We start from the raw sequence: 57,671 nt of genomic DNA on the forward strand, positions 1-57,671 counted from the left end.
TATTGGATGATTTTACTAATGAAAAGTTTATAAAAAGAAATGATTCCGGAAGCTATGATATTACTAATTTAGGAGCATTACTTATTTCAAGAGATTTAAAGAATTTTGAGGGTTTAGCTCATAAATCTATAAGAGTAATTTGGTATAAAGAGAACAATAGACTTGACACGATACGGGAAAAAGTATTCAGTGAAGGTTATGCTATTTCATATGAGAAAATTGTAGATTATGTTTTGACTGTCATTCCACAGGAAGAGATAATTGAAGACTCTATAAGAAAAACCAAGTTGGGTTATCCGGAGATAGCCATTCGTGAGTTAATTGCCAATATCATGATTCATCAAGCTATTGAACAAAAAGGGACAAGTCCTATGGTTGAGTTATTCAAAGATAGGATAGAATTTTCAAATGCAGGTTCGCCATTGGTTTCGATAGACCGCATTGTTGATACAGTTCCGATTTCAAGAAATGAAAATCTTGCAGGATTTATGCACAAATGTGGGATTTGTGAAGAAAGAGGAAGTGGTTTTGATAAGATAGTATATGCGACAAGTAAGAATTCTATGCTTGCTCCTAAAATCGAAAATCAAAGTGATAAATTCACAAAAGTAACTCTCTATTTGAAAGCTCCTTTTGACTTGATTAGTAAAGAAGATAGAATAAGAACTTGTTATATGCAGGCTTGCTTTGTCTATGTCAATGGAGAGAGTATAACGAATAATTCGCTCAGAGAATTATTTGATATAAGTGATAAAGATAAATATAAAGCATCGAGGATAATTAAAGATACATTAGAAGCCAAACTTATTAAGCCAGTTGATGAAAATACAGCTCCGAGATATATGAAGTATATTCCTTTTTGGGCTTGATTTAAGTTGCAGTAAGTTGCAAAATCGTGATTTATGCAGTATGAATGGGAGATAAAACCTAGTAAAATAAGGATTTTTAGTAAGTCAAAACAGAAAAATTAAGTTGCAGTAAGTTGCAGCACATAGAATTTAAAGGTGATTAGAGTAAAATCTAACCACCTTTTTTGTTTGGAAAAAAGAAGGAGGTAAAAATGCGAATAAATGATTTTCATAACATTTTGGAGCTTGTAAAACAAGATGTGCTTCAAAGTGAAGCAGAATATCTGAAGCTACTAAAGGTTGTCGGAAACAATCAGAGATATGACTTTAGAAGTCAGCTTAGTATCTATGATAGAAATCCTGAGGCGACAGCCTGTGCCAAGTTCGACTATTGGAGGGAACGATTTAACCGTACCGTTATGAGAGGTAAAAAGGGTATCCCAATTTTGGAGGACTACGGCACATACAAGAAGGTGGACTATATCTTTGATATAAGCCAGACGGTTTCAAGAAACAGAGATGTCAATGAAGTAAATCTATGGAGATTCGATAAAGAAGCGCATCAAGATGTATTAAAGGAAATGATAAAAAGTGAAGGATATGAAGAGAGTGAAAGCACCTTAGAAAATATCTTTACTTTAAGCAGACTTTACGGTGATGAAAAGATAGACAGCCTTATGAATGAGCTTAGAATAGCAGATGAGGATAGAATATCTTTTACCAAGTTTGTGAGAGATTCAGTGAGCTATGCGGTATCTTTAAGGTTTCAGCTTGATTATCCTATAGATAGTGAACTTTTAAGAGAAAATTTTGAAAGACTTGATAGTATATCTCTTATGAGTCTTGGTGAAACCGTATCGGATATTAGCGGAAATATCATTGATGCTACCATTCAGAAAAGCAAAGAGCTTGACAAAGAAGTTTTAAGAGGTAAAGAAGCAGGATATAATAAGATTAGAGAAGAAATTGAGGAGGTAGAAGAAAATGTACTTCGACGAGATGATCAGAAAAGAAATGAAAACGAGCGAGTTCTCCGAAATGGAGAGTACGGACGAGATAATAGAGAAAATCAGGGAGAATACACTAAACAGCTTGGAGGAACAGACGGATTTCATGAAAGAATTCCCGAATCCGATTTACGCAGTGATGAGACTCACTTATCTTTCAGAGAGCGAGGAGCAGAGCCATTTCGAGATGCTAGTAGATCTATACAAGGAGAAGAAGCTGACAGGACACCTGATGGATATTCAAAAACAAGCGATGGACTTTATGAGAACAGAAAAACCGAAACTGATGGCAGCTTGGAAGATAGAGGACGAGAACGATCCGCAGTATGGGGCGATGATTTCAGCTCTAAAGGAAATGACGATCAAGGAAGTAGTGGAAATTTAAAAGATAATACTGAGGTAGAGATAAGAGAAGCTGATAAGGCTTCTTTTTCTTTACCCAAAAATACTTACGGACAGATGAGACTTACCATTCCATTAACTCAGAAGGATATAGATGCTGTCCTTATTAACGGAGGAAATCACGATGGAAGTAGACTTCCTGTTATTGCAGAGTTTTCTAAAGGAAAAAGTAATGGAGAATTGGGAGAATACCTCAAAGATACATTTAGAGGCGGAAACGGATTTTACATTGATGAAAGAGAAGTATCTTCCTGGTATTCGGATAAAGGCATTCATTTAGCTTATGGGACTTCAGCAAGAGAAGATGATACGCAAATTTTAAGCTGGAATGATGCAGCAAGTAGGATAAATGAGCTTTTGGAAACCGGAGAGTATGCCACAAATGTAGAACTTTCTGAATCCCTTGATTATGAAAGAGATAGAATTTCAGAATCCCTATGGTATCTATATCACGATTTAAGCGAAGAAGGAAAAGCACAGGGATATTTTGATTTTATAGAAAGAGGTGGTGGCTTTCCGGAAGAAACGAAAAAATTGTCTGAGGCATTAAAAAATCCTGAGTATCTGAAAGAAACAATCAAAGAATACAGCTGGTTTTTAGCAGGATATAAAGAAAATAGAGATGTACTAAGATTTCACTACCACAAGGTAGATAGCCTTTATCAGAGATTACAGGAACTTGAGCTGCCACGAAAGGAATATAGTACCAATCTGATAGAGCTTCCTAAAGCAAATCCATTTATTACAGAAGATGAAGTCTTTGCTGCAATTTCAAGAGGAAGCGGAATAGATAAGGGAAAAGAGCGAATCACCAAATTCTTCAAAGAAAACCATACACTTCAAGAAAAAGCTAATTTCCTAAAAGATGAGTATGGCATCGGGGGAAGCTCTCATGCTGTTTCAGGGGCAATGGGAAGTGATGAATGGCACGATGCTAAGGGACTTAAATTACAGAAGAAAGATTGCAGTGATGTTTTTCTTACTTGGTCAAGTGTGGCAAAGCATATTGATGAGCTGCTTTCTAAAAATCTTTATCTTGAGGAAAAAATAGAAGGTAATTCAGAGATAGAAGAAGCAAAAGAACCACAATATTATTCTAAAGATGATCCTGAAAACTTAATGACTGATGAAATGCTTGAAAGAGTGCCTGAGCTTTATGCACAGGAAGATGTCGCTTTAGCAGATAAAGAGGTTCATGCTGCATATATCATTCCGTTTAGAAGTAATTGGACTTGGTATATGACGGAGTATGATAGAGAAAGTGGAGATGCCTTTGGACTTGTACTTGGGATTGAACCTGAATGGGGATATTTCAGTATTGAAGAGTTGAAAGAATTAAATGCCCAGAGGCTTATTTTAGAAGATTTTCCAAAGACCTTTAGAGAACTTAAAAATACAGAGCTTGTCAAGCAGATGGATGAGCAGGAGCTTCAATCGGTATTTAACGGAGAACTTAGTTTTGAAGAAGAAACAGAGCTTGAAGCACCTGAAGAAGTAGAAGAAAGAATAGCTGCAACACCTGTTCAAGGAACGCTATTTGATTACCTCAAAGAAAGAGAAGAAGTAGAGCTTAATGAAGAAAAGGAAAGCCTTACCGATGAATTTACAGTTAAAGAAGATGATACAGTCTATTTCAACCATGAAGAATACACTGTAAGGGAGATTGCTAAAAAACAAATCACAGGAAGAAATGATTTATGGCTTGATCCGGTAAGAAGTGGAAATCGTCAAATCCCGATTATAGCCTTTGAAGATAATGGGGACTTATTAAAGCAGATAAGCCTTGAAAGACCGAATTTTATTGTTGGTGATGAAGTTAAATATAAGGACAAAAACTATACCATCACACGCTTTGATGATATGGGAAATAATCTAAAGACAGTAACGGTTAAGGACAATACCGAATATCTTGGCGGTATGATAACAGGCTCCGATGTAATTCTTTATCGTCTTGAAAGCGACCTTGATAGGCTATTTCAAAATATAACCTATACGAACCCTGAAAAGACTATTGAGGAAGTAGAAATAAAGAAAGCTGATGCTCATAACTTCAAAATCACAGAAGAAACGCTCCCGGAAAAGTTATCTCCAAGTGAGAGACTGAATAGCAACCTTGAAGCAATCTCTATGTTAAATAGAATTGAAAGAGGTGAGAGAGATTTAGATATTAACGCTCAGGAAGTCCTTTCAAAGTATGTCGGTTGGGGCGGACTTGCTGATGTATTTGACGAAAGTAAAGAGGGACAATGGGAAGCTGCAAGAAGTTTCTTAAAGGAAAATTTATCACCATCTGAATATGAAGCTGCAAGAGAGTCTACCCTAACAGCTTTTTACACACCGAAAACAGTGATTGACAGCGTATATAAGACACTTGCAGGTATGGGATTTAAGAGCGGTAATATCTTAGAGCCAAGTATGGGAGTTGGAAACTTTATCGGTAATCTTCCCGATGAAATGAGTAGGTCAAAGTTTTATGGCGTTGAACTTGACTCAGTAAGCGGTCGTATTGGAAAACTCTTATATCCTGAAAGTGAAGTGCAAATTAAGGGATTTGAAGAAACTACCTTTTCCAATAACTTTTTTGATGCAGTTATCGGTAATGTTCCCTTTGGAGAATATAAGGTAAATGACAGGGATTATAACAAAAATAACTTCCTTATTCACGATTATTTCTTTGCCAAGTCCATTGATAAAGTAAGAAATGGTGGTGTTATTGCCTTTATTACATCAAGTGGCACAATGGATAAAAAGGATGAAAGCGTCAGACGATACATTGCAGCAAGAGCAGAGTTTTTAGGGGCAATCAGACTTCCAAATGATACCTTTAAGGGCGTAGCCGGAACAGAAGTAACCTCAGATATTATATTCCTAAAGAAAAGAGACAGTATCAGAGAAAGAGATGAGGACTGGATTCATCTTGCTGAAGATGAAAACGGGCTTTTATATAACAAATACTTTGTTGATCATCCTGAACAGGTGCTTGGTTCTATGGAAGAAATATCTGGAAGATTTGGGAATACAATAGCTTGCCTGCCGAAAGAAAATACAGACATAAAGGAACTTCTTACAAAAGCAGGCACAGAAATATCAAAGAACGCAAAGTATGAGGAAATAGAACTGCTTGATGATGAAATCAGCACAATGCCTGCAACGGATGATGTTAAGAACTTTTCCTATACCGTTATTGATGATGAAGTCTATTACAGAGAAAACTCCCTTTTCGTCAAGAAAGAGATAACGGATAAGAATAAGGAAAAGATTAAGGACTATCTTGAACTGAATACTGCCCTTAAAGATGTTATCTACAAGCAGAAAGAGGACTATTCCGATGATGAGGTAAAGAAAGCTCAAGAAAAGCTCAATGAAGTCTATGACAGTTTTTCTAAAAAGCATGGGTATGTCAATAACCTAAGTAATACCAGAGTCTTAAAAGAAGATAGTAATTTTCCACTTGTTTCCTCCATAGAAATCCTTGATGAAGAAGAAAACTTTAAGGCAAAGGGAGATATTTTTTCAAAAAGAACAATCACAAAGGCAAAGACAATCGACCATGTAGACACTTCCCTTGAAGCTCTTGTGTTATCTATGTCTGAAAAAGGTTATGTGGACTTTGACTATATGGGAAGTCTTACAGGAAAAGACAGACCTACTTTGATAGAAGAACTTAGAGGAGAAATCTACTTAAATATCAGAGAAGAACAAAACTTTTACAGACCGTTATCCTTTAACTTGGAGGATGGGGATTTACCTTTTGCCTGTGCAAATGACAGTAATTCATATAAATATGGCTATGTAACAAAAGATGAGTACCTATCAGGGAATATCAGAGAAAAGATTGCGATTGTTGACAGTTATCTATCAAAACTTAGACAAACGGAAAGAGAGCTACCTCATCTTGGCTATGCGGAAGATGGAAAAGAAAAAGAGCTGATAAGCTATGAGATGAACCGATTGGAATACCAAAAGGCAGAGCTTACAAAAGTTTTGCCAAAGGAGCTTGAAGCAAGTGAAATCAATGTAAGACTTGGTGCAACATGGATACCGATAAAAGATATTGAAAAATTCATCTTTGAAACGCTGAAAACTCCGGGATATGCCAAATGGGATATTAAGGTTAAATTTTCAAATCTGACAAGTGAATGGAATGTAGAAGGAAAGAGCAGGGACAGAGGAAATGACCTTGCAGAGATGACCTACGGCACCTCAAGGGTAAATGCCTATAAGCTGATTGAAGATGCACTGAACTTAAAAGAAACAAAGGTATTTGACCAGATTGTAAATCCGGACGGCTCGAAAACTTCTGTATTAAATAAAAAGGAAACGCTTCTTGCAGGACAGAAACAGGAGCTTATAAAGGAAGAATTTAAGAACTGGATATTTAATGCTCAGGAAAGAAGAAACAGGCTTGTAAAGCTATATAATGAGCGTTTTAACTCCATCAGAAATCGTGAATATGACGGCAGTAACCTATCCTTTGAGGGAATGAATACTAAAATAGAGCTTAGACCTCATCAGAGAAATGCTATTGCAAGAAGTTTGTATGGAGGAAATACGCTTCTTGCCCATGTGGTTGGTAGCGGAAAGACCTTTGAAATGGTGGCTTCCGCAATGGAAAGTAAAAGGCTTGGAATGTGCAGTAAATCACTCTTTGTTGTACCGAACCATCTAACAGGTCAAATAGGCAGAGAATTTATGCAGTTATATCCATCGGCAAATATTATGGTGGCAGATAAAAAAGACTTTGAGCCGAAGAACAGAAAGAGATTTATCGGAAGAATTGCCACAGGAGAGTACGATGCGGTAGTAATCGGGCATACGCAGTTTGAAAAAATTCCGATGAGTAAGGAATATCAAGAGAAGCATATTCAGGATCAGATTGATGAAATCATAAATTATGTTGAGGAATATAAGCATGACAGAAATCAGAACTTTACGGTAAAACAGCTTGAAAAGACAAAGAAAAAGTTGGAAACAAGGCTTGAAAAATTAAATGATGATTTTAAGAAAGACGATGTTATTACTTTCGAGGAACTGGGTGTAGATAAGCTATTTGTGGATGAAGCACACAATTACAAAAATCTCTATCTATACACAAAAATGAGGAATGTAGCAGGTATCGGTCAAAGTGAAGCATTTAAGTCCTCCGATATGTTTATGAAGTGTAGATATATGGATGAAATGACGGGTGGAAAAGGTATTGTATTTGCCACAGGAACGCCTGTATCAAATTCCATGACAGAGCTTTATACCATGCAGCGTTATCTTCAGTATGAAAGCCTAAAGAAAAATAATTTGGAGCATTTTGATAGCTGGGCATCTACCTTTGGTGAAACACAGTCTGCCTTTGAATTATCTCCGGAGGGAACAGGGTACAGAGTTAAGACAAGATTTTCAAAGTTTTACAACCTACCTGAGCTTATGTCTATGTTTAAGGAAGTTGCAGATATTCAAACAGCGGATATGCTTAATCTTCCAACACCTGAGGCGCATTATGAAGTTATTAAGACTTTGCCAAGTGAGGAACAAAAGGAAATTCTAAAGAGCCTATCCGAAAGAGCTGATGATGTTAGAAATAGAGTGGTAGAACCTGATGAAGATAATATGCTGAAGATTACCAATGACGGTAAAAAACTTGCCTTAGATCAGCGTTTAATCAATCCTTTGCTACCCGATAATCCTGACAGTAAGGTCAATGTATGCGTGAAAAATGTGTTTGCCATTTGGGATAAGACAAAAGAAGATAGGTTAACACAGCTTCTATTTTCCGATATGTCTACACCAAAAGGCGATGGGGAGTTTAATATCTATGATGATATTAGAGAAAAACTTTTAGCAATGGGTATACCGAAAGAAGAAATCGCCTTTATCCATGAAGCCAATACTGATAAGCAAAAAGATGAACTCTTTGCAAAGGTAAGAAAAGGAGATGTGAGGATTTTGCTTGGTTCTACTCAGAAGATGGGAGCCGGAACGAATGTGCAAAACAAGCTCATCGCTCTTCATGACCTCGATGTCCCTTGGCGTCCTGCCGACCTTGAGCAGCGTGCAGGTAGAATTGTCCGTCAGGGAAATGAAAATAAAGAAGTTAATATCTATCGTTACATTACCGAGAACACCTTTGATGCCTACCTTTGGCAGACCATTGAGAACAAGCAAAAATTCATTTCTCAAATTATGACAAGTAAGACACCTGTCAGAGTGGCGGAAGATGTGGACGAAAGTTCACTTAACTATGCGGAGATTAAAGCCCTTGCAACAGGTGATCCAAAAATCAAGGAAAAGATGGATCTGGATAATGAAGTTACAAAACTTAAAATGCTGGAAGCAAACTATAAGTCCAATCGTTACAGATTAGAAGATAAGGTTGCTAAAAACTATCCGGAAGAAATCGCAAGAACCGAAAAACTAATTGAAGCTGTTAAGAAAGATATAGTAAGTGTAGAGCCTAAAGCGGAAGGTGAGGAAAAGTTTACTTCCATTACCATTGCGGGAGAAAAGATTACCGATAAGAAATTAGCCGGAGAAAAGCTGCTTGAAGCTATTTCTAAAGTAAAAATCAATGAAAGCAAGGTTATAGGTAAGTATAGAAACATGGATTTAGAGGTAAGTTACAACTTCTTCACCAATGAGCATAACTTCAGCTTAAACGGTGCTGCAAAGCATTCAGGAGAGCTTGGCACAAGTGCAGACGGTAATATAACAAGACTGGATAATGCTCTTGAGAAAATGCCTGAGAAATTAAAGAGGCTTGATGAAAAGCTCTTCAGCACAAAAGAACAGCTTGAAAATGCCAAAGAGGAATTACAAAAGCCTTTTGAAAAAGCTGATGAACTAAAGAATAAGGTGCTTCGCTTGGCAGAACTGAATAAGCTCCTTGATATGGGAGAAGTGGAAGAAAAGAGAAATGATAATCCTCTTGTGGAAAATGTAAAAAGAGCAATCATTGATTTTTGTAACAGAGAGTATGAAGAAAATCATAGTTATGATGAGTTTGATTCTCTATATCCTGACTTAAAGCACATAGGAATTGCTTATACTGATACACCGGATGAAAGGCATGGTATTCAGTATGAACTGAATTTAGAGGATAAGACATGGACTCAGTATATTGATGACACGCCAATCAAAACAGAGAGCTTTGATTACGAAAATAAGGGAGAAAATGAAGCTCTAAAGAATATGAAAAATGAAATAGAAATGTCCTCTTTTAGTGATTTAGTTTATGTTGATTCCGAAGATTTAAGAGCAGCAACGGGACTCGATATTGATGATGAAGGAAACTTCTATGATCCACTTGCAAAAGACCTCGATAATGACGGTATTCCGGATAGATATGATAATGACTTTAAGGACAGTGATTATTTTGAGTCAACCTATGATGTGGAGGACAATTTTCATATCAAAGAAGAAAACACACAAAAATCAGAGGATAAGCCGTCTATTTTAGATCAGATAAGAGCCTATCAAAATGAAAGTAAAACAGAAGAAAAGCAAAAAACAAAAGAACAGGAATTTTTAAGATAAGGGGAGGGCAATCTCCCTTTTGCCATGAAAGGAGATAAAAACATGGATTACAAAGCAATGAGAAATCAAATAGAAGATATGGTAAATGATAACCACAAGGACTTTGTAAAGGCGATTATAAGCATGGAAAAAGGCATCAATGATGAAAGTGCTTTGGACAAGCTATATGACGCTTATATGGACAATGACACCGTTAATTTGCTACATGAGGAATTTGACTATATGATTGAAGAATTAAGAGAACAGGGGCAGATAAAAGACCTGCCTTATGTACAGACAGAAAAAGATAACCTTGTCAATATCGTTGGAAATATTGTAGGAAAGGTCGATATAGTTGAAAGGGAGAATAAGAACGGAGAAACCTTTAAGGTGGCGAATTTCTCCGTTGTTTCAAAAAATGATGAAGGAGATAAAGTATATCATAATTGCTCTGCATACGGAGAAAAGAGTGATATTCCAAAGGACTTTAAGCAGGGAGATTTTGTTAAGCTTTTTGGACAAATCAGAACTTCTGTTGATGACAACGGTAAAGAACATACCAACATCAGGGTACTTTCTTCAAAACTGTTAAAGGCAAAAGAACAGATGAAAGGACAAGAAGAAAAGAAAGAGTCTGTACTTGGAGCTATCAAAAAATATCAGGCTGAAGATAAGGAAAAGCCTAAAGAAAAGCCTAAAGAAAAGAAAGAAACATCAAAAGAAGCAGAGAGATAAACTTATGGTCGGTGTGGTCTTGGGACTGCACCGACTCTTTTTTTATTTGCGAAAAAAGGAGACAAAGATTATCTCTCCATCTCCTTATCCATATAAATTCCGTAATTTTTTCGTATCTTATAAAGCTTGTCCATAGTGGATTTTGAGGAAGAATACTCTTGCATAAGGCTATTCTTTTTTTCTTGTAATTTATCAAGCTCAGCTAAAATATCCTTTGAATTTGGGAGCTTGGAATAAGATTTTTTAAGCTCTGAGAGAGCATTTTCATATAGGGTAATCTGAGCTTTGTACTCTTCAAAAAATGCCTTGTCAGACGGATTAGCAGTATATTCCTTGTAGCACGCTCTGTATTTTTTAACGGTATGAACTTGCTCCATAGTGGTGGAAAGCTTCTGCATTTCCTTATCAATAGCATTGATTTTCTCTTGTATATTTTGCCTTTCATCTGCTGCTTTTTGAATATACTCGTCAAGCTGTTTAACGGATTTAATGCCATGTTCTCTGATACAAATAACAGACTCAGCCATTGTATGAAGGTTATGTTTGGTTGCCCAATATTCGTAGCCTTTGCTTTCCTTTACCTTTGCATTGGTGTTCATGTCAATAACATTGCCGATGCGTTTTTTGACGTCGGGAGTCTTGATAAACTCTCTTTCTGCAATTCGTTCTTTTAATCTTTCCTCGGTATAATCTTCTCCGATTGTTTTAGTCCTTGTAAATCTCGCCTTATCTTTTGGCTTAAAAGCAATGTGCTTACCGTATTTGATTTCATAGCCAAGATCAGCCATCTTCTTTAAAAATTCGTCCCAGTCCTTTGACTGTTTTATTATTCTATCAATGTCAAATTGAAGTTTACTTTTCCAAGAAGTGCCATGCTTTGCCTGTTCGTTTTCATACCAAGATTTACCGTTAATCTTATATTTTTTCTTATAGCTTTCGTAAAACTCGTCAATGACAGATAGGCTATTTTCTTTGCAGAGTTTATCACTCTGATAACGGATTTGGTGGTAGCTTTTCTTGTTAGACTGGTAGCACCTACCTGTTACCATATTTACATTATTGAAGATGATGTGATTGTGGATATGCCCCTTATCTACGTGAGTAGATAAGACAAATTCGTACTCATCTTTGAGTATCTTTTTACACAGCTCCATACCAATCTGGTGAGCCAATTCAGGGCTTGTTTCTCCCGGTAAAAATGATTGAATGAGATGTCTTGCAAGAACGGTTCCTTTTGTTCCTGCGTCATTTCGTGTCCTTAAAAACTGAGTGTGAGCAGTTGATTCGTGGCATTTATGAGTGCTTACTAAAAGCTGCTCGTCTGTTTTATCTCCATTTACAATGTAGTCGATAGCAAGATTAAGAGTCGATTTTATTGGGTGTATTTTTGTAATAGCCATTATTATTCACCTTCCGTTTCAGATGTTCTTTTCAGAAGTAGTGAATGAATTTGCCACAGCTCTTTTGAGAAATGTTCAATCTCTTTTTTTATATCACCTATGTCCTCTTTGTAGATTACACCTGTCGAATTTACACGCTTTGCAATCTGATTGATGTTGTTTGTTGCATTAGAAAGTAAGCCTTGTAAATCTCTGAAAGGCTCTAAATCCACTTGATAAATTTCCTTTTCCAAAACGCATTTGCGGATGAAATGGCTCATGTTTCTACACTTCGCAAGTCTTTTTTTCTCTTCAAAAAGAGCCTTTTCTTCTTCAGTTAGTTTAATTTCAAGTCTTTCGTTTCTTATTCTATTTGCCATAGTTAGTTCCTCCTTTGAATGTATTTCGGGGTCTTAGGGTTCTCCCTAACAAGCTAAAAATTGATAAAAAAAGAAGCAGATCCCCAAGGGCTGCTTCGTCAATTTTCCGTAAGTGTCCGTACACTTACTGTGCTTGCTACAAAAGTCAAGCAAGCATTAAGCATTTTTCTAAAATTGTAAATATATTATACCATAAAATTCAAGAGAAATGATAAAACACAATTGACAAATTGTCAGTTGAGTGATATCCTTTAAATAGGAGGGATAAAATGCGAGATGTTAAAGAACCGGAAATACGACGTGCTGAAATTATGGATGCTGCAATGCTACTCTTTATAGAGCAAGGGTATACTAATACAACAACTCAGGATATTGTTGACAAAGTAAATATATCAAGAGGCTTGCTGTACTATCACTTTAAGAATAAAGAAGATATCTTATATTGTCTTGTGGAACAATATACAGATAAATTATTGAAAGATATTCATGTTATTGTCTATGATGAAGGTAAAACCGCCGTTGAAAAAATTAGAGCTTTTATAGATGCCACAATTATATCTTCGGAAAATATTTCAGCAGAGGGAACAGAGTTACAAAAAACAGTTGATCTTGAAGAAAATCGATATATGATAGATAAGTTATCCCATAAGATTATTGAAAAACTGACAATATATTTTGAAAGGATAATAAACCAAGGAATATCAGAAAAAACACTTTTTGTAAAATATCCGTCTGAAACAGCGGAATTTCTTATGACAGCTTATGTTTTTGTTTCAAATAACATAAGTATAAGATATTCAAAAAAAGAGTCTGTCAATGAGTATTTAAACGCATTTAAGATAATGCTTGAACAAACCTTAAATGCAAAAAAACTTTTTAGCAATTGAAAAAGAATAGAATGTTTGTAAAAATAATAATGTACCGATAGCTAATGCTAAACAAGCTATCGGTATTATTTCAAAGAATAACTGACAAAATGTCAATGGAGGTAAAAGCATGTTAGAGATAAATAATTTTAGTAAATTTTATGGAGACAAAAAAGTTGTTGATAACCTATCCATTTCAGTACAGTCTGGAGATATTTATGGATTCATTGGTGCAAATGGAGCTGGAAAAACTACAACAATAAAAGCAGTAGTTGGGATTCATGATTTTGAGAATGGAAGTATAACGATTAATGGGCATTCCATTAAAGAGGAGCCTGTTATTTGTAAAAAAATGATGGCATACATTCCGGATAATCCAGACTTATATGAACATATGACGGGTTTTCAGTACATCAATTTTATTGCAGATTTATTTGAAATTTCTACTGAAATACGCAGAGAAAGAATTCAAAAATATAGTGATTTATTTGAAATGACTAAGCATCTTTCGGGGATGATATCTTCGTATTCACATGGTATGAAGCAACGAACAGCGATTATTTCTGCACTGGTGCATTCTCCAAAGTTACTAATTTTAGATGAACCTTTTGTAGGACTTGATCCAAAAGCGGCTTTTCTACTAAAGAAAGTGATGCACGAATGCGTGTCAGATGGAGGAGCTATTTTCTTTTCAACACATGTTTTGGATGTTGCAGAAAAATTATGTAATAAAATTGCAATTATAAAAAATGGAAAGTTAATTGCAAGCGGAAATACAGAAGAAGTCAAAGGTGATAAAACTTTGGAAACTTTTTTCATGGAGGTACAAGATAATGAGCAAAATTTGGATACTAATTAGAGCCCAATTGATAAATTTTTTTCCAATCAACGAAATTAGAGAGCCGAGAAATAAAAAGCAAAGCTCTGTTGTTATTGCAAGTTTTGGAATAATAACTCTTGCTATATTTTTCTGTGTCTATAATATTATGACAGCCAAAACACTGGTACAAGTTGGACAGCAGGAATTGATACCGGCTTATATGGTTGCGGTATCAAGTTTTTCAATATTATTTTTGACAATATTTTATTCTAATGGAATTTTATTTGGTAGTCGTGATATAGAAACGCTTTTATCGCTACCTTTAAAAAGCTCAGACATTATAAGTAGCAAGTTTATGTTTATGTATTTATTGAACTTTTTAATAGGATTCATATTTATGCTTCCGGGGGGCATTGTTTGGGCGTTAAACGGAAGCTTAAATGTATTACAGATTATATTGTATTTTACCTCCATGATTTTTGTTCCATTGATACCTATGTGCATAGCAGCATGTATGGGAATGATTGTTGTGGCTGTTTCATCTTATTTTAAGAGGAAAAATGTTATTGCTCTAATCTTTTCATTTGCAATGATAGGCATAATTGGATATATTGCAGTGTCAGCTATGAAATCAGGTAATGAAGACAGCATTGAGATCATGCTTTCTAAGCAAATTACAGAACTGTACCCAATATCCGGGTTATTCGTGCAACACACAAATTTTCCAATGTATATTGGAATGGGATTATTTATTGTTTTTTCAACAGCAGTTTTTTATATATTTATAAAAATTGTTGCGATGAAGTATGGATTGCTTAATACTCTTGCTAAAACAACATCAAGATATTCTGATAACAAAAAATCTTATAATAGAAAATCGATATTTCTTGCCTTGTATAAAAAAGAAATGGGACGCTTTTTAAGCTCGTACATGGCGGTCTTGAATGCAGGCCTTGGTGTAATACTTTTATGTGTTTTTAGTATATTTTTGCTTTTTAATTCTGTAGAACAAATAGGAGAGTCTTCAGGGATAGAAAATATAAATGAATATCTCTCAAATTTTGCTCCATTATTTATTGCATCTATGCTCTCACTCAGTTGCCCGGCAGCTTCAGCGATATCTTTAGAAGGAAAAAACATTTGGATTTTGCAAAGCTCTCCTGTTAAGGTAAAAATGATCTTAAATTCCAAGATAGCTGTAAACCTTACACTTCATTTGATTGGGTATATGATTTCCATATTTGCATTTACGCTAAAACTTGATATGAACTTTATTCAAGTTATTAACCTAATAATTGTTCCTATATGCTATTCGATCTTTATAACAGTGATAGGAATTTCCCTAAATAAAAAGTATCCAAATTATGAATGGGAAAGCGAGATGATGGTTGTAAAGCAGAGCATGCCTGTTATTGTGTCTGGGCTTGTCGGGATAATTGCACTCATTACACCAATTTTTCTTAATTGGTTTTTAAATCTTCCGATAACACCGGTTTTGCAGATAATATCAGTTACTTTACTTGTTATTTCAAGTGAAGTTTATATAAAAGTTAGCAAGTCAAATTTTATTTAGTTTAAGGAGGGAAAATTGTATGAAAGTTGGACTGTTAAAAGATGTCTTGGTCTTGATGTTAATGATTGTTGTAATATTTATTATTTGCATATTTCTCCCGGAGGAAATTCCTGTTCATTTCAATGCAAAAGGAACCCCTGATATGTTTGCTAATAAATATTATCTTCTGTTTACTACGGTTATTCCGTATTCTGCTTATTGGAAATTTATACGAGGAAGGAAAAATAAAAAGGTTAAGTGAATATGTATCCATATTTACAAATAACATCTGTGATAAGAGCAACTATTTTAAGAGGTAAGTATGTACCGGGGCAACAGATGCCTCCCATAAGGACTTTAGCAGAGATGGAAGAATGTAATCCTGCAACCGTCCAAAAAGCATTAAAAATTCTTGAGAAAGAGGGGTTGATTGTTAGTCGTGGAAGTAAAGGATATTTTGTTACTGAAAGTGAGAAGAAAATAATTGAGTTAAGAAATCAGCATTTGAACAAGCTAACAAAAATATTGTTTGAAAAACTATATGCCTTAGGATTTTCGGATTCTGAGATTATCAAACTATTTGATAGAATAGAAACTAAAAAAAATGAATAAAAATCAATTATGTATGAAGAAGATAAAGATACTGACTATTTAGATTATTGATAAAATGGAGGAAACAAATATGAAAGAATCTAAACATCTAATGTTAGAAATACCAAAGAAACAAAACATTCCTCTTTTCAATAATCTCTATAGTAGATTAGTGTTTCAGATACAAACTGAAACACGTAAGTGTAGCTAAAGAAGTATTCTTATTCTTCCGTTTTAGAGGACTTCGTATGCCTAAGTGTAGAAGTCCTCCTTTTTTTGTCTAAAAACGCAGACAAAAAAGAAATGGAGGAAATAAAATGTCAAAAGAATATTACCTTTATGTCAACGGACAAAGGGTTAAAGTCAGCGAGCAGATATATAAAGTCTACTGGCGAGAAAAAGAACACGAAAAGTATTTAGAGCAGGTGGATAAGAAAAACCACTTGCTCTTTTTTTCATCATTGGATCATGACGGACATTTTGCAGATAGCATTATTGATGAAAGCGTTGATGTAGAAAAGATTGTGGAAACACAGATGATGATTGAAGCAGTCAGAAATGCTATATCAAGGCTCAATGCAGAAGAAAGAGATATTATTGAACGCTTATATTTCAATGATGAAACGGTTCGTTCAGTGGCAAAGCTCAAAAGTATTACACATCCAGCTTTAATCAAAAGAAGAAACAAAATTCTTGAAAAGCTGAAAAAAATTATCGAAGAACTTTAAAACTTCGGTAACCAAAGGGGTCAAATTTTCCTTATGTAAAGTGAAGAGGAGTTTGACCTCATTTACTTTTTTGGGTAAGAGATACGCCTGCTTATGGCAAATAGGAAAATGTAGAGAAAACAATCCCTTTCAAATATTGCTCTTTGACAACTGAATAGACCAAGGTAGGACTTTATCTGCTTGTGGAGAATTATGAATTACGCCATGACCTTTCTGCTGAAAGTAATTTCGGTTTTATGAATACTGGGTTAACCAAGGATACAAGAAAGCGAGCGGTAAATAAGAATACATAAAAAACAGAGGTGGCAATCTGTTCGATGATACAAGTAGTGATAATGATACTTCAATAGTTTAAGCTGCCTCGTCTGGAATAAGGGGCAGAGGTGAGATTCCTATGTAGCAGCCAATGCACCTACCAATGTCATAAAACTTAGTAAGAAAAATAATACTTGATTATAAAGAATTTAAATCGGAGGGGGTGTATTAGTGGATAATGGCTGGAATGGATTGGCTGATTTGATAGCAAATCTGATTACAAAGTATGCTGGAGTTTTAGATTTAGATAATCTTCCAAATCCAACTCCAGTAAAAAGTACAGAAGGTAAAAATAAATTTGACATGGCAAAAACGCAGATTGAGAAAAAGTAATAAAAGTGATATAATATACTTGATATATGAGTCCAAACCATAATTGGTATAAATATAAAGATATAGAAAAAAGGATATTGAGGTTAATGCTATGTCAAAAGAAAAAATAAAAGTATACCTCTATACAAGAGTATCTACATCAATACAGATAGACGGTTATTCTTTAGAGGCACAAAAATCAAGAATGAAGGCTTTTGCTCTCTATAATGATTATGAGATTGTTGGTGAATACGAAGATGCAGGTAAGTCTGGAAAATCTATAGAAGGTAGAGTTCAGTTTACTCGTATGATGGAAGATATAAAAACCGGAAAGGATGGAGTGTCTTTCGTTCTTGTATTTAAATTATCGAGATTTGCAAGAAATGCTGCTGATGTTTTATCAACTCTACAAACAATGCAAGATTTTGGAGTCAATTTGATTTGTGTTGAGGATGGGATTGATTCATCCAAAGATGCAGGTAAATTGATGATTTCAGTTTTATCAGCTGTGGCTGAAATTGAAAGAGAAAATATTCGTGTTCAAACAATGGAAGGGCGTATTCAAAAGGCAAGAGAGGGCAAATGGAATGGAGGTTTTGCTCCTTATGGTTATCAACTTATTGATGGGAAATTGATAATCAATGAGGAAGAAGCAATTGCGATACGAACTATTTTTGATCAGTATGTAAATACAACCATTGGAGCAAATGGACTTTCTAAATACTTAGAAAATCATGGTATAAGAAAAATACCAAGACAAAATGGGAAAAATCCATTGTTTGATGCAGGTCTTATAAGAAAGATATTAAAAAACCCTGTATATAACGGGAAAATAGCCTTTGGAAGAAGAACTTTAGAAAAAGTTCATGGAACAAGAAATGAATATAAGCAAGTTGAACAAGATGAATATTTAATAGCTGAAGGTATTCATGAAGCTATAATTTCTGATGAGCTATGGCAAGCAGCTCAAGTTAAGTTAAAATCTCAAGCAAAGAAATATGAGCATGTTAATAAAGGGAAAGATACACGCACACATCTGCTTTCAGGAATTGTAAAATGTCCGATATGTGGAGTGGGAATGTTTGGAAACAAGTGTATCAAGAAAAAGAAAGATGGTACAAAGTATAAAGATTTTTATTACTATGGCTGTAAACATAGGCATATGATAAGAGGTCATAAATGTACTTACAATAAACAAATCAGAGAAGAATTGTTAGATGATGCAGTTGCTGAGGTAATTATAAAGATAGTAAGCAATCCCCAATTTGCTTCTATGATGCAAGAAAAAATTAACATGAAGGTAGATACCTCTGAAATAGAAAAAGAGATAGATAATTACCAGAAAGAATTGAGGAAGAGCCATTCTACGAAATTTAAGCTAATTGAGGAAATAGATAATTTAGATGCTGATGATAAGCACTACAAACGAAGAAAACAGGACTTAGACGATAGACTTTATCGTATGTATGATAAGATTGAAGACTTAGAATCATTGTTAATTGATGCGAAAGCAAAGAAACAAACTATTGAAGCTGAGAAACTTACAGGAGATAACATATATAAGATTTTGATCTATTTTGATAAACTCTACAAGGTAATGAATGATGTAGAGCGTAGACAGTTAATTACAGCTTTGATTTCTGAAATTCAAATTTACGAAGAAAAGCAACCGAATGGGCAATGGCTAAAATCAATTACTTTTAAACTTCCTATCATCGATGAAGATTTAAATATAGGTTTGGACAATAATGAGCAAGTTGAGTGTGTAGTGTTGCTACAACGAAAAAAAAGGTGAAAATCCTTGATTTCAAGCTATTTTACAAGCATTTTGTCTTTGTAGATAAAGGCAATTTTGACATCAAAAAAGTCCTAAAAAGGCACATAGATGTAAATGTATTTGTAGATATCGTTTGCGTATCGGAAAAATGAATACAACAATAAATATTTATCTAAGGAGAGAACAATTGAATATTGTTCTCTTTTTTATTTTCAGGAGGGAAAATGACAAAAGAATTACAATCATCACGCTATATTGTCATTTCATTTTTAGTACGTGAAATGGGAATTGATATTGTTGAGGCCATATCTCTTATGGCTGAATTAGAAAAAAGTGACTTGGTTCGATTGGAACCAAATGGAGATTTAATACTCAAAGAACTTGGAGGAGCGCAATGAAACGAATTACCGCAAATCAATACCAAACTTCAGAACGGTATTATAAATTACCTAAAATTCTTTTTGAGGATGAGGAGGAGTGGAATACTCAACCTATCTTGAAAAGAAAAGTAGAAAAGGTCACAAAATATGATCGAGATTATATTTGGGGATTGGTACAAGATCAATTTAGACGAGAAGGTTTTTCTGAAACAGCCAGTGAAATTGCTATGACTGATTTTGAAAGAATCTATCAGTATGCTCTTGATAATGTTCGCTTTGTCCGAAGAGCTGAAGTACTTGCTGAATTTGTGTTTAACGGCTTGTATTCTATTTGGAATAACCGTGTTAGAAAAGGAGGTGGTTAAATGTCGCAAATCGAGTGGATATTAGTTATGCTCATTTTAATTTCAAGTGGTGTGACACTTTGGACATTGATAGTCGATCAGAAAGGGGTGATAAAGAAATGAGATTTATTGATTTATTTTCAGGTATTGGTGGATTTCGACTTGGAATGGAAAGTGTTGGACATGAGTGTATTGGATTTTGTGAGATTGATAAATTTGCTAGAGAATCTTATAAGTCCATTTTTCAAACGAAAGGAGAAATAGAATTTCATGACATACGAGATGTTTCAGATGACGAATTTAAAAAACTTAGAGGGAAAGTCGATATCATCTGTGGGGGATTCCCTTGTCAAGCATTTTCAATCGCAGGAAGACGATTGGGATTTGAAGATACTAGAGGAACTTTGTTCTTTGAAATTGCTCGGGCGGCCAAACAAATCCAACCACGTTTTCTTTTTCTTGAAAATGTTAAAGGCCTACTCAATCACGATAAGGGACGGACGTTCACCACAATTCTTACCACACTTGATGAGTTGGGGTTTGATGTTGAGTGGCAGGTGCTTAACAGTAAGGATTTTGGCGTTCCCCAAAACAGAGAGAGGGTGTTTATTATCGGACATTCTAGAAAGAAAGGTACCAGACTCTTATTTCCTTTCAGACGAGAAAGTCAAGCAACTAACTCTGAGACTTTAAAAACACTAGGAAATTTGAATCCATCAAAAAGTGGAATGAGCGTTAAAGTGTATTATTCAGAGGGTCTAGCGCCAACCTTAGTTCGTGGAAAAGGAGAAGGATTTAAGGTTGCGATTCCTTGTATGACACCAGATAGATTAGACAAGAGACAAAATGGGAGACGATTTAAGGAAAACCAAGAGCCGATGTTTACTTTAAATACTCAGGATCGTCATGGTATTGTCGTTGTTGGAGATTTACCGACTAGCTTTAAGGAGACAGGTCGTGTCTATGGAAGTGAGGGCTTATCTCCAACACTGACTACGATGCAAGGAGGAGATAAAATCCCTAAAATACTAATTCCAGAACCAATCCAATTTCTAAAAGTCCGAGAGGCAACTAAAAAAGGATATGCTCAAGCAGAGATTGGAGATTCAATCAATTTAGAAAGACCAAGTTCACAGTATCGTCGTGGTAGAGTTGGAAAAGGTATAGCTAATACGTTAACAACTAGTGGGCAAATGGGAGTAGCAGTGGCTAGCTATGAAGGAGAAGATAAGCAAGTTTACCATGTAGCTGGTGTTTTGATAGATGGACAATTTTATCGTTTGAGGATACGACGAATCACTCCTAAAGAGTGTTTTCGCTTGCAAGGGTTTCCTGATTGGGCTTTTGAAGCTGCTAGAAAAGTCTCTAGTAATAGTCAGCTCTATAAACAAGCTGGTAATAGTGTAACCGTTCCTGTGATTGCCGCAATCGCAAAGAAATTAAAAGAAATAGAGGAAAAAGATGAAAGCATTAAATAAAGAATCAATACTAGATTGTGATGATTTAGAAACAGAATTACATGATGCAGAAATCAAACAGCTGGATGAACAAATATTTTTGATGCCCAATTATCCATGTGAGTTTGAGGTGACATTTTTAGATGATTACCATAAAAAACATAATTACCCACTATTTTATGAATCCTATCTTCAAAACATTATGGAATTCCTTGAAAGTCAGGATATAAAGAACGGAGCTGATGCCTTTGTAGATGATAATCAAAATCTTGTTTTTGTTTTATATGGACAAGGCTATAGAGCCGAGGGAAAAGAGGGAATACTTACAACCCAAGTAACTGTAAGAGCTTATGATGAAGACAAGAAATCAATTAACTTCTCAAATTTATTAGATTCCTTAATTGTCTCAGAATATCAAATGGAACCGAATCTTTGGGAGGTTTCCCATGATTGATCTCTATCTAAGTAAAAATTGTCATAGAAATCAACTTCTTTTAGATTTCTTTCAAAAGTATGGCATAGAGGTCACTCCTCATTCTATTTCTGAAATGACAAAGGATAAATTAATTGAGATGATGAGCTATTCTTCAGATTGTTTTGAGTTTTTATCTCCCAATTTATTACGATTTAAGAACCGTGACAATTTAAGATTAACGGATTTCGTTGAGATGATCTTAAAAAATCCAGAACTAACCATCAGACTTCCTCTTGCGGTTTCAAATAAGCGGGTTTATCCAAATCTGAATTTAGAGGAAGCTAGAGCTTTATTGCCAAGAGATACGAAACAATTGATTTACATGGAACAAACACATTTTTTATCTAATTAAAGGAGAAGCAATATGGCTGAACGATTTTGGGAAAACTTGTCTATTATTTTGGCTGAAAGAAATATCAGCTGGATTGAGTTAACCAGAAAAATGTTTGCGGGAGAGTTTCACTATCCAAGTGAATTGAATCGTTTGTATCAAAAGATTCGTCACTATAAGATGGAACAACGAATGCCTCAAAGTCCCTGGGTAGAAAGGATTGTGCAGGTATTAGATTTAGATTATGAAGATTTATTTCGGAGGTAACTATGAAAAAAATAATTCCAGTTTATATATTCCAACAAGTAAATGTCCTATTGGTATCCTTTTTCTTACTGAAATTGCTTTGTATAGGTGAGTTAACTATATTTCAGATTCTCTATGGTTCGTCACTCATTTCTTTTTTATGGATGTATGGTCAACGAAAACAAGTGGTCAAGGTCAATATGAAATCTAGGATAAAATGGCTTGGTATTGGATTCGTTAGCCTACTGATACTAAGTCTATGCTTTAGTCTGATTCATGCTCAAGGAAGTACGAATCAAGCAAACTTAATTGGGCTTCAACATCAAGTTCCTTGGTTTTCATTTTTATTGTTCTTAATCAATGCGAGTATGGTTGAAGAATTTCTGTATCGAGAAATTTTATGGAACTTTCTATCAAATTAATTCATGATTTGAACACTGTTACTCATTCATAACTAATTGTGATGGGACCATACTAGCTTTAGAATGCTTAAAAATTAAAATTTAAAACAATCAATGGCTTAGAAGAGTGCGGAAACATTCAATTTATATGAGATGCTTGGTCTAGAATTTCATAGATATCTATGAAATTAGGCTATTCGATAGTTATGATTGTTCTGTAATGAAAGATTTGAACAATTAAAAGGTTAGAAAAATTATTTATAAATCTACTTGTATCATTTAATTTTGATAATTTTATGATATAATGTACAAAAATATTATCTACAATCGTAGGAGGGTGTAAATGAAGAGAATGTTTTCCGAATCTAAAGAACGTTTTTCTATTCGCAAGTACACTATTGGTGTTGCTTCCGTGTTGTTGTCAACACTGGTATTTGTGGAAGGAAACGTTTATGCGGATGAAGTGAAGAATAATACAGAGTCACAAACTTCAGTTGTCACACAAGAGAATCAAGGCGAGAGACACAAGGAATCTGGTCTTGATGCAAATGAAGCTGTAGCACCAGCTGAGTCAGCTTCTCCAACTTCAAAAGCCAGTGCCGAAGCCCCTGCGCATGTGGTTAAAGAGGAGAAGACTGAAAAACAACTAAATGAAGTTGCAACACCAGCTAGCACTAGTGTTACACCAGCTGAGTCAGCTTCTCCAACTTCAAAAGCCAGTGCCGAAGCCCCTGCACATGTGGTTAAAGGGGAAAAGACTGAAAAACAATCAAATGAAGTTGCAACACCAGCTAGCACTAGTGTTGCACCAGCTGAGTCAGCTTCTCCAACTTCAAAAGCCAGTTCCGAAGGCTCTGCGCCCGTAGCTAACGATAAAAAAACTGAGGCACAACCTACGACTAGGTCAAGACGGTCTAAAAGAGAACTGCCTTCAACAGGTGGTACAACAACTTTTGTAAAAACAGGTGATACGATTACCGTACAAAATCCAGACGTTGAAGTAAATTTCCCAAATGGTAATGGATTGTTTGCCCCAGTAGAAACAATCATTCGCATGAATATGCCTGATAGTTTAACCATCAATCGAAATGATAAACTGGTAGTTGATATCCCGGATGCTATTAGAATCCCTACAAGTTTACGCTATGATGTGTTTGGACCAAATAATCAAGTTATCGGCAATGCGTTTTTGGATTCAGTTAATAACAAAGTGATCACCACTTTTACAGATTACTTTGAAAAAAATAATCTTGGAAAAAATTATACGTTAAACCTTAGTACAGGTTGGAAAGCGTCTGTTAAGCCAAATGTTCCAACGGAACTCAATTTCAATGGAACCAAGATTACAGTAACAGTAGGCCCCGAAAATGCTCCAACACCAGCAGCAAAATCAAAGGTTGAAAAATACGGAGAAGCAGTAAAAGGACATCCTGAATTAATCAAATGGACCATCCGTGTAAATGCAGGAAGTCTAGTAGCTCCACAGGTTTTAAACAACTACCAATTGATTGATAGTCTTCCAGATGATCAAGAATTAGTTCAAGATGGTGATCCAGTATTAAAGGAGTTTGATGACCAAAGAAAAGCTGAATGGCGAGCAGGGCATGCAACACCAATTCCTGACGATCATGTGGATTTGTGGAATGGAAAAGCTCTTAGAGCCGAAAAGGTTCAGTCAATTTCACCGTGGGTATCTAAAGGAAATGCAATTCAATTATTAGAAAATATCAAAACAAGTTCGTCTGGTTTTTCATTCAAGATAGCACAACTGAATGAAATGATTTACGTTCGTTATATGACCAGATTGAAGAATGTTTCAGCAAGCCCTACACTTGCAGAATTGCAACAAAAACACGGAAATGATATCAAAATCACCTATAACAATGGAGAAGAGTATAGTTACCAAGCAACTTTTGCCTTTAAGGCAGGAGGATCTGGTTCAGCGACAAAAGCAAAAAAACCAGCAAGGGTCGATTTATCATTTACTAAACGTTTGGACGGAAGAAATTTAAAACGTGGCGAGTTCACTTTTAATTTGATTGACGATAGTACGGGTCAAGTTGTGGACACTCAAAAAAACGATAGTTTGGGAAATATTACTTTTAATCCACTCTTGTTTAACTCTGCAGGAACCTATCATTATACAGTTGAGGAGGTCACTGGTTCAGAAACTGGTATGACTTATGATCCAATGAAAGCTAAAGTGACAATCACGGTAAATGCTAACGGAGATTCATACATAGCTCAAACGACTATGCCAGCAGATACAGAGTTCAACAACACTTTCAAATCATCTCCAGTTAAGGTAAATCTTGAGTTCAATAAGTCACTCTCAAATGGAACATTGAATGCTGGTGACTTTAGCTTCACATTGACTGGTGATAATAATGTTAATGAAACTGTTACTAACAAGGCTGATGGTAAGATTAACTTTAGCGAATTGTCATTCGATAAAGTTGGTGTCTACAACTACACTGTTAAAGAAGTGAAGGGGAACAAACCTGATGTAGACTACGATGAAATGACTATCGCAGTTAAGGTGACTGTAACAAAAGATGAGGATTCAGGTCTGTTAACTGCCAAAACAGAGATGACTGCAACAGGTGGTGAAGCAACTGGTACAGATGATACAACTTTCAACAACTTTGCAGTAGCTCCAGTTAAGACTCGTTTCGACTTCAGCAAGGCTCTTGCAGGCCGTAAATTGAAAGCTGGCGAATTCAGTTTCCAATTGAAAGATGCGAATGGAACTGTTCTTCAAACTAAGACTAACAATGCTAGTGGTGTTGTAGCCTTTGACGATTTGACCTTTGACAATACTCAAGTTGGTACTCACAAGTATACTGTAGAAGAAGTTCAAGGTTCTGAAGCAGGAATGACTTATGACCCAATGAAAGCTGAAGTAACCATCACTGTTACGAAAGACGGTCACGTACTTAAGGCAACCAATACTCTTCCATCAGATACAGAGTTCAACAATACTTTCACACCTGCTGCAACACAAGCACAATTCAAGTTCACTAAGAAACTTGAAGGTAAAGAACTTACAAAGGATGCCTTCACATTTGAATTGCTTGAAAACGGCAATGTGATCCAAACGAAGAAGAATGCGGCTGATGGTACAATCCAGTTCGACGCTATCTCTTACGATAAAGAAGGTTCTCACACTTACACTGTACGTGAAGTAGCTGGAACTGATACAAACATCGATTATGATTCAATGAACGCAGTTGTGACTGTAAATGTCACAAAAGACGCTCAAACAGGTGTCTTGAGTGCTAACGTTACAATGCCTGCAGATACAGAGTTTAACAACTTTGCAGTAGCTCCAGTTAAGACTCGTTTCGACTTCAGCAAGGCTCTTGCAGGCCGTAAATTGAAAGCTGGCGAATTCAGTTTCCAATTGAAAGATGCGAATGGAACTGTTCTTCAAACTAAGACTAACAATGCTAGTGGTGTTGTAGCCTTTGACGATTTGACCTTTGACAATACTCAAGTTGGTACTCACAAGTATACTGTAGAAGAAGTTCAAGGTTCTGAAGCAGGAATGACTTATGACCCAATGAAAGCTGAAGTAACCATCACTGTTACGAAAGACGGTCACGTACTTAAGGCAACCAATACTCTTCCATCAGATACAGAGTTCAACAATACTTTCAAATCATCTCCTGTTAAGGTAAATCTTGAGTTTGATAAGTCTCTCTCAAATGGAACATTGAACGCCGGTGACTTTAGCTTCACATTGACTGGTGATAATAATGTAAATGAAACTGTTACTAATAAGGCTGATGGGAAAATTAATTTCGGTGAATTATCATTCGATAAAGTTGGTGTTTACAACTATACTGTTAAAGAAGTGAAGGGAAATAAACCTGATGTAGACTATGATGAAATGACTGTCGCAGTTAAAGTAACAGTTACAAAGGATGAGACTACAGGTCTCTTGGTAGCTCATACTGAAATGACTTCAACAGGTGGAGAAGCAACTGGTACTGATGACAAAATCTTTAACAACTACGTTGTGGCTCCTGTTAAAGCACAGTTTAATTTCACTAAGAAACTTGATGGTCGTGTCTTAAGGGCTGGTGAGTTTAGCTTTGTCTTGAAGGATGAAAAAGGAAACGTTATTGAAACTGTAAGCAATGATGCTGAAGGTAAGATCAAGTTTTCAGCTCTTGAGTTCAAACTTGGTCAAGAAGGTACTTATATCTATCATGTAGAAGAAGTGAAAGGTACAGAGGCTGGAGTTGAGTACGATAAGATGGTAGCGACTGTTGGAGTTACTGTAACTAAGGAAGGTAAAATGTTGACCCTTACTTCACAAATGCCTGAAGATACTGAGTTTAACAACAAGGTAACACCGCCAACACCGCCAACACCGCCAACACCGCCAACACCGCCAACACCGCCAACACCACCAACACCAGAAAAACCAAAAGGTCGTGAGTTGCCAAACACTGGTGAACAATCTAAATCTGGAGTTGCCGCACTTGGTGCTGCGCTTGGTCTTGTAGGTCTAGGCTTGGTTGCGAAACGCAAAAAAGAAGATGAAGCTTAATATCTGGCTCTTTTGCAATTGTAGTTGATTGAAGAATAACTAAGGTTTCGGGCTCTTTGTCAACTGTAGTGGGTAGATGAAAAGCTAACACGTAGAGAGGACCAGTTTGGTTCTCTCTTTTTTGATGTTTAAAGCAATCAAAATTCGTTTTTTAAAGTTTTCAAAGTTCCTAAAACCAAAGACATTTCGCTTAATGACTTTGATAAGATTATTCGTCGCTTCCAATTTGGCGTTGGAATAAGGTGATTGAAGGGCGTTGATGATCTTGTCTTTATCCTTGAGAAAGGTTTTAAAGACAGTCTGAAAAAGAGGATGAACCTGCTTTAGATTGTCTTCAATGAGTCCAAAGAATTTCTCAGGCTCCTTATTCTGAAAGTGAAAAAGCAAGATCTGATAGAGATTATAGTGGTATTTTAAGTCTTCGGAATAGCTTAAGAGTTTGTCTAGAATCTCCTTATTCGTCAAGTGCATCCGAAATATAGGTCGATAAAATCGTTTATCGCTGAGTTTACGACTATCTTGTTGAATGAGTTTCCAATAACGCTTGATGACCTTGTATTCATGGGATTTTCGCTCAAATTGATTCATGATTTGGACACGTACACGACTCATAGCACGGCTAAGATGTTGTACAATATGGAAGCGGTCGAGTACTATTTTTGCATTTGGAAAAAGCTGTTTAGCCAATTTGTAGTAGGGGCTAAACATATCCATAGTAATGATTTTCACTCGACAACGAACGGCTCTATCATATTTAAGAAAGTGATTTCGAATGATAGCTTGTGTTCTTCCCTCAAGAACAGTGATGATATGGAGCTTATCAAGATCTTGAGCAATAAAGCTCATCTTTCCCTTGGTAAAGGCGTACTCGTCCCAGGACATCATCTCAGGCAGACGAGAAAAATCATGCTCAAAGTGAAAGTCATTGAGCTTGCGAATGACAGTTGAAGTTGAAATGGATTGCTGATGGGTAATGTCGGTCATAGAAGTCTTTTCAATCAACTTCTAAGAAATTTTTTGGTTGATAATACGAGGAATTTGATGATTTTTCTTGACAATAGATATATCAGTAACCATTTTTTACGATGATATCTACTATCCATAAAACAAAGAAGGTACGTATGGTCTTGTGAGAAGAGGTAGAAATAAGAACTTAGCCAATTATTCCAACAAGCCCAAAAATGTGATAAAAATTTCAACTACTCTTATCTATAATAAAGCTACCTGTTCTTTGAAAATTGAATCCACTCCGTCTTGATTAGCGTGCCTGTGTAAGTAGGGACTGAGAGTATTTCCCTGTGAAGGGCAACTGGCACAAGACGTGTGTGAGAATTTTCTAACAGACACGGAGTTTATCGTTTCCAGACTCAAACGATGCGACAAACTAGATAAAGGAGTTAATCATGAAGGTAGTAAACTTGTGTGATTTGAAACAAATGGGAAATAAAGGTGGTTGTACCATCCAATTGATTCATCACTTTCCCTTTGGTATGGGCTTAGGACATCTCAAAAAAGACTACATTGAGTTTAAACGTGTTGGTATCTTTGATGGGAAGGCAGTAGAAGTTACTCTTCGGGAACCTTATTCGAGAGATCTACTGCAGGTTGTTAAGTCAATTAAGCAACATCAGAAATTGATAGCTTATCGCTATAGAGAAGGAAAACTGCTATTTGTTAAGAAGGAGGCCTCAGATGTCCTCTGAACAACGGGAACGAATGGCAGTTCAATATGCAGAGCGTAGTCTTTTATTTACAGGATAAATTGTAAAATATAGTGCAACAAAAAAACTCATAGCGTTTCATTGGTGTAAACTGTAAGTAACCACACAAACAGAACCCGAGGAAAAACTATGAGCTACTACCATCTTACCATAACTGACTGAATAAAGATAGAAACCTACTTGGAATTCGGTTTGAAACCTTGCCAAATTGCAAGTAAACTTGGTGTCCATAAGTCTACCATTTCAAGAGAGTTAGGGCGATGTCAAAATGGTTATTCTGCAGTCTTAGCACAGGAAGAGTACGACCGCAGGGCTAAGCAAAAAGGTCGGAAGTCTCGTTTGACACCAAAGTTGAAAAAGGAAATTGAGGACGGTTTAAAATCCTCCTGGTCGCCTGAACAGATTTGTGGTCGCTATCAGCTTGAACAAAGGCCGATGGTCGCTTTTAAAACCATCTATAACTGGCTCTATGCTGGTTTGATTGATCTGGATTTGAGTGTCCTTCGTCGTAAAGGAAAAACTCGACAACCTAAAGAAACACGTGGGACATTTAGGATTGGCACGTCGATTGCCAAACGTCCTAAAGAGGTCAGGAATCGTAAAACTTTTGGTCACTGGGAGCTTGATACTGTGGTGTCTTCCAGAGGCAAAAGCAAGGGCTGTTTAGCTACTTTTCTAGAGCGAAAAACGCGCTTTTACTTAGCTTTCAAGATACCAGATAGAACAGCCAAAGCCATGTTTTCAGCCATCGAAAAACTTTGTAGGCTATTTCCAAAAGAGGCTCTTAAAACCTTCACTTCAGACAGGGGAAAAGAGTTTGCCTGCTATCCTCTGGTAGAGAATTTAGGAATTTCCTTTTTCTTTGCGGATGCCTATTCATCCTGGCAGAGAGGAAGCAATGAAAACGCAAATGGCTTACTAAGAGAATATTTCCCAAAGAAAACAGATTTAGCCGCTATCTCTGATGAGGCTTTGAACAAGGCCTTATATGATATCAATCACCGACCACGAAAATGTTTAGGTTACAGAACGGCTTGTGAAGCTCTAGTGGATGAGTTAGAGTAAATGTTGCACTTATTCTTGCAATTTATCAAATCCGAATACAGATACGATAAATACATCGAGCATTACTATCTGGGATGATGTGTTCGTCTATACCTCGCAGGACGAAGAAAAAGGCAGGTTTTTGGAGCTGAAAGGAAAAGGCTATCGAACTGGTATTCAATGTTTGCGATGTCGAAGACGTGCTGTTAGAGCTGTTCAAGCGTATCATTGGAGCGTAGCAATCAATAAGCTTGCGGTTTACACAAACTTGCCATTCTCTATGAGAGTTTGGACATAGAGAGAATGAAAAATGGGGACGTAATGGAATACAGATAAAAGATAGTCATGTTATGAATTTCATTGAATGGTTCACAAATATATGGCATAATATGTGAGTATGTGAATTGCTAAATTATAATTTAGAGGTGTAAAATGAAATACAAAGAGTATGGATTAAAAAATAAAGATATTATAATTTTATTACACGGTGGTGGTCTTTCTTGGTGGAATTATATAGATGAAATAGGCTTGCTTGAAGATGAATTTCATATTGTTATTCCTATACTAGATGGACACTCAGACAGTGATACAAATTTTATTTCTATTGAAAATAATGCTTCAGAAATAATAAATTTTATAAATGAAAATTATAATGGAAAAGTAAAATTGATTGGAGGATTATCATTAGGAGGACAAGTATTGTTAGAAATATTATCTAGGAATCCCAATATATGTGAATATGCTGTTATTGAAAGTGCTTTGGTGATTCCAATGAAGTTTACTTATAAAATGATAGAACCGATATTTAATTTAACATATGGTTTAACTAAAAAAAGCTGGTTTTCAAAATTACAGTTTAAAAATTTAAAGATAAAAAATAGTTTATATGATTTATATTATGAAGATACTTGTAAAATTTCAAAAAATAATTTAATTGCTTTTATGAAGTCAAATTCTAGTTATGAATTAAAAGATACTTTATCACGTACTAGAGCAAAGGTTCTAATACTAGTTGGGAGCAAAGAAAGATCTATTATGAAAAAATCGGCAGTTAAAATTGCTGAATTAATACCAAATAGTGAACTTGAAATATTACAAGGGTATTATCATGGAGATATTAGCATAAATCATGCAGACGATTATGTTGAAAGAGTAAAGAGATTAGTTCGTTAAATTCCAGTTTAGCAATTTCATATCCTACGCAAAAAGCGGTTACTCCTTTGAAAAATCCCTAGTCAATTATCAAAATGATACTTGGACTAGAGAAGATATGGCTAAAGCAACAGAAAAAGTGGCTAAGAGAATTGTGGATTATATTTTTGAATTGTAAAATTTACTTTTCTAATGCTGAAGTGCTGGCATAAAATAAAAATATTTTGATTTATAGTGTTGAGAAGTTCTTGTTTCTCCTTTATGGAAATAGTAGAGAATGCCATGTGGGTATGGTATAATATGATTGTTGCGAGTCAGAGCTATTCTAACAGAAGGAACATTCAGAAAGTGAGAAGAATGGCAATATCAGCAGTTATTCCTTGTTATTATGAAGAAGAGACGATTCCACTGTTTTATTCAGAAATGGAAAAAATAGAATCACAGATGAACGAAGAGTTTGAATATATTTTTGTTAATGATGGTTCACAAGATAGACTTTATAAATTCTACGCGACCTAAATCAAGTAGATGAACATGTTCATTATCTTTCTTTTTCAAGGAATTTTGGAAAGGAAGCGGCTCTTTACGCAGGTCTCAAACGTGCAACTGGTGATTGGGTGACCGTCATGGATGCAGATTTGCAAGATCCTCCGGAACTTTTACTCACAATGAAATCCATGCTGGATAAGAACCCTGATTTGGATTGTGTGGGAACACGATGGACAACTCGTGATGGAGAGCCTCCTATTCGTAGCTTTTTTGCTAAGATGTTTTATCAATTAATCAATAAAATTAGTCAAGTTGAAATGGTGGATGGTGCGCGTGACTTTCGTCTCATGCACCGACAAATGGTAGATGCCATTTTAGATGTTTCTGAATACAATCGTTTTTCCAAGGGAATATTTGCTTAGGTTAGTTTTGATACAGAGTATTTAGAATATAAAAATATCAAAATGATTGTAAGTAGCAAAAAAATTAAAAAACTGCAAGCGTTTTAAAGAAAAATCGGAAAAAGGATTGATAAAAACGAAAAGGTAGTATAGAATGGATTTATTGAGAAATAATATATTAAAAGGAGTCGTTATATGAACTACAAAGAAGTTTATGAACAATGGCTAAACAATGATTTCTTCGATGAAGAAACAAAAGCTGATTTGCTGTCTATTCAGGATGATGAAGCTGAAATCGAAGATCGATTCTACAAGGGTCTTGAGTTTGGGACAGCTGGTCTTCGTGGGAAATTGGGTGCTGGTACCAACCGCATGAATAAATACATGGTAGGAAAAGCAGCCCAAGCATTAGCTGAAACCTTGAAAGACCATGGTGAAGAAGCGATTAAAAGGGGTGTTGCAATCAGTTATGATGTCAGATATAAATCAAAAGAATTTGCTGAATTGACTTGCTCTATCATGGCTGCTCATGGAATTAAAACCTATATTTACAATGGCATTCATCCTACACCAATGTGCTCGTATGCAATTAGAAAATTGCACTGTAAAGCAGGAGTCATGGTAACGGCTAGTCATAATCCACAAGAATACAATGGCTATAAAGCGTATTGGGAAGAAGGTTCACAGATTTTAGATGACATTGCAGGACAAATTGCAGGTCATATGGATGAAATTGTGAATTTTGAAGACATCAAGTCCATTCCTTTTGAAGAAGCCTTGGAAAGCGGTCTTGCAAATTATATTGATCCATCTGTTGAAGAAGATTACTACAAGGAAGTTCTTGATTTAACGATCAATGAAGATGTTGATAAATCTATCAAGGTCGGCTATACGCCTTTGAATGGCACAGGAAATATTCCTGTCAGAGAAATTCTGAAAAGAAGAGGATTTGAAAATATCTTTGTTGTCAAAGAACAAGAATTTCCTGATCCAGATTTTACAACAGTTGGTTATCCAAATCCAGAATTTCCAAAAGCATTTGCTTACTCTGAAAAGCTTGGAAAAGAAAATAATTGTGACATTTTGATTGCCAATGACCCAGATTGTGACCGTGTTGCTCTGGAAGTAAGAGATGCGAATGGCGATTATATCTTTTTAAACGGAAATAAGATCGGTGCTTTGCTTGCTTATTACATCTTCTCTCAACGTTATGCCCTCAACAATTTGCCTGAAAATCCTGTCATGGTGAAATCTATCGTTACAGGAGATTTATCTAGAGCAATTGCAAAGAAATATGGCATTGAAACAGTTGAGACTTTAACTGGATTTAAAAATATCTGTGGAAAAGCCAATGAATATGAACGTACCAAAGAAAAAACTTATGTGTTCGGTTATGAAGAAAGTATTGGCTTCTGCTATGGAACTTTTGTCAGAGACAAAGATGCTGTCAGTGCTTCTATGATGATTGTAGAAATGGCTGCTTACTTTAAAAAACAAGGTAAGACTTTGTTAGATGTTTTAAATGATATTTATGCAGAGTTTGGCTTCTATAATGAAAGACAAGTTTCGCTTGAGCTAGAAGGTGTAGAAGGTCAAGAGCGAATTGGTCGCATGATGGAAGAATTTAGAGAACATCCGTTGACAACAGTTGGAGCAATGGAACTTGAAAAAGTGATTGACTTTAAAGATGGCTATCTTGATTTTCCAAAACAAAACTGCTTGAAATATTACTTTAAAGATGGTTCATGGTATGCACTCAGACCGTCAGGTACAGAACCTAAAATCAAACTATACATCTATTCAATTGGTAAAGACGAAAAGGAAAGTGTTGAAAAACTCGATCTCATTGAAAGGGTTTGCCGAGAAAAAATGGATAGCGTGAAATAAGCACATATAAAAAACTTGAAGCGCTCTTTTGAGAACTTCAAGTTTTTTGCTTTTTAAAGACTGGTCGAATGTTTTGGCTGTATTTTTTGGTCGGGATAGATATAGTTCATAGCATTGTTGATAGCTGTAGGAGCTTCGCCTAGTCCTGTGGCTATCAAATCAATCTTTCCGTCGTAACTACAGCAATCTCCAGCAGCATAGATACCTGCGACAGAAGTTTCTTGTTTGCTATTGACGATAATCTTGTGGCGATTGAGTTCTAGTCCCCATTTTTTTAAGTTTCCAACAGATGATTTGAAGCCATAATTGACAAAAAGCTGATCAAGCGGCAAGAGCTCTGTTTCATTGCTTTTCACTTTAGTAATCTCAAGATGAGTGAGTTTGTTTCCATCGCCTATAAGTTGACTTGGGACAAATGGTGTTTTAATCGTGACAGTAGAAGCTTTTAGCTCATTGACACTGTGTTCTAAAGCACGGAAATTATCCCTGCGGTGAATGATGCTGGTCGGTGCAATCTTATCAAAAGCCAATGCCCAATCAACAGCAGAGTCACCACCGCCTAGAACAACAATATTTTGCCCAGCGTATTGATTGATATTTGACACGTGATAGTGAATGTTTTCAAATTGGTCTACATTTTCTAGCTCCAGCGGACGTGGTTTAAAAGCACCACCTCCCATAGCAATCAAAATGGCTTTTGAGATGTGTTTTCCTTTGCTAGTTGTTAAGGTAAATAATTCATCGTTTTTTTCAATATCTAATACAGTCTCATTGAGATGTATGCTTGTTTCAAATGTTTTTACTTGATCAATCAAATGCTCAATCAATTCTTCACCTGTTAGATTGATAAAACCAGGAACATCCAGAATTTTCTTTTCAGGATAGAGAATGGCTGGCTGTCCACCGAGCTGAGGCAGCGAATCAATCAAATTTACTTTTGCTTGACGCATATGAGCATAAAAAGCAGCAAAAAGACCCACAGGTCCCCCACCAACAATCGTAATATCAAAAATTTCAGACATGATTTCTCCTTAAAATAGTAACGTATTTCTATTTTATCACAAAATGAGGAAAACGATAGAGAAATTGTGTTAGGACACGTGAATTATGTTACAATAGTTACAGATTATATTATTAAGGAGACATACATGCAAGCAGTTGCACATTTTATTGAAACATTTGTTCCAGAACATTATGATATTTTTTTAGATTTGAATCGGGAGCAAAAAACATTCACAGGTAAGGTCAGCATTAGCGGGGAAGCAAAGGGAGAAAAAATCTCTCTTCATCAAAAGGATTTGACAATCCAATCCGTTGAGGTAGCTGGCGAAGCTCGTCCTTTCTCTGTAGATAATGAAAATGAAGCAGTTTACGTTGAGCTTGGTCAAGCAGGAGTTGTTGAAGTAACGCTGACTTATAAAGGTAAAATTACAGATAATATGACGGGGATTTATCCTTCTTACTATACCGTTGACGGAGTCAAAAAAGAAGTTCTTTCTACTCAATTTGAAAGTCATTTTGCACGTGAAGCCTTTCCAAGTGTAGATGAGCCAGAAGCAAAAGCTACGTTTGATCTTTCTTTGAAATTTGACCAAGAAGCAGGAGAAATCGCACTTTCAAATATGCCAGAAGTTGATGTAGAAAATCGAAAAGCAACTGGCATCTGGAAGTTTGCAACAACTCCTCGCATGTCGTCTTATCTTTTGGCGTTCGCGGCTGGTGATTTGCAGGGCGTTACAGCAAAAACGCAGAATGGTACCTTGGTCGGTGTGTACTCTACCAAAGCTCACCCTGCTTCAAATTTGGAATTTGCCTTAGATATTGCAGTTCGCTCTATTGATTTTTATGAAGAATACTATGGAGTAAAATATCCGATTCCTCAATCTCTGCATGTAGCTTTGCCAGACTTTTCTGCAGGAGCTATGGAAAATTGGGGCTTGGTCACTTATCGTGAAGTTTATCTTTTAGTAGATGAAAACTCAACTGTTACAAGCCGTCAGCAAGTAGCTCTTGTGATTGCTCACGAATTGGCTCACCAATGGTTTGGTAACTTGGTTACAATGAAGTGGTGGGATGACCTTTGGCTCAATGAAAGTTTTGCCAATATGATGGAATATGTCTGTGTGAATGCCATTGAGCCAACATGGAACATTTTTGAGGATTTCCAAACAGGTGGTGTCCCTCTGGCTCTAAAACGGGATGCGACTGACGGTGTTCAATCTGTCCATGTGGAAGTAAAACATCCAGACGAAATCAATACGTTATTTGACCCAGCGATTGTTTATGCTAAAGGAAGTCGTCTTATGCACATGCTTCGTCGTTGGCTAGGAGATGAAGATTTTGCAAAAGGCTTGAATGCTTATTTTGCAAAACACCAATACAGTAATACGATTGGTCGCGACTTGTGGAATGCTCTCGGTGCAGCTTCAGGGCGTGATGTGGCAGCCTTCATGGATTCGTGGTTAGAACAACCCGGTTATCCTGTTTTGACAGCGGTTGTGGAAGATGACACTCTCAAAATTTCTCAAAAACAATTCTTTATTGGAGAAAAAGAAGAAAAAGGCCGTCTATGGGTTGTACCGTTAAATAGCAATTGGACAGGTATTCCAGATACTTTAGAAACCGAAACGCTTGAAATTCCGAATTATGCAGCTCTAGCAGCACAAAATGAAGGAGCGCTTCGCTTCAATACAGAAAATACTGCGCATTACATCACTGATTATCAAGGTGAATTGTTGGATAATATTTTGGCAACTATTACGAACTTGGATAATACAAGTAAGCTACAAGTGGTGCAAGAACGTCGTTTATTGGCTGAAGCTGGTTTTGTTTCATTTGCAGACTTAATCCCAGTTATCGAAAAATTGACCAATGAAAAGTCTTATCTTGTAGTATCTGCTGTGAAGGCTGTACTAAATAGCTTGCGGACTTTTGTGGATGAAGGAACAGAAACAGAGGCAGCCTTTAAAAAATTACTCGTTAAGCTGAATGAAGATAACTTTGACCGACTTGGCTTTGAAGCGAAAGACGGTGAAACAGATGAAGATGAATTGGTACGTCAAATTGTTGTGGCAAATATGATTGCAGCTGATGATGAACAAGCGAGCCAAAAAGCGAGCCAAATCTTTGAAGCGCATCAAGAAAACTTGGAAAAACTTCCAGCAGCCACTCGTTTGCAAATTTTGATTAACCAAATCAAACACCATGAGACAGCAGAATTGACTGATAACTATCTAGCAACCTACATTGCAACGGTTGATGGCAACTTCCAACGTCAATTGGCTTCGGCTCTGTCTTATACGAAGAGTGAAGCAACATTGACACGTCTTTTAAAAGAATGGAAAAATAAAGATGTTGTGAAGCCACAAGACTTGGCCATGAGTTGGTATCTGACTTTCTTGCAACATGATTTTACTCAGGGAACGATTTGGACTTGGGCGCGTGAAAACTGGGATTGGATCAAGGCGGCTCTTGGCGGAGATATGAGCTTTGACAAATTTGTCATTTATCCAGCAAATATCTTTAAAACGCGTGAACGCTTGGCAGAATACAAGGCCTTCTTTGAACCACAATTATCTGATTTGGCAATTAGCCGTAACATCAGCATGGGAATCAAAGAAATTTCCGCTCGTATTGATTTGATTGACAAAGAAAAAGCAGCTGTTGAAGCAGCAATCAAAGCTACAGTATAACAGTATAGAAAAGAAAAGGTTGAATGCGAATTTCAGCCTTTTCTTATTGCATTTTGCTGTTTTATTAAAAAAGTGATAGTTTTTGAAAGAAAATGCTTGACTTTGAAATGAATTGGTGTATAATAAATCTGTAAACGATTGCAGGAAGAGGTGAGGTCTATCTTAAAATCAGAACGCAAACAGGTAATTTTAGAGGAAATCAATCGTCATCAAGTTGTTTCTCTGGATAGCTTAGTTCGTTTGTTAAATACGTCTGAATCAACAGTGCGCAGAGATTTAGATGAATTGGAAGATGAAAGAAAACTGCGTCGGATTCACGGTGGAGCAGAAAGCATTCATTTTCTTCAAGAGGAAGAAAGCAATCAAGAAAAATCTATCAAAAACGTTCAAGATAAATTACGAATTGCTCAAAAAGCAGCGGAATTGATACAAGAACAGGATGTCATTTTTATTGATGCTGGAACGACAAATGAATTGTTAATCAATGAGCTTTCAAGCAAACATATGACGGTTGTGACCAACTCCATTCACCATGCTACAAAATTAGTTGAGAAAAACATTCCAACGGTTATTATCGGAGGGGTTGTCAAAAGCTCAACAGATGCTAGTATCGGGGGGGTTGCTTTGAACCAAATCGGTCAGTTGAATTTCAATAAAGCTTTTATTGGTATGAATGGGATTGATGAAAATTTCTATACAACGCCTGATATGGAAGAAGGAGCAGTCAAGCGAGCGATTCTTGAAAACGCCAAACAGACTTATATCTTAGCTGACGCCTCAAAAATCGGTCAGACCTCTTTCGTGAAAGTCGCACCTATCAAACGTGCAAGTATTATTACCAGTGCTTGTGCCAGTGAGCAATTGGAAAAGATAAAAGAAAAAACGGAGGTTATTGAAGTATGATTTATACTGTTACGCTTAATCCTTCTATTGACTATATTGTCCGTTTGGATAAGGTCAATGTTGGAAGCGTGAATCGTATGGAGAGCGATGATAAATTTGCCGGTGGCAAAGGCATCAACGTCAGTCGTGTGCTCAAACGTTTGGGAATTGACAATACAGCGACTGGCTTTATTGGTGGCTTTACTGGAAAATTTATTACTGATACCTTGGAAAATGAAGCGATTGCGACCAAGTTTGTCCAAGTGTCAGAGGATACGCGTATCAACGTCAAGATTAAAGCAGATGCTGAGACAGAAATCAATGGAACGGGTCCGACCGTCTCACCAGAGCAATTGGCAGCATTAAAAGATATTCTTTCGGGGCTGTCAGAGAAAGATACAGTTGTCTTTGCAGGGTCAAGCAATAAAAATTTAGGAAATGTCGTCTACAAAGAGTTAATTAGCCTGACGAGACAAACTGGAGCACAAGTCGTTTGTGATTTCGAGGGACAAACACTTATTGATTCACTGGAATTTCAGCCATTATTGGTCAAACCAAACAATCATGAACTGGGTGATATTTTCGGAGTGAAGCTGGAAAATTTGGATGAGATTGAGAAATACGCTCGTGAAATTCTAGCTAAAGGTGCGCAACATGTCATTATTTCTATGGCAGGCGACGGTGCGCTTTTGGTAACAAAGGACGGAGCTTATTTTGCAAAACCAATCAAGGGAATCGTAAAAAATTCTGTCGGAGCTGGTGACTCAATGGTTGCAGGCTTTACTGGCGAATTTGTTCGTTCAGGAAATGCCGTTGAAGCCTTCAAATGGGGAGTAGCTTGCGGAACGGCAACGACTTTCTCTGATGACTTGGCAACAGCCGCTTTTATTAACGAAACGTATGAAAAAGTAGAGGTAGAAAAAATATGAAAATTCAGGATTTACTGAGAAAAGATGTGATGTTGCTTGATTTACAAGCAACTGAAAAAACAGCTGCTATTGATGAAATGATTCATAGTTTAGTTGACCGTGGTTATGTGACGGATTTTGAAACATTCAAAGAAGGAATCTTGGCTCGTGAAGCTTTAACCTCAACAGGTTTAGGGGACGGAATTGCCATGCCACACAGTAAAAATGCGGCTGTCAAAGAAGCAACCGTTCTTTTTGCAAAATCAAACAAGGGTGTGGATTATGAAAGTTTAGACGGGCAACCGACAGATTTGTTCTTCATGATTGCTGCACCAGAAGGAGCGAATGATACTCACTTGGCTGCACTTGCAGAATTGTCCCAATATCTGATGAAAGATGGATTTGCAGATAAACTTCGTCAAGTGACTTCACCAGACGAAGTGATTGCGTTATTTGACCAAGCGTCTTATAAAGCAGCAGAGCCCGCAACGGTAGCACCAGCAACCAAAGATGGTGATTTCCTTGTTGCGGTAACAGCATGTACAACAGGAATTGCACATACTTATATGGCGCAAGAAGCTCTTCAAAAGGTAGCTGCTGAAATGGGCGTTGGCATCAAGGTTGAAACCAACGGTGCTAGTGGTATCGGAAATAAACTGACAGCAGAAGATATTCAAAAAGCAAAAGCGGTTATTATTGCGGCTGATAAAGCTGTAGAAATGGATCGATTTGACGGTAAACCATTGATTAACCGCCCAGTTGCTGACGGTATTCGTAAGACAGAAGAGTTGATTAACTTAGCACTATCAGGAAAAGCAGAAGTGTATCATGCAGCCAATAAAAAAGCTGCCTCCTCTTCAACAAATGCAGCAGGTGGATTCTACAAACACTTGATGAGTGGTGTTAGCCAAATGCTTCCATTCGTTATCGGTGGTGGTATCATGATTGCGGTGGCATTCTTGATTGACCAAGCAATGGGAGTGCCAAAAGATCAATTAGCAAATCTCGGTACTTATCATGAGTTGGCAGCAATGTTTAAGAATATTGGTGGTTTGGCCTTTGGCTTTATGCTTCCTGTACTGGCTGGTTATATCGCTTATTCTATCGCTGAAAAGCCAGGTTTAGCACCAGGTTTTGTAGCAGGTAGTATGGCTTCAGCAGGTCTTGCTTTTGGTAAAATTCCATTTGCTGAAGGTGGGAAAGCAACTCTTGCACTTGCTGGTGTACCTTCTGGTTTCCTTGGAGCTCTAGTGGGTGGTTTCCTTGCAGGTTACGTTGTAAACTTCCTTAAAAAAGTCTTGAGTGGTCTTCCAAAGTCGCTTGAGGGTATCAAGTCCATTCTACTTTATCCACTGTTGGGAACCTTGCTAACTGGCTTCTTGATGTTGTTGGTGAATATTCCAATGGCAGCTATCAATACTGGCTTGAATAGTTTCCTAGAAGGCTTATCTGGTAGTTCAGCTGTCCTCCTTGGACTCGTTGTAGGTGGTATGATGGCTATTGATATGGGCGGTCCCTTCAACAAAGCGGCTTATATCTTTGGTACAGGAACTCTTGCAGCAACTGTTTCAACAGGTGGTTCAGTTGTAATGGCAGCAGTTATGGCTGGTGGTATGGTTCCACCTCTTGCAGTCTTTGTCGCAACCCTTCTATTCAAAGACAAATTCACCGAAGAAGAACGCAATTCAGGTTTAACAAACATTGTTATGGGTCTCTCATTCATCACGGAAGGTGCTATTCCATTTGGTGCTGCTGACCCTGCCCGTGCCATTCCAAGCTTTATGGTTGGTTCAGCTTTAGCAGGCGCACTTGTCGGCATGGCTGGTATTAAACTCATGGCACCGCACGGAGGTATCTTCGTTATTGCACTTACTTCAAATGCCTTTCTCTATATCATCTTCATCTTGATTGGCGCAATTGTAAGTGGTGTGTTATTCGGAGCGCTTCGCAAACCATTGAATAAATAATGATGAGTTTCATCGTTCTAGGAGTTGGAGAAAAATTCTCCAGCTCCTTTTTTAATCTAAAAGAAAGATTGAAAGGAGATGATTTTCATACTGATTAAAATAGTCAGGCGCTGGAAAATATGATATAATTTTAATAACGCATATTTTGAGGAGAAATGAAATGGAATTACAACGCGAAAAAGAATTTGTCAGTCAATATCACTATGACGCACGTAATTTAGAGTGGGAAAAAGAAAACGGAACGCCAGAAACGAAAGTGGACGTCAATTTTCAATTATTAAATCAGGATCAGGAAGGGAAAGTGACCTCTATCGTTGTAATTGTGAGTTTTATGATTGTCTTTGATGCTTTTGTAATTAGTGGAACAATCTCACAAGTCAATCATATTATGGGACAAATTGTCAATGAGCCAAGTGAATTTGAGCAGGACGAAGTAGAACAACTTGCTCGTCCAAGTTTGTCCGTCTTAAATCGTTTGACCTATGAAGTAACAGAAATCGCCTTGGATTTACCAGGTATCAATTTGGAGTTTTAATGCATGAAATTAGCCGTAATTACTGATTCGTCAGCATATTTGGATAGCAAAGTCATCGAAAATGAGCATTTATTTGTCTTAGATATTCCCGTTAGTATTGACGGGGTTGAGTACATCGAAGGAAAGAATCTTTCTGCTAGCGAATTTTATCAAAAAATGGCAGCCTCTAGTGAATTGCCAAAAACTAGCCAACCGAGTATCGCTAGCTTAGTGAACACCCTGTCTTTAGTAGAAGGGCAAGGTTATACTCATGTCATTGGATTGTTTTTATCAAGTGGCATTTCTGGCTTTTATCAAAATATTCAGTATTTGAAAGATGAATTTCCAAGTTTAGAAATTGGTTTTCCAGATTCAAAAATCACAAGTGCGCCGCTTGGAATGATGGTGGAGCATATTTTGAATTGGGCTGAGCAAGGGTTAGCGTTTGAGCAAATTCTGAGCAATCTTGACGCTCAAATCAAAGGAATTGGCGCTTTTATCATGGTAGATGACTTAAATCATTTGGTAAAGGGCGGTCGTTTGTCGAACGGTGCTGCAATTCTGGGAAACTTGCTCAGTATCAAACCAATTCTTTACTTTAATGACGAGGGTGTCATTGAGGTTTATGAAAAGATTCGTACCGAGAAAAAAGCTACGAAACGCCTGATTGAGATTGTCAAAGAGCAAACTGCACAAGGAAATTACCAAGTGATGATTATTCATGGAAATGCTTTGGAAAAAGCAGAACATTTACATCAATTGTTGTTAGAAGATGGTATTTCCGGAGAGATTCCAATTGCGACATTTGGTAGTGTGATTGGAACTCACTTGGGTGATGGAAGTATTGCCTTAGCTTATATTCCGATTGTTTAAGGAGAATTCCATGAGTATAAAGGTCATTATTGCTGGTTTCAAAGGAAAAATGGGACAAGCTGCTTATAACATGGTGACAGAAGATCCTGCTTTAGAGCTCGTTGGACTGCTTGATCCGTTCACTCCAGAAAGAGAAGTAGCTGGTGTTCCCGTTTTTAATCAGAAAGAAGATTTGAGCAGCATAGAAGCGGATGTATGGGTTGATTTTACAACTCCTAAAGTAGCGTATGAAAATACTCGTTTTGCATTAGAGCATGGCTTTGCGCCTGTGGTCGGAACGACTGGATTTACATCGGATGAAATCAAAGAGTTAGTTGAGCTTTCTCGTCAAAAAGAGCTGGGAGGCTTGATTGCTCCTAATTTTGCTGTGGGAGCGGTTCTTTTGATGCAATTTGCAACGCAAGCAGCTAAATATTTTCCAGATGTGGAAATCATTGAATTACATCATGATCAGAAAAAGGATGCGCCGAGCGGCACAGCGATTAAAACAGCTGAATTGATTAGCAAGGTTCGCCACAAGAAGCATCAGGGTGCAATGGATGAAAAAGAGTTATTACAAGGAGCGCGTGGTGCAGAAATGGACGGCATGCGCATTCATTCGGTTCGTTTGCCAGGCTTGGTGGCTCATCAAGAAGTCATCTTTGGCGGTCAAGGTGAAGGACTGACACTTCGTCATGATTCGTACGATCGTAAGTCTTTCATGACGGGGGTGAATTTAGGTATTAAGGAAGTGGTCAAGAAAAAAGAGCTTGTCTACGGATTGGAATATTTGTTATGAGATTAAAAAATCTGCCTTCTGAATTTCAGGAGGCTTTACCAGTATTAAAGAAGATTAAGAATGCCGGTTTTGAGGCGTATTTTGTCGGTGGTTCGGTCCGCGATGCTTTATTGAATCGACCGATTCATGATGTGGATATTGCAAGTTCCAGTTATCCAGAAGAAACCAAACGTATTTTTGAGCGAACGATTGATGTCGGAATTGAGCATGGGACAGTTTTAGTCTTAGAAGACAATCATGAATACGAAGTGACGACTTTTCGGACAGAGGATATCTATGTAGACTATCGCAGACCTAGCCATGTCACATTTGTTCGTTCTCTCGAAGAAGATTTAAAACGGCGCGATTTTACGATCAATGCTTTGGCTTTGGATGAAGCAGGGAATGTGATTGATTTATTTGCAGGGTTAGCTGATTTAGAAAATCAGATTTTACGTGCTGTAGGAACACCTTCGGAACGTTTCAACGAAGACGCTCTGCGCATCATGCGAGGATTTCGTTTTCAGGCAGCTTTAGGTTTTGACTTGGACACAGACACATTTCAGGCTATGAAACTGTGCGCGCCGCTATTAGAAAAAATTTCTGTGGAGCGGACTTTCATTGAATTTGACAAACTACTGACAGCGTCTTATTGGCGTAAAGGATTGAAAAGTCTGCTTGCCAGTGGTGCAACGGACTATTTACCTGACATGCGCAGCAGCCAATCACAATTGAAAACAATGTTTGATGTTAAAGCAGATTTTCAATTTACGAGTTCAGAGCAAGCCTGGGCTACTCTTTTAATGGTTCTTCAAGTAAATAATGTTAAAAAATTCCTCAAACATTGGAAAACTTCAAATGAATTTCAAAAGCGCGTAGAGCAAATTGTCACGATTTATACTATCCGCCAAAGGCATTTTCTGGATAAGGAAGAATGCTATCGTTTTGAACTGGACCTGATGATACAAGCAGAAGAAATTCGTCAAGCACAGGGATTAGCGGTTGATTTTGAAAAAATTCATTCTACTTATGATTCACTAACGATTCATGATAAACATGAAATTGTCGTCAATGGTGGCCTGTTAATCAAAGAGTTTGGTTTTAAGCCGGGGCCTGCTTTAGGACAGCTCTTGACTGAGATTGAGATAGCTATTGTGAATGGTGTCTTGGACAACCGTCTGGAGGCTATTTTAGCTTTTGTAGAGGAGAGAAGATGAGTGACTTTATTGTTGAAAAGTTGACTAAAACGGTGGGAGATAAGACTGTTTTTAAAAATATTTCCTTTATTATTCATGGTTTGGATCGGATTGGCTTGATTGGGGTCAATGGAACTGGAAAAACGACTCTTTTAAATGTCCTGTCTGGAAAATCTGGATTTGACGGGGATGTCAATCCTTTTTCTGCTAAATCGGGCTATAAGATTGGCTACTTAACCCAAGAACCGCACTTTGATGACGACAAAACGGTACTAGATACGGTTTTATCTAGCAATCTGCGAGAAATGCAGCTCATTCGTGAGTATGAGCTATTGCTGTCTAACTATGATGAAAGCAATCAATCTCGTTTAGAGAAAATTATGGCTGAAATGGATGCTCTTCAAGCTTGGGAAATTGAAAGTCAAGTTAAGACTGTTTTGTCGAAGCTAGGTTTGAACGACTTATCTGCTAAGGTCGGCGACCTGTCGGGTGGTTTACGACGGCGCGTGCAATTGGCGCAAGTCTTGTTAGGAAACGATGACTTATTGCTCCTTGATGAGCCGACAAATCATTTGGATATTGATAGTATCGAATGGCTGACGAATTTTTTGAAGAATTCCAAAAAAACGGTTCTTTTCATTACCCATGACCGCTATTTTCTAGATCATATTTCGACGCGGATTTTTGAATTGGACAGCGGAGATTTGCTTGAATATCAAGGAAATTATCAAGATTATGTTCGTTTAAAGGCAGAACAAGACGAGCGAGATGCTGCCCTTCTCCATAAAAAGCAGCAACTTTATAAGCAGGAATTATCCTGGATGCGCCGTCAGCCACAGGCCAGAGCAACCAAGCAGCAAGCTCGAATCAATCGTTTTCAAGATTTGAAAAAGGATTTATCTGATCAAGCGACTCAGACAGACTTAGAAATGAATTTCGAGACCAGTCGGATTGGGAAGAAAGTGATTGAATTTAAAGATGTGGACTTTGCTTATGGTGACAAGAAGATTCTTTCTCATTTCAATTTGTTAGTTCAAAATAAAGATCGGATTGGGATTGTGGGGGATAATGGTGTTGGAAAATCGACCTTGCTCAATCTGATTGCTGGGAAATTAGCACCTCAATCTGGTCAACTTATGATTGGCGAGACAGTTCGTGTGGCTTATTTTTCACAGCAAATTGAAGGATTAGATGAGTCTAAACGCGTTATCAATTTCTTGCAGGAAGTCGCAGAAGAAGTTAAGACATCTGTGGGGACGACATCTATTGCTGAACTGCTAGAACAATTTCTCTTTCCTCGCTCCACTCATGGAACTTTAATTGAAAAATTGTCCGGAGGAGAGAAAAAACGGCTTTACCTTCTCAAGTTATTGTTGGAAAAGCCGAATGTTTTGCTGTTGGATGAGCCGACTAATGACTTAGATATTGCGACATTAACGGTGCTGGAAAATTTTTTGCAAAGCTTTGCTGGCCCAGTTATGACTGTTAGTCACGATCGGTATTTCCTTGATAAAGTAGCAGATAAGATTTTAGCCTTTGAAGAGGGAATTATCAGAGAATATTTCGGCAATTATACTGATTATCTGGATGAAAAGGCGTTTGAGCTAGAGAGATCTGCCATTTCCCAACAACCTGAAAAGGAAAAAGTAGCTAAAGTGCGAGAGGAAAAGAAGCGCTTAAGCTACTTTGAAAAACAGGAGTGGGAGTCTATTGAGGGAGATATAGAGAAGCTTGAGGAGGAAATTGTAGCTATTGAGCGGGAAATGCAGGAATATGCTTCGGACTTCGGTCGACTCGCTGAACTTCAAAAAGAACTGGATGGCAAAAACGATTTACTTTTGGAGAAATATGAGCGCTACGAATACTTGAGCGAGCTAGTATAGAATTGACTGCTGCCTGTAATGTATGTTGAGTACGATTGCATTTTTAAACAAGGTCTATTTACAAGTCCTATAAAATTTGGTATAATACCAATTAATTAAATAAGAATCCGCAAGACTAGTAGCTTGGGGGAAGTTTGACAGGGAGAAGAGCCAGAGACTGAGAGCTCTTTAGATGGAATCTAGGTGAATTCACTTGCAAAAGGATTGAAAATTAAGGTCTGGAAAACCAGATAAAAACGGATGGTACCGCGTGTCAACGCTCCGCTTATGGAGTTTGGCATGCGGTTTTTATATTTGGAGGAATTATGGCAACCATTGAAGAACAATTAAATAAGCTTAGAGAAGAAACGCTGGCGTCTCTGAAAAAAATTTCAACTGAAAATGAAAAAGAAATGCAGAATCTGCGTGTTTCTGTCCTTGGAAAGAAAGGCTCTTTAACAGAAATTTTAAAAGGTATGAAAGATGTCTCTGCTGATATGCGTCCGATTATCGGGAAACATGTCAATGAAGCACGAGATGTGTTGACTGCTGCTTTTGAAGAATCGGCAAAGTTACTGGAAGAACAAAAAGTTGCCAATCAGTTGGCGAGTGAGTCTGTAGACGTCACCCTTCCCGGCCGGAAAATTTCTGCTGGGAATCGTCATGTTCTTAGCCAAATAAGTGAAGAAATTGAAGATATTTTCATCGGTATGGGCTATCAAGTCGTAGATGGTTTTGAAGTTGAAACAGACTATTACAACTTTGAGCGAATGAATTTACCAAAAGACCACCCAGCACGTGATATGCAGGATACTTTCTACATTACAGAAGAAATTTTGCTGCGTACTCATACCAGCCCAGTTCAAGCTCGTGCTATGGATGCTCATGATTTTTCTAAAGGGCCTCTAAAAATGATCTCGCCAGGACGTGTGTTCCGTCGTGATACAGATGATGCGACGCATTCTCATCAATTTCATCAAATTGAAGGTTTGGTTGTCGGAAAAAATATTTCTATGGCAGACCTTCAAGGGACATTGCAGCTCATTGTGCAAAAGATGTTTGGAGAAGACCGCAGCATTCGTCTGCGTCCATCTTACTTCCCGTTTACAGAGCCATCTGTTGAGGTGGATGTTTCTTGCTTCAAATGCGGTGGGCAAGGCTGCAATGTCTGCAAAAAGACTGGCTGGATTGAAATTATGGGAGCTGGAATGGTGCACCCTCGTGTCCTTGAAATGAGTGGCATTGATGCTGATGTTTATTCTGGCTTTGCTTTTGGACTGGGTCAAGAACGGGTGGCTATGCTGCGCTACGGTATCAATGATATTCGTGGCTTCTATCAAGGTGATGTTCGTTTTTCAGAACAATTTAAATAAATGCTATGTTAGTAAAAGTAAAAGAAGGACAGGTTGAAGTTCTACGAGAACTGGAAGTGCAAACTTATCAAGAAACTTTCGGCCCTTATATCAAAGTGAAAGATATGCAAGATTATTTTACTCATGAACTCTCCCTTGAGCAGATTCAGAAGGATTTGGCGCAAGTAGAGTCGGAGACTTATTTTGCACTAGATGAGAAAGAAAAGATTGTTGGCTTTCTCAAATTTAACTGGGGGCAAGCACAGACTGAGCCAGTAGAATCAGAACACTCAATGGAGAATGCTTTTGAGGTTCATCGGATTTATGTTTTGAAACCTTATCAAGGACAGGGCTTTGGCAAGGAAATGTTTAATTTTGCCATGCAAGAAGCTACTAAACGAAAGTTTTCGTGGATTTGGCTAGGTGTTTGGGAAAAGAATTTCAAAGCGCAAAACTTTTACTTTAAATATGGTTTTGAACGTTTTAGTGAGCATGAGTATGCGACTGGTGAAACGGTTGATATTGACTGGCTCATTCGGAAAGAATTAAATTAAGCGAAAAAACACTTGGCTTGGGCACTTGTCCCAGCCTCAAAAAGAAAGGAAGTAATATGAGGCAAAATTTTTGAGCAGAAACAATAGTTCTCAAAGATTTCTATGCACTCATATAGATGAATTATGCTAGTAAGTTATAAATGGTTAAAAGAACTAGTTGATGTAGATGTGCTAAGTGAAGAATTAGCTGAAAAAATGTCAACGACAGGGATTGAAGTAGAAGGGGTCAGTTCTCCTGCTGAGGGATTGTCAAAAATTGTAGTTGGTGAAGTGATTAGCTGTGAAGATGTAGCTGAAACACATCTCCATGTCTGTCAAGTGAATGTTGGAGAAGAAGCGCTTCGACAAATCGTTTGCGGTGCTCCAAATATACGAGCAGGAATCAAGGTTATGGTAGCTCTTCCAGGAGCTCGTATTGCAGATAATTATAAGATTAAAAAAGGAAAAATCCGTGGTTTAGAATCCCTTGGAATGATTTGTTCTCTTGGAGAATTAGGCATTTCGGACTCGGTTGTTCCAAAAGAATTTTCCGATGGCATTCAAATCCTGCCAGAAGAAGCTGTGCCGGGGGATTCCGTTTTTCCTTACCTTGACTTAGATGATGAAATTATTGAGCTTTCTATCACACCGAACCGTGCAGATGCGCTTTCAATGCGTGGAGTAGCGTATGAGGTAGCAGCTATCTACGACAAGTCAGTTCATTTTAAAGATTTTCCGTTGTTAGAAGCACAAGAGCAAGCTGCAGAACAACTCTCTGTTGCGATTGAAACGGATAAGGCGCCTTTTTATGCAGCACGTATTTTGGAAAATGTAACCATTGCTCCAAGTCCGCAATGGCTTCAAAATCTGCTGATGAATGCAGGAATTCGTCCTATCAACAATGTAGTAGATGTGACAAATTATATTTTGCTTTACTTTGGTCAACCAATGCACGCCTTTGATTTAGATACTTTTAAGGGCAATCAAATTGTGGTGCGCGAAGCGCATGCGGGTGAAAAATTAGTAACTCTTGATGATGAAGAGCGCGAATTAGAAACGAGCGATCTTGTGATTGCAGTAGCAGATAAGCCAGTCGCTCTTGCTGGTGTCATGGGTGGAGCTGCAACGGAAATTTCTCCTCAATCAAGCCGTGTAGTGCTTGAAGCAGCAGTTTTTGACGGAACCTCCATTCGTAAAACGAGCGGGCGTCTCAATCTTCGTTCAGAATCATCTTCTCGTTTTGAAAAAGGAATTAACCTAGCGACAGTAACAGAAGCTCTAGATGCTGCGGCTAGTATGATTGCAGATCTTGCAGGTGCAACGGTACAAGCCGGTATCATCTCAGCAGGTCAAGTGGACACATCAGATGTTGAAGTTGTTTCAACATTGGCAGATGTCAATCGTGTACTTGGAACGGAATTAACTTATACAGATATTGAAGATGTTTTCCGCCGTCTTGGTTTTGGTCTTACTGGCAATGCAGAGGAATTCACAGTCAGCGTACCACGCCGTCGTTGGGACATTCATATTGAAGCAGACCTTTATGAGGAGATTGCGCGTATCTATGGTTATGATAAATTACCAGCAACCTTGCCTAAAGATGACGGAACAGCTGGTGAATTGACAGAAACCCAAAAACTCCGCCGCAAGGTTCGCACAGTAGCAGAAGGTGCTGGTCTGACAGAAGTTATCACCTATGCTTTGACCACTCCTGAAAAAGCTGTGCAATTCAGCACCAACCCAAGTAACTTGACAGAGTTAATGTGGCCTATGACAGTAGATCGTAGTGTCCTTCGTCAAAATATGGTAGCTGGCATTTTGGATACCGTTGCCTATAATGTAGCACGTAAAAATAAGGACTTGGCTCTGTATGAAATCGGAAAAGTCTTCGAGCAAAAGGGGAATCCACAGGAAGAATTGCCGACTGAAATTAACAGCTTTGCCTTTGCTTTGACAGGTTTGGTTACTGAAAAGGATTTTCAAACATCTGCTATACCAGTTGATTTCTTTTATGTAAAAGGAATTTTAGAGGCACTTTTTGACCGTCTGGGTCTAAAAGTAGAGTACACAGCGACGCAAGCATTAACTAGTATGCATCCAGGTCGTACAGCGACTATTTCACTAGACGGACAAGTCATTGGGTTTGTCGGTCAAGTTCATCCAGTAGTTGTTAAAGCCTATAATATTCCAGAAACTTATGTAGCAGAAGTCAGCTTGACAGCGGTTGAACAAGCAATTCAACCAGCAAAACCATTTGTAGAAGTTACTAAATTTCCAGCTGTAACACGTGATATTGCTTTGCTTCTTAAAGCAGAAATCAGTCACAAAGAAGTCGTTGAAGCTATTGAAGCTGCTCGTGTGAAGCGTTTGACAGATATTAAATTGTTTGATGTCTTCTCAGGTGAAAAACTTGGGCTTGGTATGAAGTCCATGGCTTACACTTTGACTTTCCAAAATCCAGAGGATACGCTAGAAGATGAGGAAGTAGCTCGCTATATGGAAAAAATCCAAAAGTCTCTTGAAGAAATGCTTGGTGCAGAAGTGCGATAAGACGTGAAAAGCTCCTAAATTGAAGTTTAGGAGTTTTTTCTTGTAACAATATAATGTATAATAAGGAAAAGTTTTATATCGGAGGAGAAAATGACAGTTTTTACACAACTTTGGAAAGCATTTTCCAATTTACCAGAAGTGACAGCGATTGCTTTAGGAGGCTCTCGTAGCGGAGAAACTTATGATGAGACTTCGGACTATGATTTATATATTTACTGCACGAGCATTCCAGATGAAGACAGTCGGAAGTTGATTTTGACCCAATATTGTTCTTATATAGAAATAAGCAATCAATTTTGGGAATTGGAAGACGACTGTACCTTAAATAATGGTATTGATATTGATATTCTTTATCGGAACATTCGTGATTTTGCGATAGATATTGAAAATGTTGTCGAAAAGTGCCGAGCAGGAAATGGCTACACCACCTGCTTCTGGCACAATTTAAAAACCTGCAAGATTCTTTATGATGCTAATGGAGAGTTAGGAAAATTGAAAAAACGGTTTGACGTTCCTTTTCCTCCGAAATTAAAAGACAATATCATTTCACGAAATTTTAATTTGTTAACCGGACATTTGCCGTCCTACGATACGCAGATTTTAAAAGCAGCAAAACGAAAAGACCTTGTCAGTGTCAATCACCGTATTGCAGCCTTTTTAGAATCTTATTTTGACATTATTTTTGCAGTTAATGAATTGACCCACCCCGGTGAAAAGAGAATGATGTCGTATGCAGCAGCGCATGCGAACCTTCTTCCTAATCAATTTGAGCAGTCTTTAAATACTTTACTAATGAGCATTACTGCTAGCCCTGAAATTCTTGAAAAAGAATTAAGAGAAATAATTGTAAATTTAGAGGGAATTTTATCATAAAATCAGCTGGAATTGAGTATAAAAAAACGGCTTAAACCGTTTTTTGTATTTAGTAGATTTTTCTTGAAATCATTATAAAAAGCTCCTTTAGTAGTTTCTTCTGCAGAGAGAGTCAAAAATATTTTGGGCAGTCCTATTGTTTGGTTGTGGCTAGTCATGTTTTTCGTATTGCAGTTGTTTTCTCTCTTACTCATGCACTTTTCCTATTTCTTTAAAATTTTTTCCATGATTGTTTGTTGGGGCTTTAGATCTAAACGTTCAAAAAAGCGCAAGGCAGCGACATTATCATTCCATACATCAAGGGTTAAGTTGTAACAGCCAATTTCTTGGGCAAATTCTTCTGCAAAATGGCAGAGCTGCTCACCAATTTTTTGACCACGAGCATTTTCATCAACGCAAAGGTCTTCAATAAAAAGCGTTTTGATAGGTGTTTGTGCGAGACTTTGTGGTTCTTTAATGATGCAAAAGAGATGACCTAAAATTTTTCCTTCTTCATTTTCAAAGACAAAGATTGGTGTATTTTCCTGAGACATCAGTGTTTTCAACTCTTCATCGTTGAATTTGCGACCACTCTCTTGGAAAATGTCTGGTCGGACGTTGTGATGAACAAGCAAGATTTGCTCTAAGAGATTATTGAGTGCTGGAATATCGCTTGGGACTGCTTTTCTAATAGGCATGGTGAACTCCTTTTGTGACCACCGGTCATTTTTATATAAAATATTATATGACTATCAGTTATTTTTGTTAAGAACAAAATGCAAAAAGTTTTTGAGTCATATAAAAATAATGCTATGAGCGAGTTTTAAGACTGTTTGTAAAATATTTATTTTATTAGCTTAAAGTAAGGATGGTTTTTTAAATTTTTAAAAATAGGAATAGTAACAAGACTAATTACGATGAGTTTTATGAAATCTGGTAGGATAAAAGGAATAATTCCAACAGTGATAGCTTTATCTAAGCTAAATCTTGCTAATAACATTAAACCAAGAACACCGCCGACAAAAACAAAAGCATCTCCGAGTAGATTTGATAAAAATATCGTCAAAAAGCTACTATTTTTGGAAGTTAGACTAGCTGTTACTAGGGCGTAGAACAAATAAAACCAGAGATAACCTGCATTTGGACCAACAAGTGCTTGAAATCCACCGTTTCCTCCTGCAAAGACAGGCAGACCGATAGCGCCTAAGAGAAGATAAAGAGCGACCGCTAATAGAGCTTCTTTTCGATGAAAAATAGTAGCCACTAAGCCAATTGCCATATTTTGCAGAGCAAAAGGTACCGGACCGATAGGAATGGTAATTTGAGCAAAAACGGCTATCAAAGCTGCGCCAATTGCTGGCAAAATAAGTGTAAATGATTTTTTCATAATTGTAACCCTTTATTTTGTAATATGGTAACTATTATAAAATAAATAAGAAAAATGTCAAGGGTTAAATAAAAAGGTGAAAGACTGAATTTACCTTTTTGTCAAAATGGTTACTTTTTCCGCGATATTGCTTTTCTTTTATTTTTACTGCGAAGGAATAATATCAAAAATGCAATTAGTCCAAAGACATTTAAGAAAATAAGTAGGATGGTTATCAGAATTGTTTTTATCTTTTGCATAAAAGCACCTCCTCGTAAAATAGCTTTGAGATTATCATAACAAAATTTACATCTTTATCAACTAAAAAATCAAAGTAAAAAGGAAAGGCTAGGCAAAAAGTGTCCCAGCTTCTATCAGATTTAGTAATAAACGAATAACGCAGTGGGTGATTGGGCTCTTCATTCGCTTTTCAAGACCGGAAGAGCACCTAATCACCCTTGCGGGGGTGGGACTACGAACTAAAAATTTTCGATTTTTAGTTCTGTCCCACTCCCTAGCGGATAAAATGAAAGAATAAGTTATGGAATGAGAAGAAGTTATCGTGTAAACTAAAATAGTCAGAGACGTTGGCAGCCATTCTGACTATTGAGATAAAATTGGAAAAACTCTGGGAGGAAGATATTTATGAGAAGCGTCTCTACGATTAACGCATGGTGACAAATTCTTCTGATCCGGTTGGGTGAATGGCAACAGTCGCATCAAAATCTGCTTTGGTAGCTCCCATTTTAATAGCAACGGCAAAACCTTGAATCATCTCATCAACGCCGTAGCCAATAGCGTGGAGACCAATGACTTTCTCATCTGGTCCAGTTGTAATGAGTTTGAACTTAGCTTGTTGTCGGTGTTGGGTGACAGCTGAATACATGGAAGCAAAGTTAGAAGTGTAAATATGGATATTTTCTGTTCCATATTGTTGGATTGCTTGCTCTTCGGTCAAGCCAACGGTTCCAATCGCTGGATGAGAGAAGACAACAGTTGGAATATTAGAATAATCCATTTTAGCTTCAATTTTTCCATTAAATAAGCGTTCGGCTAAGGTACGACCTGCTTTGATAGCAACAGGGGTTAATTCTTTTTCGCCTGTAACATCTCCTAGAGCATAAATACCCGGTGTTGCTGTATTTTGAAATTCGTCAACTGCTATAAAGCCACGAGAATTTAGGGTAACACCAGCCGCCTCTAAATTCAACCCTTTGGTGTTTGCAGTTCGCCCAGTTGCCCAGATGACGTGTTGAGCGGTGTGGCTCGTTCCGTCCTCGAAGGTAATGCGAATCGCTCCGTTTCCAAGTTTTTCAAGCTTTTCTGGTATTTTGTGAGTATGTAGAGTAGGACCTGATTTCTTCATTTCTTCCACAAGACCATCAATGATATAAGAATCAAAGTTGCGGAGAGGACGATCTCGACGAACGAAAAGGTCTGTTTTTACACCCAGAGCATGAAGAAGTACAGCTAGTTCAACTGCGATATAGCCGGCACCAAGAATGGCAACGGATTGAGGGAGTTCTTCCCATGCAAAAACATCGTCAGAGGTTTCACCGAATTCTGCTCCAGATACTGCTGGAATATGAGGGTGAGCACCAGTTGCGATGACAATGTGCTTGGCTTGGATAAGCTCGCCGTTGACTTCAACTGTATGGCGGTCTATGAATTTGGCGCGACCTTCAATCAGCTCAACGCCATTTCGATTGAAACTAGTATTGTAAGAATTGCGGGCACGATCAATATAGGCTTCGCGATTCTTCCGAAGCGTCTTAAAGTCAAACTGCTGATTATCCGAAGTAAAACCATAGTCTGGTCCATAATCGCGAATGGCTTCGGCAATCTGGGCGCCATACCACATGATTTTTTTAGGAACACAGCCGACGTTGACACAGGTGCCTCCTAATTTCTTTTCTTCAATAACGGCAGCTTTTGCACCGTGTTCTCCAGCACGATTCATGGTCGCAATTCCTCCGCTACCGCCCCCAATAGCAATGATGTCAAATGTTCTCATACGAGTCTCCTTTTATCTATAGTATGAAATCATTGTAACGTTTTTGGAAAATGATTGCAAAAATCTGCTACAAAAATTGATAAAAGGCTTGATTATTCAATTGTATTATATATTTAATACAATATGAAATAACTAGAAAGAAGGTAGACGGATGTTAAAAGAGTAAAGGATTTCTTATAGATGCTATCTTATTTTTAATCGTATGTGTTATAATATAAAAAATAGACCGTTTTCATCAGGAGGAGAAAGAGATGAAAAAATTGAAAAAGTGGCAGTTGTACAGCTTGATTGGTGTAACTGTAGTTGTCGTTTTAGGAGCGATAGGTACGATGTTATTGTTTAATGGTAATAGTACTGCTGATAAAGATAAAGAAGAAACGATTCAAGTGCAGAAAGCAAAAGAAGGGTCAGTTGCTTCATCTGCTTTGCTGTCAGGAAATGTTGCGGCTAACAATGAGCAATATGTCTACTATGACGGGACAAAGGGCGATTTGGATAATGTTCTTGTAAATGTTGGAGATCAAGTTACAGCCGGACAAACCTTAGTTCAATACAAGAGTGTTGAAGCACAAGCTACATATGATACTGCTGTTCGTGCTTTAAACAAGATTGATCGCCAAATTTATGATTTGAAAACGTATGGAACAACTGTTGATGTGACGGGTGATGCGGCTACAGATGATAAAACAACTGCGTCTGCACAACGTTCGGTGGATTCTCAATTAAACGATTTGCAGGACAGTCGCGCAGATGCTGTGGACAATGTCAATAAAGCACAGGCACTACTAGATGCAACGACTGTCACCAGTACAAATAATGGAACTGTAGTAGAAGTCAATCGTGATGTTTCTAAGTCTACGACAGGTACTAATCAAACACTCGTTCATATTGTCAATAACGGCAACCTTCAAGTAAAGGGAGAGCTATCAGAGTATAATCTAGCAAATCTTTCAGTCGGGCAAGAAGTGACGATTACGTCCAAGGTCTATCCAGATAAGAAATGGACTGGGAAAATCAGCTATATCTCAAATTATCCAAAAGACAGTCAAAATGCAGCGGCAGCTGGTGCAGGCACTGCAAATTCAGGAGCAAAATACCCTTATACAGTAGATATTACAAGCGAAATTGGTGATTTGAAGCAAGGATTTTCCGTCAATGTTGAAGTAAAAAACAATACAAGAGGGATTTTAGTGCCGGTCAGCAGTGTTGTTTCTGAAAATAATAAAAACTATGTTTGGACATTAGAAAAAGGAACTGCAAAAAAAGTGCAAGTAACACTGGGAAATGCAGATGCTAAAAATCAAGAAATCTCATCTGGTTTGACAAAAGATAGTAAAGTTATCACCAATCCAACAGATAGCTTGAAAGACGGTCAAGAGGTGAAATCGTATGAAGAAACTCATTGATTTAAAAAATGTTAGCAAAAGTTACCGCAACGGAGATCAAGAGCTTCAAGTTTTGAAAAATGTTCATTTAGAAGTTGAAGAAGGTGAGTTTGTTGCGATTATGGGACCTTCTGGCTCAGGAAAGTCAACCTTGATGAATATCATTGGTATGCTGGATCGGCCAACGAGTGGCGAATATTACTTGGAAGGTGAAGAAGTTGCCAAGCTCAGTGAGAAAAAGCTAGCCAAAGTGCGTAATCAGCAGATTGGTTTCGTTTTCCAACAATTCTTCCTCTTGTCAAAATTAAATGCTCTTCAAAATGTAGAACTTCCTTTGATTTATGCAGGGGTTTCTCAATCCAAACGGAAAGCTTTAGCAGAGCAATATCTTAAAAAAGTTGAGTTGGAAAAGCGGATGCACCATTTGCCGTCAGAACTTTCTGGTGGTCAAAAGCAGCGGGTGGCTATTGCGCGTGCCTTGGTCAATCATCCCTCCATTATCTTAGCAGATGAGCCGACGGGAGCCTTGGATACCAAGACGGGTGAGCAAATTATGGAATTGCTGACGGAGCTAAATCGTGAAGGAAAAACCATTATCATGGTCACTCATGAGCCTGAGATTGCAGCCTTTGCAAAACGACAAATCGTTATTCGAGACGGTGTCATCTCATCAGACAGTAAGAAAGGAGAAGCATGATGCAGAATTGGAAATTTGCAATCAACTCCATTATGGGGCATAAAATGCGCTCTTTCTTAACGATGTTGGGCATTATCATTGGTGTTATGTCTGTTGTGGTTATTGTGGCTCTAGGAAGTGGTATGTCCAATGCCTTCACAGATGTTTTGGGTGGTGCCCAGCAAGATGTT

Annotated in this window: 44 protein-coding genes and 4 pseudogenes (2 of these 48 cut by a window edge); 40 read left to right on the forward strand and 8 right to left on the reverse strand. The window is 37.3% G+C overall.

All coding sequences use genetic code 11. From position 1 onward, the window contains the following. From ACOMA9_RS01665 to ACOMA9_RS01675, 3 genes are all read left to right on the forward strand, one after another. A protein-coding gene (locus ACOMA9_RS01665) for an RNA-binding domain-containing protein (protein WP_421424457.1) crosses the window boundary here: on the forward strand, window positions 1–869 show its 3' portion. 598 nt of this gene lie to the left of the window's left edge; 869 of the gene's 1,467 nt are visible here — the last part of the coding sequence; its start codon lies beyond the left edge, outside the window; the stop codon is at window positions 867–869. A gap of 191 nt (window positions 870–1,060) precedes the next feature. After that, window positions 1,061–9,781: a helicase-related protein gene (locus tag ACOMA9_RS01670; RefSeq protein ID WP_421424459.1), complete on the forward strand. Its 8,721-nt coding sequence runs from the start codon at window positions 1,061–1,063 to the stop codon at window positions 9,779–9,781. A 42-nt stretch (window positions 9,782–9,823) separates the two neighbouring features. Next, on the forward strand, window positions 9,824–10,495 hold the full coding sequence (locus ACOMA9_RS01675) for a DNA-binding protein (RefSeq protein WP_421424462.1): 672 nt from the start codon (window positions 9,824–9,826) through the stop codon (window positions 10,493–10,495). 68 nt (window positions 10,496–10,563) lie between these two features. Here ACOMA9_RS01675 and ACOMA9_RS01680 read toward each other — a convergent pair whose 3' ends face one another. Then, the gene (locus tag ACOMA9_RS01680; protein ID WP_421424464.1) at window positions 10,564–11,895 is read right to left on the reverse strand and encodes a relaxase/mobilization nuclease domain-containing protein; all 1,332 of its coding nucleotides are present in this window, start codon (window positions 11,893–11,895) and stop codon (window positions 10,564–10,566) included. A gap of 2 nt (window positions 11,896–11,897) precedes the next feature. Further along, window positions 11,898–12,254 carry a plasmid mobilization protein gene (locus tag ACOMA9_RS01685; protein WP_000013381.1) on the reverse strand — a complete coding sequence of 119 codons (357 nt, stop codon included), beginning with the start codon at window positions 12,252–12,254 and terminating at the stop codon, window positions 11,898–11,900. A gap of 269 nt (window positions 12,255–12,523) precedes the next feature. On the opposite strand from ACOMA9_RS01685, the gene ACOMA9_RS01690 reads away from it, so the two are divergent. From ACOMA9_RS01690 to ACOMA9_RS01765, 16 genes and pseudogenes are all read left to right on the forward strand, one after another. Beyond that, window positions 12,524–13,141 carry a TetR/AcrR family transcriptional regulator gene (locus ACOMA9_RS01690; protein ID WP_125411853.1) on the forward strand — a complete coding sequence of 206 codons (618 nt, stop codon included), beginning with the start codon at window positions 12,524–12,526 and terminating at the stop codon, window positions 13,139–13,141. Between the two features lie 109 nt (window positions 13,142–13,250). Continuing rightward, window positions 13,251–13,979, forward strand: a complete 729-nt coding sequence (locus ACOMA9_RS01695; protein WP_125411854.1) for an ABC transporter ATP-binding protein — start codon at window positions 13,251–13,253, stop codon at window positions 13,977–13,979. Next, on the forward strand, window positions 13,954–15,513 hold the full coding sequence (locus tag ACOMA9_RS01700; RefSeq protein WP_421424467.1) for a putative ABC transporter permease subunit: 1,560 nt from the start codon (window positions 13,954–13,956) through the stop codon (window positions 15,511–15,513). Before ACOMA9_RS01695 ends, ACOMA9_RS01700 begins: the two co-directional genes overlap by 26 nt. A 19-nt stretch (window positions 15,514–15,532) precedes the next feature. Next, complete coding sequence (locus ACOMA9_RS01705) at window positions 15,533–15,754, forward strand: DUF1648 domain-containing protein (RefSeq protein ID WP_125411856.1); 222 nt, start codon at window positions 15,533–15,535, stop codon at window positions 15,752–15,754. A 2-nt stretch (window positions 15,755–15,756) separates the two neighbouring features. Beyond that, the gene (locus ACOMA9_RS01710; RefSeq protein WP_421424470.1) at window positions 15,757–16,104 is read left to right on the forward strand and encodes a GntR family transcriptional regulator; all 348 of its coding nucleotides are present in this window, start codon (window positions 15,757–15,759) and stop codon (window positions 16,102–16,104) included. Window positions 16,105–16,400: 296 nt separating this feature from the next. After that, the gene (locus ACOMA9_RS01715) at window positions 16,401–16,811 is read left to right on the forward strand and encodes a sigma-70 RNA polymerase sigma factor region 4 domain-containing protein (protein ID WP_000032596.1); all 411 of its coding nucleotides are present in this window, start codon (window positions 16,401–16,403) and stop codon (window positions 16,809–16,811) included. Between the two features lie 486 nt (window positions 16,812–17,297). Further along, window positions 17,298–17,459, forward strand: coding sequence for a hypothetical protein (locus tag ACOMA9_RS01720; protein WP_223339678.1), 162 nt, complete (start codon window positions 17,298–17,300; stop codon window positions 17,457–17,459). 91 nt (window positions 17,460–17,550) lie between these two features. Further along, the gene (locus ACOMA9_RS01725; RefSeq protein ID WP_421424473.1) at window positions 17,551–19,233 is read left to right on the forward strand and encodes a recombinase family protein; all 1,683 of its coding nucleotides are present in this window, start codon (window positions 17,551–17,553) and stop codon (window positions 19,231–19,233) included. 206 nt (window positions 19,234–19,439) lie between these two features. Next, complete coding sequence (locus ACOMA9_RS01730) at window positions 19,440–19,613, forward strand: hypothetical protein (protein WP_106082748.1); 174 nt, start codon at window positions 19,440–19,442, stop codon at window positions 19,611–19,613. Window positions 19,614–19,675: 62 nt separating this feature from the next. Next, window positions 19,676–19,960 (forward strand): annotated as a pseudogene (locus ACOMA9_RS01735) (replication initiator protein A); the annotation flags it as partial. 98 nt (window positions 19,961–20,058) lie between these two features. Continuing rightward, window positions 20,059–21,417 (forward strand): DNA (cytosine-5-)-methyltransferase, encoded by a 1,359-nt coding sequence (gene dcm, locus ACOMA9_RS01740; protein WP_330944868.1) that lies wholly within the window; start codon window positions 20,059–20,061, stop codon window positions 21,415–21,417. Further along, window positions 21,401–21,850, forward strand: coding sequence for a hypothetical protein (locus ACOMA9_RS01745; protein WP_247906369.1), 450 nt, complete (start codon window positions 21,401–21,403; stop codon window positions 21,848–21,850). The genes dcm and ACOMA9_RS01745 overlap by 17 nt, the downstream gene beginning before the upstream one ends. Beyond that, window positions 21,843–22,223, forward strand: coding sequence for a thioredoxin domain-containing protein (locus tag ACOMA9_RS01750; protein ID WP_106082751.1), 381 nt, complete (start codon window positions 21,843–21,845; stop codon window positions 22,221–22,223). Before ACOMA9_RS01745 ends, ACOMA9_RS01750 begins: the two co-directional genes overlap by 8 nt. A 12-nt stretch (window positions 22,224–22,235) precedes the next feature. Further along, the gene (locus ACOMA9_RS01755; protein WP_000840776.1) at window positions 22,236–22,469 is read left to right on the forward strand and encodes a hypothetical protein; all 234 of its coding nucleotides are present in this window, start codon (window positions 22,236–22,238) and stop codon (window positions 22,467–22,469) included. A 2-nt stretch (window positions 22,470–22,471) separates the two neighbouring features. Further along, window positions 22,472–22,861, forward strand: a pseudogene (locus tag ACOMA9_RS01760) (CPBP family intramembrane glutamic endopeptidase); the annotation flags it as partial. A 331-nt stretch (window positions 22,862–23,192) separates the two neighbouring features. Then, window positions 23,193–27,407, forward strand: coding sequence for a Spy0128 family protein (locus ACOMA9_RS01765; RefSeq protein WP_421424480.1), 4,215 nt, complete (start codon window positions 23,193–23,195; stop codon window positions 27,405–27,407). 84 nt (window positions 27,408–27,491) lie between these two features. On the opposite strand, the pseudogene ACOMA9_RS01770 reads toward ACOMA9_RS01765, so the two are convergent. Further along, window positions 27,492–28,469 (reverse strand): annotated as a pseudogene (locus tag ACOMA9_RS01770) (ISL3 family transposase); the annotation flags it as partial. A 341-nt stretch (window positions 28,470–28,810) separates the two neighbouring features. On the opposite strand from ACOMA9_RS01770, the gene ACOMA9_RS01775 reads away from it, so the two are divergent. The 5 genes and pseudogenes from ACOMA9_RS01775 (at window position 28,811) to ACOMA9_RS01795 (ending at window position 34,101) form a co-directional block, all read left to right on the forward strand. Beyond that, window positions 28,811–29,110: a hypothetical protein gene (locus ACOMA9_RS01775; protein WP_330944866.1), complete on the forward strand. Its 300-nt coding sequence runs from the start codon at window positions 28,811–28,813 to the stop codon at window positions 29,108–29,110. A gap of 180 nt (window positions 29,111–29,290) precedes the next feature. Next, window positions 29,291–30,193: an IS30 family transposase gene (locus tag ACOMA9_RS01780; protein WP_421424567.1), complete on the forward strand. Its 903-nt coding sequence runs from the start codon at window positions 29,291–29,293 to the stop codon at window positions 30,191–30,193. Window positions 30,194–30,604: 411 nt separating this feature from the next. Further along, window positions 30,605–31,345, forward strand: coding sequence for an alpha/beta fold hydrolase (locus ACOMA9_RS01785; protein WP_059220865.1), 741 nt, complete (start codon window positions 30,605–30,607; stop codon window positions 31,343–31,345). A gap of 336 nt (window positions 31,346–31,681) precedes the next feature. Continuing rightward, window positions 31,682–32,232: pseudogene (locus ACOMA9_RS01790) on the forward strand (glycosyltransferase family 2 protein); the annotation flags it as partial. A gap of 177 nt (window positions 32,233–32,409) precedes the next feature. Beyond that, window positions 32,410–34,101 (forward strand): phospho-sugar mutase, encoded by a 1,692-nt coding sequence (locus ACOMA9_RS01795; RefSeq protein ID WP_330944994.1) that lies wholly within the window; start codon window positions 32,410–32,412, stop codon window positions 34,099–34,101. Between the two features lie 53 nt (window positions 34,102–34,154). Here the strand turns inward: ACOMA9_RS01795 and ACOMA9_RS01800 are convergent, their stop codons facing one another. Further along, window positions 34,155–35,123 carry an NAD(P)/FAD-dependent oxidoreductase gene (locus tag ACOMA9_RS01800; protein WP_057489706.1) on the reverse strand — a complete coding sequence of 323 codons (969 nt, stop codon included), beginning with the start codon at window positions 35,121–35,123 and terminating at the stop codon, window positions 34,155–34,157. 126 nt (window positions 35,124–35,249) lie between these two features. On the opposite strand from ACOMA9_RS01800, the gene ACOMA9_RS01805 reads away from it, so the two are divergent. From ACOMA9_RS01805 to ACOMA9_RS01865, 13 genes are all read left to right on the forward strand, one after another. Then, window positions 35,250–37,793, forward strand: coding sequence for a M1 family metallopeptidase (locus ACOMA9_RS01805; protein ID WP_421424484.1), 2,544 nt, complete (start codon window positions 35,250–35,252; stop codon window positions 37,791–37,793). A 159-nt stretch (window positions 37,794–37,952) separates the two neighbouring features. After that, complete coding sequence (locus tag ACOMA9_RS01810) at window positions 37,953–38,696, forward strand: DeoR/GlpR family DNA-binding transcription regulator (RefSeq protein WP_070671076.1); 744 nt, start codon at window positions 37,953–37,955, stop codon at window positions 38,694–38,696. Then, window positions 38,693–39,604 carry a 1-phosphofructokinase gene (pfkB, locus tag ACOMA9_RS01815; RefSeq protein ID WP_421424486.1) on the forward strand — a complete coding sequence of 304 codons (912 nt, stop codon included), beginning with the start codon at window positions 38,693–38,695 and terminating at the stop codon, window positions 39,602–39,604. The genes ACOMA9_RS01810 and pfkB overlap by 4 nt, the downstream gene beginning before the upstream one ends. Beyond that, on the forward strand, window positions 39,601–41,550 hold the full coding sequence (locus ACOMA9_RS01820) for a PTS fructose transporter subunit IIABC (RefSeq protein ID WP_330944992.1): 1,950 nt from the start codon (window positions 39,601–39,603) through the stop codon (window positions 41,548–41,550). Before pfkB ends, ACOMA9_RS01820 begins: the two co-directional genes overlap by 4 nt. A 160-nt stretch (window positions 41,551–41,710) precedes the next feature. After that, on the forward strand, window positions 41,711–42,085 hold the full coding sequence (locus tag ACOMA9_RS01825; protein WP_330944991.1) for a DUF1149 family protein: 375 nt from the start codon (window positions 41,711–41,713) through the stop codon (window positions 42,083–42,085). 3 nt (window positions 42,086–42,088) lie between these two features. Continuing rightward, window positions 42,089–42,937 carry a DegV family protein gene (locus ACOMA9_RS01830; protein WP_421424489.1) on the forward strand — a complete coding sequence of 283 codons (849 nt, stop codon included), beginning with the start codon at window positions 42,089–42,091 and terminating at the stop codon, window positions 42,935–42,937. A gap of 10 nt (window positions 42,938–42,947) precedes the next feature. Beyond that, window positions 42,948–43,715: a 4-hydroxy-tetrahydrodipicolinate reductase gene (dapB, locus tag ACOMA9_RS01835; RefSeq protein WP_421424492.1), complete on the forward strand. Its 768-nt coding sequence runs from the start codon at window positions 42,948–42,950 to the stop codon at window positions 43,713–43,715. Then, window positions 43,712–44,911, forward strand: coding sequence for a CCA tRNA nucleotidyltransferase (locus tag ACOMA9_RS01840; protein WP_421424494.1), 1,200 nt, complete (start codon window positions 43,712–43,714; stop codon window positions 44,909–44,911). Before dapB ends, ACOMA9_RS01840 begins: the two co-directional genes overlap by 4 nt. Next, window positions 44,908–46,773 (forward strand): ABC-F family ATP-binding cassette domain-containing protein, encoded by a 1,866-nt coding sequence (locus ACOMA9_RS01845; RefSeq protein ID WP_421424496.1) that lies wholly within the window; start codon window positions 44,908–44,910, stop codon window positions 46,771–46,773. The genes ACOMA9_RS01840 and ACOMA9_RS01845 overlap by 4 nt, the downstream gene beginning before the upstream one ends. A gap of 305 nt (window positions 46,774–47,078) precedes the next feature. Then, a complete protein-coding gene (gene pheS, locus ACOMA9_RS01850; protein ID WP_330944974.1) occupies window positions 47,079–48,125 on the forward strand; it encodes a phenylalanine--tRNA ligase subunit alpha in 1,047 nt (348 codons plus the stop codon). A 5-nt stretch (window positions 48,126–48,130) separates the two neighbouring features. Then, on the forward strand, window positions 48,131–48,658 hold the full coding sequence (locus ACOMA9_RS01855) for a GNAT family N-acetyltransferase (RefSeq protein ID WP_003029225.1): 528 nt from the start codon (window positions 48,131–48,133) through the stop codon (window positions 48,656–48,658). A 123-nt stretch (window positions 48,659–48,781) separates the two neighbouring features. Beyond that, on the forward strand, window positions 48,782–51,187 hold the full coding sequence (pheT, locus tag ACOMA9_RS01860; protein ID WP_330944973.1) for a phenylalanine--tRNA ligase subunit beta: 2,406 nt from the start codon (window positions 48,782–48,784) through the stop codon (window positions 51,185–51,187). 90 nt (window positions 51,188–51,277) lie between these two features. Continuing rightward, on the forward strand, window positions 51,278–52,060 hold the full coding sequence (locus ACOMA9_RS01865; RefSeq protein ID WP_270736818.1) for a nucleotidyltransferase domain-containing protein: 783 nt from the start codon (window positions 51,278–51,280) through the stop codon (window positions 52,058–52,060). Between the two features lie 2 nt (window positions 52,061–52,062). Here ACOMA9_RS01865 and ACOMA9_RS01870 read toward each other — a convergent pair whose 3' ends face one another. From ACOMA9_RS01870 to gorA, 4 genes are all read right to left on the reverse strand, one after another. Next, entirely contained in the window at window positions 52,063–52,254 is a 192-nt protein-coding gene (locus tag ACOMA9_RS01870; protein WP_151380390.1) for a hypothetical protein, read from the reverse strand. A 9-nt stretch (window positions 52,255–52,263) separates the two neighbouring features. Then, window positions 52,264–52,737 carry a GNAT family N-acetyltransferase gene (locus tag ACOMA9_RS01875; protein ID WP_330944972.1) on the reverse strand — a complete coding sequence of 158 codons (474 nt, stop codon included), beginning with the start codon at window positions 52,735–52,737 and terminating at the stop codon, window positions 52,264–52,266. A 146-nt stretch (window positions 52,738–52,883) separates the two neighbouring features. Next, window positions 52,884–53,426, reverse strand: a complete 543-nt coding sequence (locus tag ACOMA9_RS01880) for a biotin transporter BioY (RefSeq protein ID WP_126407279.1) — start codon at window positions 53,424–53,426, stop codon at window positions 52,884–52,886. A 643-nt stretch (window positions 53,427–54,069) separates the two neighbouring features. Further along, the gene (gorA, locus tag ACOMA9_RS01885) at window positions 54,070–55,419 is read right to left on the reverse strand and encodes a glutathione-disulfide reductase (RefSeq protein WP_421424500.1); all 1,350 of its coding nucleotides are present in this window, start codon (window positions 55,417–55,419) and stop codon (window positions 54,070–54,072) included. 251 nt (window positions 55,420–55,670) lie between these two features. On the opposite strand from gorA, the gene ACOMA9_RS01890 reads away from it, so the two are divergent. The 3 genes in view from ACOMA9_RS01890 to ACOMA9_RS01900 are tightly spaced (each overlapping or abutting the next) and all read left to right on the forward strand, a layout consistent with a single transcriptional unit that may run on beyond the window. Next, a complete protein-coding gene (locus tag ACOMA9_RS01890) occupies window positions 55,671–56,825 on the forward strand; it encodes an efflux RND transporter periplasmic adaptor subunit (protein WP_330944970.1) in 1,155 nt (384 codons plus the stop codon). Further along, window positions 56,809–57,501, forward strand: coding sequence for an ABC transporter ATP-binding protein (locus ACOMA9_RS01895; RefSeq protein ID WP_204982688.1), 693 nt, complete (start codon window positions 56,809–56,811; stop codon window positions 57,499–57,501). The genes ACOMA9_RS01890 and ACOMA9_RS01895 overlap by 17 nt, the downstream gene beginning before the upstream one ends. Beyond that, on the forward strand, window positions 57,501–57,671 hold the beginning of the coding sequence (locus tag ACOMA9_RS01900; RefSeq protein WP_126468071.1) for an ABC transporter permease. It continues 1,107 nt past the right edge of the window; only the first 171 of its 1,278 coding nucleotides appear in the window; its start codon is at window positions 57,501–57,503; its stop codon lies off the right edge, out of view. The genes ACOMA9_RS01895 and ACOMA9_RS01900 overlap by 1 nt, the downstream gene beginning before the upstream one ends.

It is taken from the genome of Streptococcus atopicus (genome assembly GCF_049166725.1).
In the GTDB taxonomy this organism is placed as follows: domain Bacteria; phylum Bacillota; class Bacilli; order Lactobacillales; family Streptococcaceae; genus Streptococcus; species Streptococcus hominis.

Bases quoted from the DNA above. Each gene is read 5' to 3' on its own strand.
- ACOMA9_RS01670 (WP_421424459.1), top strand. From the start codon at position 1,061: ATGCGAATAAATGATTTTCATAACATTTTGGAGCTTGTAAAACAAGAT.
- ACOMA9_RS01675 (WP_421424462.1), top strand. From the start codon at position 9,824: ATGGATTACAAAGCAATGAGAAATCAAATAGAAGATATGGTAAATGAT.
- ACOMA9_RS01680 (WP_421424464.1), bottom strand. From the start codon at position 11,895: ATGGCTATTACAAAAATACACCCAATAAAATCGACTCTTAATCTTGCT.
- ACOMA9_RS01685 (WP_000013381.1), bottom strand. From the start codon at position 12,254: ATGGCAAATAGAATAAGAAACGAAAGACTTGAAATTAAACTAACTGAA.
- ACOMA9_RS01690 (WP_125411853.1), top strand. From the start codon at position 12,524: ATGCGAGATGTTAAAGAACCGGAAATACGACGTGCTGAAATTATGGAT.
- ACOMA9_RS01695 (WP_125411854.1), top strand. From the start codon at position 13,251: ATGTTAGAGATAAATAATTTTAGTAAATTTTATGGAGACAAAAAAGTT.
- ACOMA9_RS01700 (WP_421424467.1), top strand. From the start codon at position 13,954: ATGAGCAAAATTTGGATACTAATTAGAGCCCAATTGATAAATTTTTTT.
- ACOMA9_RS01705 (WP_125411856.1), top strand. From the start codon at position 15,533: ATGAAAGTTGGACTGTTAAAAGATGTCTTGGTCTTGATGTTAATGATT.
- ACOMA9_RS01710 (WP_421424470.1), top strand. From the start codon at position 15,757: ATGTATCCATATTTACAAATAACATCTGTGATAAGAGCAACTATTTTA.
- ACOMA9_RS01715 (WP_000032596.1), top strand. From the start codon at position 16,401: ATGTCAAAAGAATATTACCTTTATGTCAACGGACAAAGGGTTAAAGTC.
- ACOMA9_RS01725 (WP_421424473.1), top strand. From the start codon at position 17,551: ATGTCAAAAGAAAAAATAAAAGTATACCTCTATACAAGAGTATCTACA.
- ACOMA9_RS01730 (WP_106082748.1), top strand. From the start codon at position 19,440: ATGACAAAAGAATTACAATCATCACGCTATATTGTCATTTCATTTTTA.
- dcm (WP_330944868.1), top strand. From the start codon at position 20,059: ATGAGATTTATTGATTTATTTTCAGGTATTGGTGGATTTCGACTTGGA.
- ACOMA9_RS01745 (WP_247906369.1), top strand. From the start codon at position 21,401: ATGAAAGCATTAAATAAAGAATCAATACTAGATTGTGATGATTTAGAA.
- ACOMA9_RS01750 (WP_106082751.1), top strand. From the start codon at position 21,843: ATGATTGATCTCTATCTAAGTAAAAATTGTCATAGAAATCAACTTCTT.
- ACOMA9_RS01755 (WP_000840776.1), top strand. From the start codon at position 22,236: ATGGCTGAACGATTTTGGGAAAACTTGTCTATTATTTTGGCTGAAAGA.
- ACOMA9_RS01765 (WP_421424480.1), top strand. From the start codon at position 23,193: ATGAAGAGAATGTTTTCCGAATCTAAAGAACGTTTTTCTATTCGCAAG.
- ACOMA9_RS01775 (WP_330944866.1), top strand. From the start codon at position 28,811: ATGAAGGTAGTAAACTTGTGTGATTTGAAACAAATGGGAAATAAAGGT.
- ACOMA9_RS01785 (WP_059220865.1), top strand. From the start codon at position 30,605: ATGAAATACAAAGAGTATGGATTAAAAAATAAAGATATTATAATTTTA.
- ACOMA9_RS01795 (WP_330944994.1), top strand. From the start codon at position 32,410: ATGAACTACAAAGAAGTTTATGAACAATGGCTAAACAATGATTTCTTC.
- ACOMA9_RS01800 (WP_057489706.1), bottom strand. From the start codon at position 35,123: ATGTCTGAAATTTTTGATATTACGATTGTTGGTGGGGGACCTGTGGGT.
- ACOMA9_RS01805 (WP_421424484.1), top strand. From the start codon at position 35,250: ATGCAAGCAGTTGCACATTTTATTGAAACATTTGTTCCAGAACATTAT.
- pfkB (WP_421424486.1), top strand. From the start codon at position 38,693: ATGATTTATACTGTTACGCTTAATCCTTCTATTGACTATATTGTCCGT.
- ACOMA9_RS01820 (WP_330944992.1), top strand. From the start codon at position 39,601: ATGAAAATTCAGGATTTACTGAGAAAAGATGTGATGTTGCTTGATTTA.
- ACOMA9_RS01825 (WP_330944991.1), top strand. From the start codon at position 41,711: ATGGAATTACAACGCGAAAAAGAATTTGTCAGTCAATATCACTATGAC.
- ACOMA9_RS01830 (WP_421424489.1), top strand. From the start codon at position 42,089: ATGAAATTAGCCGTAATTACTGATTCGTCAGCATATTTGGATAGCAAA.
- dapB (WP_421424492.1), top strand. From the start codon at position 42,948: ATGAGTATAAAGGTCATTATTGCTGGTTTCAAAGGAAAAATGGGACAA.
- ACOMA9_RS01840 (WP_421424494.1), top strand. From the start codon at position 43,712: ATGAGATTAAAAAATCTGCCTTCTGAATTTCAGGAGGCTTTACCAGTA.
- ACOMA9_RS01845 (WP_421424496.1), top strand. From the start codon at position 44,908: ATGAGTGACTTTATTGTTGAAAAGTTGACTAAAACGGTGGGAGATAAG.
- pheS (WP_330944974.1), top strand. From the start codon at position 47,079: ATGGCAACCATTGAAGAACAATTAAATAAGCTTAGAGAAGAAACGCTG.
- ACOMA9_RS01855 (WP_003029225.1), top strand. From the start codon at position 48,131: ATGTTAGTAAAAGTAAAAGAAGGACAGGTTGAAGTTCTACGAGAACTG.
- pheT (WP_330944973.1), top strand. From the start codon at position 48,782: ATGCTAGTAAGTTATAAATGGTTAAAAGAACTAGTTGATGTAGATGTG.
- ACOMA9_RS01865 (WP_270736818.1), top strand. From the start codon at position 51,278: ATGACAGTTTTTACACAACTTTGGAAAGCATTTTCCAATTTACCAGAA.
- ACOMA9_RS01870 (WP_151380390.1), bottom strand. From the start codon at position 52,254: ATGAGTAAGAGAGAAAACAACTGCAATACGAAAAACATGACTAGCCAC.
- ACOMA9_RS01875 (WP_330944972.1), bottom strand. From the start codon at position 52,737: ATGCCTATTAGAAAAGCAGTCCCAAGCGATATTCCAGCACTCAATAAT.
- ACOMA9_RS01880 (WP_126407279.1), bottom strand. From the start codon at position 53,426: ATGAAAAAATCATTTACACTTATTTTGCCAGCAATTGGCGCAGCTTTG.
- gorA (WP_421424500.1), bottom strand. From the start codon at position 55,419: ATGAGAACATTTGACATCATTGCTATTGGGGGCGGTAGCGGAGGAATT.
- ACOMA9_RS01890 (WP_330944970.1), top strand. From the start codon at position 55,671: ATGAAAAAATTGAAAAAGTGGCAGTTGTACAGCTTGATTGGTGTAACT.
- ACOMA9_RS01895 (WP_204982688.1), top strand. From the start codon at position 56,809: ATGAAGAAACTCATTGATTTAAAAAATGTTAGCAAAAGTTACCGCAAC.